Annotated in this window: 55 protein-coding genes and 1 pseudogene (2 of these 56 only partly in view); 34 read left to right on the top strand and 22 right to left on the bottom strand. The window is 61.4% G+C overall.

Annotation, left to right across the window (positions count from 1 at the left end; all coding sequences use genetic code 11):
* Positions 1–614, bottom strand: partial view of a tRNA uridine-5-carboxymethylaminomethyl(34) synthesis GTPase MnmE gene (mnmE, locus tag M9924_07245; protein MCO5064199.1) — the 5' end (the start) only. It extends 685 nt beyond the left edge of the window; 614 of the gene's 1,299 nt are visible here — the first part of the coding sequence; the start codon lies at positions 612–614; the stop codon falls past the left edge of the window.
* Between the two features lie 35 nt (positions 615–649).
* Between mnmE and M9924_07240 the strand changes: the two genes are divergently transcribed.
* Positions 650–2,686, top strand: a complete 2,037-nt coding sequence (locus tag M9924_07240) for a thioredoxin domain-containing protein (GenBank protein ID MCO5064198.1) — start codon at positions 650–652, stop codon at positions 2,684–2,686.
* Here M9924_07240 and rho read toward each other — a convergent pair.
* The 3 genes from rho to hemE form a co-directional block, all read right to left on the bottom strand.
* Positions 2,683–3,948, bottom strand: a complete 1,266-nt coding sequence (gene rho, locus M9924_07235; protein ID MCO5064197.1) for a transcription termination factor Rho — start codon at positions 3,946–3,948, stop codon at positions 2,683–2,685. The genes M9924_07240 and rho overlap by 4 nt on opposite strands.
* Positions 3,949–4,106: 158 nt before the next feature.
* Complete coding sequence (hemJ, locus tag M9924_07230) at positions 4,107–4,640, bottom strand: protoporphyrinogen oxidase HemJ (GenBank protein ID MCO5064196.1); 534 nt, start codon at positions 4,638–4,640, stop codon at positions 4,107–4,109.
* Positions 4,637–5,677: a uroporphyrinogen decarboxylase gene (gene hemE / locus M9924_07225; protein ID MCO5064195.1), complete on the bottom strand. Its 1,041-nt coding sequence runs from the start codon at positions 5,675–5,677 to the stop codon at positions 4,637–4,639. Before hemE ends, hemJ begins: the two co-directional genes overlap by 4 nt.
* Before the next feature lie 374 nt (positions 5,678–6,051).
* Here hemE and M9924_07220 point away from each other — a divergent pair, with 374 nt between their 5' ends.
* From M9924_07220 to dnaQ, 5 genes are all read left to right on the top strand, one after another.
* Positions 6,052–6,873, top strand: coding sequence for a kinase/pyrophosphorylase (locus M9924_07220; protein MCO5064194.1), 822 nt, complete (start codon positions 6,052–6,054; stop codon positions 6,871–6,873).
* Between the two features lie 278 nt (positions 6,874–7,151).
* Positions 7,152–7,751, top strand: a complete 600-nt coding sequence (locus tag M9924_07215) for a Maf-like protein (protein MCO5064193.1) — start codon at positions 7,152–7,154, stop codon at positions 7,749–7,751.
* Entirely contained in the window at positions 7,744–8,583 is an 840-nt protein-coding gene (locus M9924_07210; protein MCO5064192.1) for a shikimate dehydrogenase, read from the top strand. The genes M9924_07215 and M9924_07210 overlap by 8 nt, the downstream gene beginning before the upstream one ends.
* On the top strand, positions 8,583–9,170 hold the full coding sequence (gene coaE, locus M9924_07205) for a dephospho-CoA kinase (GenBank protein ID MCO5064191.1): 588 nt from the start codon (positions 8,583–8,585) through the stop codon (positions 9,168–9,170). The genes M9924_07210 and coaE overlap by 1 nt, the downstream gene beginning before the upstream one ends.
* Positions 9,171–9,264: 94 nt before the next feature.
* Positions 9,265–9,966, top strand: a complete 702-nt coding sequence (dnaQ, locus tag M9924_07200) for a DNA polymerase III subunit epsilon (protein ID MCO5064190.1) — start codon at positions 9,265–9,267, stop codon at positions 9,964–9,966.
* A 9-nt stretch (positions 9,967–9,975) separates the two neighbouring features.
* Here dnaQ and secB read toward each other — a convergent pair whose 3' ends face one another.
* A complete protein-coding gene (gene secB, locus M9924_07195) occupies positions 9,976–10,491 on the bottom strand; it encodes a protein-export chaperone SecB (GenBank protein ID MCO5064189.1) in 516 nt (171 codons plus the stop codon).
* Between the two features lie 83 nt (positions 10,492–10,574).
* Positions 10,575–11,060, bottom strand: a complete 486-nt coding sequence (gene fxsA, locus M9924_07190; GenBank protein ID MCO5064188.1) for a membrane protein FxsA — start codon at positions 11,058–11,060, stop codon at positions 10,575–10,577.
* A gap of 167 nt (positions 11,061–11,227) precedes the next feature.
* Between fxsA and M9924_07185 the strand changes: the two genes are divergently transcribed.
* The 4 genes from M9924_07185 to M9924_07170 are packed head-to-tail and all read left to right on the top strand — an operon-like array spanning position 11,228 to position 13,970.
* Positions 11,228–11,932 (top strand): Tim44/TimA family putative adaptor protein, encoded by a 705-nt coding sequence (locus M9924_07185; protein MCO5064187.1) that lies wholly within the window; start codon positions 11,228–11,230, stop codon positions 11,930–11,932.
* 18 nt (positions 11,933–11,950) lie between these two features.
* The gene (locus M9924_07180) at positions 11,951–13,051 is read left to right on the top strand and encodes a murein transglycosylase A (GenBank protein ID MCO5064186.1); all 1,101 of its coding nucleotides are present in this window, start codon (positions 11,951–11,953) and stop codon (positions 13,049–13,051) included.
* On the top strand, positions 13,048–13,605 hold the full coding sequence (locus tag M9924_07175; GenBank protein MCO5064185.1) for a Smr/MutS family protein: 558 nt from the start codon (positions 13,048–13,050) through the stop codon (positions 13,603–13,605). The genes M9924_07180 and M9924_07175 overlap by 4 nt, the downstream gene beginning before the upstream one ends.
* On the top strand, positions 13,602–13,970 hold the full coding sequence (locus M9924_07170; protein MCO5064184.1) for a helix-turn-helix domain-containing protein: 369 nt from the start codon (positions 13,602–13,604) through the stop codon (positions 13,968–13,970). The genes M9924_07175 and M9924_07170 overlap by 4 nt, the downstream gene beginning before the upstream one ends.
* Positions 13,971–14,007: 37 nt before the next feature.
* On the opposite strand, the gene M9924_07165 is transcribed toward M9924_07170, so the two are convergent.
* The 3 genes from M9924_07165 to hslV form a co-directional block, all read right to left on the bottom strand.
* Positions 14,008–14,973, bottom strand: a complete 966-nt coding sequence (locus M9924_07165; protein MCO5064183.1) for a DUF1402 family protein — start codon at positions 14,971–14,973, stop codon at positions 14,008–14,010.
* A gap of 94 nt (positions 14,974–15,067) precedes the next feature.
* Positions 15,068–16,375: an ATP-dependent protease ATPase subunit HslU gene (gene hslU / locus M9924_07160; protein ID MCO5064182.1), complete on the bottom strand. Its 1,308-nt coding sequence runs from the start codon at positions 16,373–16,375 to the stop codon at positions 15,068–15,070.
* A 91-nt stretch (positions 16,376–16,466) separates the two neighbouring features.
* On the bottom strand, positions 16,467–17,015 hold the full coding sequence (hslV, locus tag M9924_07155; protein ID MCO5064181.1) for an ATP-dependent protease subunit HslV: 549 nt from the start codon (positions 17,013–17,015) through the stop codon (positions 16,467–16,469).
* Between the two features lie 318 nt (positions 17,016–17,333).
* Between hslV and M9924_07150 the strand changes: the two genes are divergently transcribed.
* The 12 genes from M9924_07150 to coaA all read left to right on the top strand — a co-directional run bounded on the left by M9924_07150 (position 17,334) and on the right by coaA (position 32,664).
* Positions 17,334–22,832 (top strand): DUF4082 domain-containing protein, encoded by a 5,499-nt coding sequence (locus M9924_07150; protein MCO5064180.1) that lies wholly within the window; start codon positions 17,334–17,336, stop codon positions 22,830–22,832.
* A 13-nt stretch (positions 22,833–22,845) separates the two neighbouring features.
* A complete protein-coding gene (locus tag M9924_07145) occupies positions 22,846–24,069 on the top strand; it encodes a GTP-binding protein (GenBank protein MCO5064179.1) in 1,224 nt (407 codons plus the stop codon).
* Positions 24,070–24,098: 29 nt separating this feature from the next.
* Complete coding sequence (locus M9924_07140; protein MCO5064178.1) at positions 24,099–24,428, top strand: hypothetical protein; 330 nt, start codon at positions 24,099–24,101, stop codon at positions 24,426–24,428.
* A gap of 32 nt (positions 24,429–24,460) precedes the next feature.
* Positions 24,461–26,608: a peptidase domain-containing ABC transporter gene (locus M9924_07135; protein MCO5064177.1), complete on the top strand. Its 2,148-nt coding sequence runs from the start codon at positions 24,461–24,463 to the stop codon at positions 26,606–26,608.
* A gap of 95 nt (positions 26,609–26,703) precedes the next feature.
* Positions 26,704–28,059: an HlyD family type I secretion periplasmic adaptor subunit gene (locus tag M9924_07130; protein ID MCO5064176.1), complete on the top strand. Its 1,356-nt coding sequence runs from the start codon at positions 26,704–26,706 to the stop codon at positions 28,057–28,059.
* A gap of 103 nt (positions 28,060–28,162) precedes the next feature.
* Positions 28,163–28,762 (top strand): imidazoleglycerol-phosphate dehydratase HisB, encoded by a 600-nt coding sequence (gene hisB / locus M9924_07125; protein ID MCO5064175.1) that lies wholly within the window; start codon positions 28,163–28,165, stop codon positions 28,760–28,762.
* Positions 28,763–28,778: 16 nt separating this feature from the next.
* Complete coding sequence (locus M9924_07120; GenBank protein MCO5064174.1) at positions 28,779–29,150, top strand: DUF2628 domain-containing protein; 372 nt, start codon at positions 28,779–28,781, stop codon at positions 29,148–29,150.
* On the top strand, positions 29,150–29,800 hold the full coding sequence (gene hisH, locus M9924_07115) for an imidazole glycerol phosphate synthase subunit HisH (GenBank protein ID MCO5064173.1): 651 nt from the start codon (positions 29,150–29,152) through the stop codon (positions 29,798–29,800). The genes M9924_07120 and hisH overlap by 1 nt, the downstream gene beginning before the upstream one ends.
* Positions 29,797–30,561 carry a 1-(5-phosphoribosyl)-5-[(5-phosphoribosylamino)methylideneamino]imidazole-4-carboxamide isomerase gene (gene hisA / locus M9924_07110; protein ID MCO5064172.1) on the top strand — a complete coding sequence of 255 codons (765 nt, stop codon included), beginning with the start codon at positions 29,797–29,799 and terminating at the stop codon, positions 30,559–30,561. The genes hisH and hisA overlap by 4 nt, the downstream gene beginning before the upstream one ends.
* Positions 30,558–31,352 carry an imidazole glycerol phosphate synthase subunit HisF gene (gene hisF / locus M9924_07105; GenBank protein ID MCO5064171.1) on the top strand — a complete coding sequence of 265 codons (795 nt, stop codon included), beginning with the start codon at positions 30,558–30,560 and terminating at the stop codon, positions 31,350–31,352. Before hisA ends, hisF begins: the two co-directional genes overlap by 4 nt.
* Before the next feature lie 9 nt (positions 31,353–31,361).
* A complete protein-coding gene (locus M9924_07100) occupies positions 31,362–31,682 on the top strand; it encodes a phosphoribosyl-ATP diphosphatase (protein ID MCO5064170.1) in 321 nt (106 codons plus the stop codon).
* A 22-nt stretch (positions 31,683–31,704) separates the two neighbouring features.
* The gene (gene coaA, locus M9924_07095; GenBank protein MCO5064169.1) at positions 31,705–32,664 is read left to right on the top strand and encodes a type I pantothenate kinase; all 960 of its coding nucleotides are present in this window, start codon (positions 31,705–31,707) and stop codon (positions 32,662–32,664) included.
* 6 nt (positions 32,665–32,670) lie between these two features.
* Here coaA and M9924_07090 read toward each other — a convergent pair whose 3' ends face one another.
* Entirely contained in the window at positions 32,671–32,811 is a 141-nt protein-coding gene (locus M9924_07090) for a hypothetical protein (GenBank protein MCO5064168.1), read from the bottom strand.
* 230 nt (positions 32,812–33,041) lie between these two features.
* Here M9924_07090 and grpE point away from each other — a divergent pair, with 230 nt between their 5' ends.
* Entirely contained in the window at positions 33,042–33,671 is a 630-nt protein-coding gene (grpE, locus tag M9924_07085) for a nucleotide exchange factor GrpE (GenBank protein MCO5064167.1), read from the top strand.
* A 20-nt stretch (positions 33,672–33,691) separates the two neighbouring features.
* Here the strand turns inward: grpE and M9924_07080 are convergent.
* Together M9924_07080 and M9924_07075 are read right to left on the bottom strand one after the other, a co-directional pair.
* Positions 33,692–33,923, bottom strand: a pseudogene (locus tag M9924_07080) (DUF6471 domain-containing protein).
* A 221-nt stretch (positions 33,924–34,144) separates the two neighbouring features.
* Positions 34,145–34,915, bottom strand: coding sequence for a hypothetical protein (locus tag M9924_07075; GenBank protein ID MCO5064166.1), 771 nt, complete (start codon positions 34,913–34,915; stop codon positions 34,145–34,147).
* A 419-nt stretch (positions 34,916–35,334) separates the two neighbouring features.
* Between M9924_07075 and M9924_07070 the strand changes: the two genes are divergently transcribed.
* The 5 genes from M9924_07070 to M9924_07050 all read left to right on the top strand — a co-directional run bounded on the left by M9924_07070 (position 35,335) and on the right by M9924_07050 (position 42,578).
* Entirely contained in the window at positions 35,335–35,535 is a 201-nt protein-coding gene (locus M9924_07070) for a hypothetical protein (GenBank protein ID MCO5064165.1), read from the top strand.
* Positions 35,536–36,205: 670 nt separating this feature from the next.
* A complete protein-coding gene (locus tag M9924_07065; GenBank protein MCO5064164.1) occupies positions 36,206–37,051 on the top strand; it encodes a hypothetical protein in 846 nt (281 codons plus the stop codon).
* Positions 36,948–38,501, top strand: a complete 1,554-nt coding sequence (locus tag M9924_07060) for a DNA polymerase Y family protein (protein ID MCO5064163.1) — start codon at positions 36,948–36,950, stop codon at positions 38,499–38,501. The genes M9924_07065 and M9924_07060 overlap by 104 nt, the downstream gene beginning before the upstream one ends.
* A complete protein-coding gene (locus M9924_07055) occupies positions 38,498–41,872 on the top strand; it encodes an error-prone DNA polymerase (GenBank protein MCO5064162.1) in 3,375 nt (1,124 codons plus the stop codon). Before M9924_07060 ends, M9924_07055 begins: the two co-directional genes overlap by 4 nt.
* A gap of 46 nt (positions 41,873–41,918) precedes the next feature.
* A complete protein-coding gene (locus M9924_07050; protein ID MCO5064161.1) occupies positions 41,919–42,578 on the top strand; it encodes a trimeric intracellular cation channel family protein in 660 nt (219 codons plus the stop codon).
* Between the two features lie 3 nt (positions 42,579–42,581).
* Here the strand turns inward: M9924_07050 and M9924_07045 are convergent, their stop codons facing one another.
* The 3 genes from M9924_07045 to nth all read right to left on the bottom strand — a co-directional run bounded on the left by M9924_07045 (position 42,582) and on the right by nth (position 46,627).
* On the bottom strand, positions 42,582–43,403 hold the full coding sequence (locus tag M9924_07045; protein ID MCO5064160.1) for a GNAT family N-acetyltransferase: 822 nt from the start codon (positions 43,401–43,403) through the stop codon (positions 42,582–42,584).
* Between the two features lie 140 nt (positions 43,404–43,543).
* A complete protein-coding gene (locus M9924_07040) occupies positions 43,544–45,799 on the bottom strand; it encodes a response regulator (GenBank protein MCO5064159.1) in 2,256 nt (751 codons plus the stop codon).
* Between the two features lie 78 nt (positions 45,800–45,877).
* On the bottom strand, positions 45,878–46,627 hold the full coding sequence (gene nth / locus M9924_07035) for an endonuclease III (GenBank protein MCO5064158.1): 750 nt from the start codon (positions 46,625–46,627) through the stop codon (positions 45,878–45,880).
* Between the two features lie 21 nt (positions 46,628–46,648).
* On the opposite strand from nth, the gene M9924_07030 reads away from it, so the two are divergent.
* The 3 genes from M9924_07030 to M9924_07020 all read left to right on the top strand — a co-directional run bounded on the left by M9924_07030 (position 46,649) and on the right by M9924_07020 (position 49,023).
* Entirely contained in the window at positions 46,649–47,143 is a 495-nt protein-coding gene (locus M9924_07030; GenBank protein ID MCO5064157.1) for a DUF2244 domain-containing protein, read from the top strand.
* A 68-nt stretch (positions 47,144–47,211) separates the two neighbouring features.
* Positions 47,212–48,096, top strand: a complete 885-nt coding sequence (locus M9924_07025) for a methylated-DNA--[protein]-cysteine S-methyltransferase (protein ID MCO5064156.1) — start codon at positions 47,212–47,214, stop codon at positions 48,094–48,096.
* 27 nt (positions 48,097–48,123) lie between these two features.
* Complete coding sequence (locus M9924_07020) at positions 48,124–49,023, top strand: ribokinase (GenBank protein MCO5064155.1); 900 nt, start codon at positions 48,124–48,126, stop codon at positions 49,021–49,023.
* Here the strand turns inward: M9924_07020 and M9924_07015 are convergent.
* Positions 49,009–49,944 carry a nucleoside hydrolase gene (locus tag M9924_07015; protein ID MCO5064154.1) on the bottom strand — a complete coding sequence of 312 codons (936 nt, stop codon included), beginning with the start codon at positions 49,942–49,944 and terminating at the stop codon, positions 49,009–49,011. The two genes, M9924_07020 and M9924_07015, sit on opposite strands and share 15 nt — an antisense overlap.
* 109 nt (positions 49,945–50,053) lie before the next feature.
* Between M9924_07015 and M9924_07010 the strand changes: the two genes are divergently transcribed.
* Positions 50,054–50,479: an Hsp20 family protein gene (locus tag M9924_07010; GenBank protein MCO5064153.1), complete on the top strand. Its 426-nt coding sequence runs from the start codon at positions 50,054–50,056 to the stop codon at positions 50,477–50,479.
* Positions 50,480–50,549: 70 nt separating this feature from the next.
* The gene (locus M9924_07005; protein MCO5064152.1) at positions 50,550–50,807 is read left to right on the top strand and encodes a DUF1150 family protein; all 258 of its coding nucleotides are present in this window, start codon (positions 50,550–50,552) and stop codon (positions 50,805–50,807) included.
* A 59-nt stretch (positions 50,808–50,866) separates the two neighbouring features.
* On the opposite strand, the gene ptsN is transcribed toward M9924_07005, so the two are convergent.
* From ptsN to lptC, 6 genes are all read right to left on the bottom strand, one after another.
* The gene (gene ptsN / locus M9924_07000; GenBank protein MCO5064151.1) at positions 50,867–51,331 is read right to left on the bottom strand and encodes a PTS IIA-like nitrogen regulatory protein PtsN; all 465 of its coding nucleotides are present in this window, start codon (positions 51,329–51,331) and stop codon (positions 50,867–50,869) included.
* A 70-nt stretch (positions 51,332–51,401) separates the two neighbouring features.
* Positions 51,402–51,983 carry a ribosome-associated translation inhibitor RaiA gene (raiA, locus tag M9924_06995; protein ID MCO5064150.1) on the bottom strand — a complete coding sequence of 194 codons (582 nt, stop codon included), beginning with the start codon at positions 51,981–51,983 and terminating at the stop codon, positions 51,402–51,404.
* A gap of 233 nt (positions 51,984–52,216) precedes the next feature.
* On the bottom strand, positions 52,217–53,734 hold the full coding sequence (gene rpoN / locus M9924_06990) for an RNA polymerase factor sigma-54 (protein MCO5064149.1): 1,518 nt from the start codon (positions 53,732–53,734) through the stop codon (positions 52,217–52,219).
* 224 nt (positions 53,735–53,958) lie between these two features.
* Positions 53,959–54,756 (bottom strand): LPS export ABC transporter ATP-binding protein, encoded by a 798-nt coding sequence (gene lptB, locus M9924_06985; protein ID MCO5064148.1) that lies wholly within the window; start codon positions 54,754–54,756, stop codon positions 53,959–53,961.
* Positions 54,756–55,337, bottom strand: coding sequence for an LptA/OstA family protein (locus M9924_06980; GenBank protein ID MCO5064147.1), 582 nt, complete (start codon positions 55,335–55,337; stop codon positions 54,756–54,758). The genes lptB and M9924_06980 overlap by 1 nt, the downstream gene beginning before the upstream one ends.
* A gap of 1 nt (position 55,338) precedes the next feature.
* On the bottom strand, positions 55,339–56,055 hold the full coding sequence (gene lptC, locus M9924_06975) for an LPS export ABC transporter periplasmic protein LptC (protein ID MCO5064146.1): 717 nt from the start codon (positions 56,053–56,055) through the stop codon (positions 55,339–55,341).
* Positions 56,056–56,487: 432 nt separating this feature from the next.
* On the opposite strand from lptC, the gene cysK reads away from it, so the two are divergent.
* Positions 56,488–57,409, top strand: partial view of a cysteine synthase A gene (gene cysK / locus M9924_06970; GenBank protein ID MCO5064145.1) — the 5' portion only. Its footprint extends 44 nt past the window's final position; 922 of the gene's 966 nt are visible here — the first part of the coding sequence; it begins with the start codon at positions 56,488–56,490; its stop codon lies beyond the right edge, outside the window.

Below are 57,409 nucleotides of genomic sequence, written 5' to 3'. Positions count from 1 at the left end.
CCCTCCAGATGCGTTTCAATCGACCGGGCCAACCCAGCCAGTTCTTCACGAACCCGATGCGAAACTGATCCCGGCACATCTTCCTGATCTGAAAAATCCAGCTCAGCCTCCAGCAACGCCCTCGCGCCGATCAATTGTGATCGCCAATCCTCATAGAGCTTCCTTTGACCGCCCCCGCTGTTCAGCAGAGCAAATCGACGTTGCGCTTCCGTATCGGCTTCGATCAAGTCCGCCAGCGCTTCCGCCGCCGTCAAGTCGATCTTACCATTCAGAAAGGCGCGCCTGGCGAACTCTCCCTGTTCCGCCGAGCGCAGGCCGGGCCGCCTCGCAAGCTCGGCCAGCATTCGCGCCACCACCGCACGGCTGCCATGCAGATGAAACTCCGCGACATCCTCACCCGTAAAGCTCTGCGGTCCGGGGAAATAGACCGCGAGGCCAGAATCGATCCTGCCACCCTCAGCACCGCAAAACGATCCATAGGACGCCACGCGCTCCTGCGGCAAACGACCGAACAATGCCTTTACTGTCGCGGTGGTCCCCGGGCCGGAAAGCCGGATCACGGCTATGCCTGCCGGGGTCGGACCACTCGAAAGCGCAAATATGGTATCGATCATTGCCGGCCCTCGTGCTGGGGCATAGGGTGTGGCCCATGTCCCAAATCGCAGTCAATCCCCGATCAGAAAATCTCCTCGCGCACGAGACGAGCCCATACCTCTTGCAGCACGCGTCCAACCCTGTCCATTGGCGGCCGTGGGGACCAGCGGCGCTTGAAGAAGCGAGGAAGCGCAATTGCCCGATACTGCTTTCGATCGGCTATGCAGCGTGCCACTGGTGCCATGTCATGGCGCACGAGTCTTTCGAGGACGAAGAGGTGGCCAAACTTATGAACCGCCTTTACGTAAACGTAAAGGTCGACCGTGAAGAGCGCCCGGATATCGACCAGATCTACATGGCGGCATTGTCTGCCATGAACGAACAGGGCGGATGGCCGTTAACCATGTTTCTGACACCGGATGGCAAACCGTTTTGGGGCGGCACCTATTTTCCTAAGCTGCCCCGCTATGATCGCGCCGGATTTGTCCAGATCCTTCAGGCGATCAGCAATGCATGGGCCGAAAAGCGCGAAGAAATTGAAGGCAGCGCCGGCTCCCTGACAGCACACATCGATTCTCGCCTCGCTCGCAGCGCTTCCGATCCGACAAACGATGACTTCCTGCCACGTCTGGCAGGCGCGCTGCTGCCCATGATCGACCGGCAGCGCGGCGGCCTGAAAGGTGCGCCGAAATTTCCCAACGCTCCCTTCCTCACCACACTGTGGCTGCAATGGTTGAATGTGGGGGACACCGACTGTCGTGAGGCGGTACTCATAAGCCTGCGCAAGATGCTCGCAGGAGGAATATACGACCATGTCGGAGGAGGGCTGGCGCGCTATTCGACCGATGACGAATGGCTCATCCCCCATTTCGAAAAAATGCTCTACGACAATGCGCTTCTGTTGCGCCTCTGCAACTGGGTCTATGCCCACTCGGCTGAGCAACTGTTTCGGAAGCGAATCGAGCAGACGGTCGATTGGCTCCTGCGCGAGATGCAGACCGATGCCGGCTTTGCGTCCAGCCTTGATGCCGACAGCGAAGGCGAGGAAGGCGTTTTCTACACCTGGTCAAATGCGCAATTGCGGGACGCACTCGGCAACCAGCTTCCGAACCTCTCAACCTTTTATTCCCAGGGCACACAGCCCCAATGGGAGGGCGACCCTGTTCTGTTCCAGACCCCGGACCAGATCATCGCCTCCGAAAGAGGCCCGGAAGCCGATGCAGCTATCCGTTCCTTGCTGCTGGCAGACCGCGAAAAGCGCCGCACCCGCCCGTCGCGCGACGACAAGGTCCTCACGGACTGGAACGGCATGGCAATCCAGGCGCTGGCCGAGACTGGAAAATCTCTCCAGCAGCCGAAATGGATCGAATGCGCCGCAGTGGCATTCGAGAGAATCACAATGTCCGCGGACGAGGGGGGACGGCTGCCGCACGCCGCCCGGGCCGACCGGCGGCTCTATCCGGCATTCTCGAGCGACTACGCCGCAATGATCAACGCATCCGTCTCTCTTTACGAAGCGACAGGCACAACCACCTATCTCGATCATGGGCGTTCATTCCTGAAGCTGCTCGACATATGGCATGGCGACGATACTGGCCTCGGCCATTATTTCACGGCCTCCGACAGTGCGGACGTCCCGATCCGTATTCGCGGCGATGTGGACGACGCTACGCCTTCCGCCAACGCCCAGGTCATCGAGGCCATTGCGCGGCTGGCGTCCGCAACGGGCGAAGCAGCGCTCGCCCTGCGGGCGCAAGAGATTTCACGGCACGCGCAGGCGCGCATCCGCGACCAGCAATTCGGCCAGGCGGGGATCATCAACGCATCCGCGATTGCCCGCCAATCGATCAAGCTTGTTCTCGTGGATGACGCGAAAGAGAGGCTCGTTGCGGTAGCGAATCGAATTCCCGATCCGCGCCGTGTCGACATCGTCCATCGCATGGGCGAGGCCGGAGCCGTTCCCGAACTGACCGAAGGCGTTTATCCAACGACCGAGCGGCCCGGCGCGTGGCTGTGCACGAACCAGACCTGCCTGCCCGTCATAACCGACGAAAACGAACTGGCGCGAGCGCTGACGGCCCGCGCCGGTTAGGTGTTCATCGAATCGAAGAAATCGGAATTGGTCTTGGTCTGCTTCAGCTTGTCGATCAGGAACTCGATAGCGTCCGTGGTTCCCATCGGCGCGAGGATGCGGCGCAGAACGAAAATCTTCTGGAGATCCTGCTTCGGCACCAGCAGGTCCTCCTTCCGCGTGCCGGACTTGAGAATGTCCATGGCGGGATAGATGCGCTTGTCGGCGACCTTGCGATCGAGCACGATTTCCGAATTACCCGTGCCCTTGAACTCTTCGAAGATGACTTCATCCATGCGGCTGCCGGTATCGATCAGCGCCGTCGCGATAATGGTCAACGACCCGCCTTCCTCGATATTGCGCGCCGCGCCGAAGAACCGCTTCGGTCGCTGCAGCGCATTCGCGTCGACGCCACCGGTCAGAACCTTGCCGGATGACGGCACGACCGTATTGTAGGCGCGGCCAAGCCGCGTGATCGAATCGAGCAGGATGACCACGTCACGGCCATGCTCTACAAGGCGCTTGGCTTTCTCGATCACCATTTCGGCGACCTGCACATGGCGTGCCGCCGGCTCGTCGAAAGTTGACGAGATTACCTCGCCCTTCACCGAGCGCTGCATGTCGGTGACCTCTTCCGGCCGCTCGTCGATCAGCAGCACGATGAGATAGCATTCAGGATGATTGGTGGTGATCGAGTGGGCAATGTTCTGCAACAGCACGGTCTTGCCGGTGCGCGGCTGCGCCACGATCAATGCACGCTGGCCCTTGCCCAGCGGCGCGACCAGGTCGATCACGCGCGGCGAAATATCTTTGCCGGTCGGGACCGCCATCTCCATTTTCAGGCGCTCTGTCGGATAGAGCGGGGTCAGATTGTCGAAGTGGATCTTGTGACGGATCTTTTCCGGATCATCGAAATTGATGGTGTTGACCTTGAGAAGCGCGAAGTAGCGTTCGCCTTCCTTCGGGCTGCGGATCGGGCCTTCTACCGTGTCGCCCGTCTTGAGTGAAAACCGGCGAATCTGAGAGGGCGAGATATAGATGTCATCCGGGCCGGGAAGGTAATTTGCGTTGGCCGAGCGGAGGAAGCCGAAGCCGTCCTGCAACACCTCGACCACACCGTCGCCGATAATCTCGACATCCTGCGCCGCGAGCTTCTTGAGAATCGCGAACATCAGCTCCTGCTTGCGCATGACGCTGGCGTTCTCGACCTCGAGCGATTCGGCGAAGGCGATCAGATCGGTCGGCTTCTTGTTCTTGAAATCCTGTAGTTTCATTTCCTGCATGGGTGGGCTCTGGGTATGTAGGGGGAAGATGTCGGCGATGCTCAGAATGCCGAAAGCGCCCGATCTTGGAAAGGAAACGCGCGCGGAACGGGAAGGAAGAACCGCTTTTTACGCTTTGCTGAAGGAAAGAGCAAGAGGCGGCTAATAATGCCCTGCAATCAAAAAGGCTTTACCACAACCAGCACGACGATGACGATCATCAGTACGGTCGGCACTTCGTTCACAATGCGCCAGTGACGCGCCGGCCTGACGTTCTCGTCATTGGCGAACCGCCGGACCGCAACCGACAGATAACCATGCACGCCCGACAATACAAGGACGGCGAAAATTTTGGCATGCAGCCAGCCGCCCATGAAGCCGAAACCCTTCCAGGCGAGCCATAGGCCGAACGCCCAGGACACCACCATCGCCGGATTGATGATGCCGCGCAGGAGCCGCCGCTCCATGACCTTGAAGGTTTCCGACTGCGGCGAACCCTTCGCGGCCTCCGCGTGATAGACGAAAAGGCGTGGCAGATAGAGCATGCCCGCCATCCAGGAAATCACCGCGATGACATGGATCGCCTTTGCCCAGTTGTAGAAGCCGTCACCGCCCAGAATGAAAAGCAGGGCGGTCAGCACGATCAGAATGCCGATCCCGGCGGCCATCCTGACATAGGCGATGCGCGGCGACGTCGTGCCTTGTTCGGTCATCGTGGCCAGCTCCTCACCTGCTTGAGCATCGCTTCGACATGCGGAATCGGTGTTTCGGGTGTAATGCCATGGCCGAGGTTGAACACCAATGGGCCAGTCGCAAGATTCTCGAGGATCGCCCGCACCCCGTCCTCCAGCGCCTTGCCGCCCGCCACCAGCCGCACCGGGTCCAGATTGCCCTGCACCGCGCCCGCCTTCTGCAATTCCCGCGCCTCAGAAAGCGGGACCGTCCAGTCGAGTCCCAGCGCAGCAGCTCCCGTCACTTGCCGGTAGCTCGAATACCTGCTGCCCGCACCGCGTGGAAAGGCAATAACCGGCACATCGGGACAGGCTTCCGCAACGCGTCGCACGATCTTCGCCACTGGCTCCACGCAGCAGCGCTCGAACAGATCCTGATCGAGGACCCCTGCCCATGAATCGAAGATCTGCACGACGTCCGCGCCAGCTTCGATCTGCCTGATGAGATATTCCGCCGACTTTTCCGCCAGCAGGTCGAGCAGCCGCTTCATTTCAGCCGGATAGCGATAGGCAAACAGCCGGGCAGGGGCCTGATCACTCGTTCCGTGCCCGGCGATCATATAGGTCGCCACGGTCCATGGCGCGCCGCAAAAGCCAATCAGCGTCGTCTCGTCCGGCAGCTCCGCCCGCAACCTGCGCACAGTCTCGTAGACCGGCGAAAGATTCACGTGAAACGCGTCCCCCTCAATCCCCTCGACCTCGTCCGCCTGCAGAGGCGTCATCAACGGACCCCGACCCTCTTCGAAGCGCAGGTCGCGACCCAGCGCGTGCGGCACGACCAATATGTCGGAAAAGAGGATCGATGCGTCGAAGCCGAACCTGCGTATCGGTTGCAGCGTCACCTCAACGGCGAAATCGGGATTGTAGCAAAGATCGAGAAAGCTCCCTGCTTCAGCGCGCGTCTGGCGGTATTCAGGCAGGTAGCGTCCAGCCTGACGCATCATCCAGATCGGCGGCGGGAGGCCGTCTGTTCTTCCCTTCAATACCTCGACAACGCGTCGCTTGCCGGTTGGCGTCATAAATAATCAATCTCTAGAGAAAAGAGTCTTTTGATTCTTAGACTCTGTTGGAATCGGGAATAGGCCATCATTCACAATGGTCGGCCGCCGCGCCAGATCGCATAGTGTCGCGGAACCCCGGTTAAGGATTTGTTAACTGTGGGGATATCCGGAAACTGCGAGCGCCGACAAGGATTTGCGGAGTGCATCCCGCGACCGCGCCATCCGTGCTCCGATGGCGGCAAGACTTTCCCACGCAATCTTCCACAGGGGTCAAGCCGCCCGCGCATCCGTGTGAATTGTGGACAAGTGGCGATCTGATACAGTCCGCCCGGAGCAGGCAGGGTTTTTCTCCAGCCTTTTCCACAGATGCCCACAGGGCCGGGAAAAACCGTGTGAACAGATCGCAGAATTTCTTCCATCTCCACCTGATTTCCGACGCGACAGGCGAGACGCTGCTGGCGGCGGGCCGCGCGGCTTCGGCACAGTATAAGGAAGCGCGCGCCATCGAGCATATCTATCCGCTGATTCGCACGGACAAGCAGTTGACGAAGGTGTTCGAGGATATCGAGGACGAACCCGGTATCGTGCTCTACACGGTGGTGGACCAGTCGCTCAGCCGCCAGATCGACGAGCGCTGCGCGACGCTCGGCCTGCCATGCGTATCGGTGCTGGAACCCGTTCTGACCGTGTTCCAGACCTTTCTCGGCGCACCGGCGGGCAGGCGGGTGGGCGCGCAGCACGTGCTCGACGCGGACTATTTCAAGCGCATCGACGCGCTGAACTTCACCATGGAACATGATGACGGGCAGCTCCAGCATGATCTGGACGATGCCGACATCGTGCTGATCGGCATTTCACGCACCTCGAAAACGCCGACCAGCATCTATCTGGCCAATCGCGGCATCAAGACCGCGAACATTCCCATCGTGCTGGGCGTGCCGCTGCCGCAAAGCTTGTTCGAGGCGAAAAACCCGCTGATCGTCGGCCTCGTCGCCACCGCCGAGCGCATATCGCATGTGCGGCAGAACCGGCTCCTTGGGGCCACCTCGGGCTTCGATCCCAATTCCTATGCGGACAGGGTGCATATATCCGAAGAACTCACCTATGCGAGGCAGCTTTGCACGCGCCACGGCTGGCCGATGATCGATGTCAGCCGGCGCTCCATCGAGGAGACCGCAGCGGCCATCGTTGCCTTGCGGCGGAAGAATCGCTAGAGCGTTTCATGGTCAGGTTGAGGCATTCTGTTTGTCGGTTGGCGAGGCGATCCGCAAGGAAGGCCGTGAAGTGCGGGCTGGTGGCCCGTTCGAGCGGCATGACGAAGCGGGCGCCCGCCAACCGCAAACCCGAAGGGCCGGGCTGGTTTGGGCCAAATCCTTCGGCCATCGTCTTGTCCGGGCAACCAGCCCGACCTGCGACAATGCCCTCGGCCTTGTCGCAAACCATCATCGGCAGAATGCTTCAACCTGACCATGAAACGCTCTAGGCACAGCCGATGACTGAAAAGCTGATCCTTGCCTCCGCAAGCCCCTTCCGCAAAGCCCTGCTGCAAAATGCCGGCATTCCCTTTGAGGCTGTCCCTGCCAGGGTCGATGAACGCGCGCTGGAAGCTCCACTCAAGGACAGCGGCGTTTCGCCGGAGGATGTCGCCCTTATCCTCGCGGAAGCCAAGGCCGAGGAGGTGAGCGGCCGCCTGCCGGGCGCACTCGTGCTGGGCTGCGACCAGACGCTTTCGCTCGGCGACGAAGTGCTCCACAAGCCTGCCGACATGGAAGCGGCAAGGCGGCAGCTCCTACGCCTGTCCGGCAAAACACACAATCTCAACAGCGCGCTTGTGCTGACGCGAAACGGCGAGGCGTTGTGGCGGCACGTATCGGTCGCGACCCTTACCATGCGCGCATTGGAGCCGGGCTTCGTCGGGCGCTACCTGGCGCGCGTCGGGGACAAGGCGCTTTCCAGCGTCGGGGCCTACCAGATCGAAGGCGAGGGCATACAGCTTTTCGAGAAGGTCGAAGGCGACTACTTCACGATTGTCGGCCTGCCGCTCCTGCCTTTACTCGCCGAACTTCGCCGGATGGACTGGATCGATGGCTGACACGTCCCGCCGCGCATTCGTATGCGGCCATCCCATCGGGCATTCCCGTTCGCCCGCCATCCATCGCTACTGGCTGGCCCAGTACGGGCTCGCCGGCACCTATGATGCGATCGATGTCGCGCCGGAAGAGTTCACAGCGTTTGCAACCGGCCTTGCCGAGCGAGGGCTCATCGGCGGCAATGTCACCATCCCGCACAAGGAGATCGCCTATCGGCTGGCAGTGCGCCGGGATGCGGCGGCGGAAGCAATCGGTGCGGTGAACACGCTTTGGCTGGAAGACGGGCTTCTGTGCGGAAGCAATACGGACGCCTATGGCTTCGCGGCAAATCTCGACGACCGTGCTCCGGGCTGGCACGAGGTGCGAACCGCCGTCGTGCTTGGAGCCGGCGGCGCGGCGCGAGCGATCGTCCACGCGCTTCTGGGACGAAATATTCGCGATGTGCGCGTGCTGAACCGGACGCGCGAACGGGCGCAGGACCTTGCCGACAGCTTTGGCGGAGATGTGTCAGCGCATGACCTGTCCGCTGCTGGGGGTCTGCTTGCGGATGCGGGACTGCTCGTCAACACGACGTCGCTCGGCATGTCGGGCCATGGCGGGCTTCCCGCCGATCCCGGCCTGTTGCCGGAGGGCGCGCTGGTGACCGACATCGTTTATGTCCCGCTTGAAACGCCTTTTCTTGCCGCGGCCCGGCAGCGCGGCCTGAAAACCGTCGATGGCCTCGGGATGCTGCTGCATCAGGCTGTGCCTGGCTTCGAACGCTGGTTCGGCATGCGTCCCAAGGTCACCGAAGAGCTTCGACGCCATGTCCTCGCCAGCATGGACGCGCATTGATGATCGTGCTCGGCCTCACCGGCTCCATCGGAATGGGAAAATCGACCACAGCCAAAATGTTCGCCGAAGCGGGCGTGCCGGTCCATGATTCCGACGAGGCCGTCCACAGGCTCTACCGGGGCGAGGCGGCCCCGCTCGTCGAGCAGGCTTTTCCGGGCACCACGCATGACGGCGAGGTGGACCGTGCGCTGCTGGCGCAAAGGGTGCTCGGCGATGCCGCGGCGTTGAAGAAGCTGGAAGCCATCGTTCATCCACTGGTGCGCGGCGATGCCGATGCCTTCCTCGACTGTCATCGCAAGGCGGGTGCGCCGCTCGTCGTGCTCGACATTCCGCTTCTGTTCGAGACGGGCGGGCGCGAGCGCGTCGACAGGATCGTCGTGGTCACGGCGTCACCGGACATCCAGCGCAAGCGCGTGCTCGAACGCCCGGGCATGACGGAAGCCAAATTCGAGTCGATCCTGCAAAAGCAGATGCCGGATGCCGAAAAGAGACGGCAGGCGGACTATATCGTCGACACGGGGGAGGGCATGGAAGCCGCGCGCGCCGCCGTTGCCGCGATCATTTCCGACTTGCTGAACGGCGATTGATCTACGTCGGCTTCTTTTCCCCGGATTTTCGTGATCGGGGATTCCATCGCAAATGCATAGCGGCTACGATTCACGTGAAACAGAGCGGCGGCCCATGCGCGAAATCATCTTCGACACTGAAACAACGGGACTCGATTTCCGGCTCGACCGGGTGATCGAGATCGGGGCCATCGAACTGGTCAACCGTTTCCCGACGGGCCGCATGTTCCACGAATATATTCATCCCGATGGCCGCGACATCCACCCGGAAGCACTCGCCGTGCACGGCATCTCGCTTGAGTCGCTTACCGGAAAGCCGATCTTCGGCGGCATCGCGGACCGGTTCATGGAGTTCATCGACGGCGCGAAGCTCGTCGCGCACAACGCCACCTTCGACATGAATTTCATCAATGCCGAGCTTGAACGTCTCGGCTTCCCGGCGGTCGAGCCCGCCCGCGTCGTGGATACGCTTGTGCTCGCCCGGCGCAAGCATCCGATGGGTCCCAATTCGCTCGATGCGCTCTGCCGGCGTTACGGCATCGACAACAGCCGCCGCACAAGGCATGGCGCGCTGCTGGACTCCGAACTGCTTGCCGAGGTCTATGTCGAACTGATCGGCGGCAAGCAGGCCGCCATGCTGCTCGAAACGCCGCTCGGCGGAATCTCCTCTTCATCCAACGGCGCGCGCTCGGAAATCGTTCTGCGCGCCCGGCCAATACCGCTGCCGCCGCGCCTCAGTCCGGAAGAGAAAGAGGCCCATGACCGGATGGTCACGGGCCTCGGAGACAATTCGATCTGGTCGAAACTCGGCCAGTAGATACTGATCCTAGTTGTTCGCCGCCTGCACCTTGGCGCGCGCCTGGTCCTCGGCGATCTTTTGCTGGAACATCTGGACGAAATCGATCGGATCGAGCATCAACGGCGGGTATCCACCATTGCGCGTGGCATCGGCGATGATCTGCCGCGCGAAGGGGAACAGCAGGCGCGGGCATTCGATGAACAGGATCGGCAGCATGTGCTCCTGCGGAAAGTTCTCGACGTGGAAAACGCCGCCATACATCAGCTCGACATTGAACAGCACGGTGCTGTCGACCTGAGCCTTCGCATTCAGCGAAAGCACGACATCGAATTCTGTATCTGACACGGGATTGGCGTTCACATTCACGCCGATATTGATGTTCGGCGCCTTTTCGCGCGCCTGAAGCGTCTTGGGAGCACCGGGGCTCTCGAAAGAAAGGTCCTTGAGATACTGTACAAGGACATTCAGCACCGGCGGCTTGCCGTTCGCCTCACCCTGCGCGTTTCCGTTTTCGGGGGCCGTTCCCTTTTTCTCAGCAGCCATTTGCTAAGTTTCCTTGTTCTCTTGGGCCGACGAGGCCGAAAAAATCCCGCGCTCGCTAGCACGCTGTCTCATCAAGCACAAGCTCAACGGCCATCGCGGTCGATTCGCCGCCAGGGCGAATCGGGATTGGGATCGGCCTCGTAGTCGTCCTCGTCAAGATCGATGGTCCGCTCGCGGCGCGGCGCTCCGCCAAAGTCGCGGCTGACGACGACGGTCCTGAAATCCACATTGCGACTCAGCCACCGCCAGACGAAGTCCCTGACCGGCGGCACGAACAGCGCCAGCCCGAAAATATCGCTCACGAAGCCCGGCACCAGCAGCAGAAAGCCCGCCAGAAGGATCATCGCGCCATGCGCAAGTTCACGTCCCGGGCTGCGTCCTGCTTCCATTTCCGAGCGGAGACGCGACAGCACCCCAAAACCCTGATGCCGCAGCAACGCGGCGCCGAGCACGCCCATGGCGATTGTGAGCGCAATGGTCGACAGCACCCCGACCTCTCGACCGACAATCACAAAGCCGGCAATCTCGATCAGTGGCCAGACAAGGAATATGAGAACCGAAAAGCGCACATCAAACCCCGAGCTGCTATTATTGCCGACTACGAAAGAAGGCACTTGATCTACATAGGGACATTATTGCTTGATTTGAATGCTGCGATGATGCGTTCTATATGCATTGGGAATTCGCGCAATTGCGCGCAGCAGGCCGGTAAGGCCGGAACAAGGGTTATTGAAGCGTGGAATTCCTGGACTTCGGCACGATTATCTTCATGGTCGCGGCGGTGGTGATCTTCTACCAGCTGCGCAACGTGCTCGGGCGGCGGACGGGAAATGAGCGCCCGCCCTTCGATCCCTATTCGCGCCCGGCCCCGAACGGCGCATCCGATCCGGCCAAGGCCGAAAATGTCGTTTCCCTGCCGCGCAAGCGCGCGCCCGGCGAACCCGAGATCGCCTATCTGGCCATCGATTCGGTCGCCAAGCCGGGCACGGACCTCAACAAGGGGCTGCGCGCCATCCGCGACGCCGACCCATCGTTCGATCCCAAGGCGTTCCTCGACGGTGCGAAGATGGCCTATGAGATGATCGTGACGGCCTTTGCTGCGGGCGATCGGAAAACGCTGAAGAACCTTCTGTCCAAGGAGGTTTATGATGGGTTCATCGCTGCGATCAACGAGCGCGAGACCAAGTCCGAGCAGATTCAGTCCTCCTTTGTCGGCATCGACAAAGCCGACTACATGTCGGCGGAAATGAAGGGCACAGAGGCCCACGTCACGCTGAGGCTTGTAAGTGAACTTATTTCCGCCACGCGCGACAAATCGGGCGCTGTCATCAACGGTGATCCCGAGACCGTGGCCGAGGTAAAGGATGTCTGGACATTCGCGCGCGATACACGCTCCAAGGACCCGAACTGGAAGCTCGTCGCGACCGAAGAGGAAGAATAAGTCTTATTGGCCTTGGCCATGCTGTCAGGCTTTCGTCCCATCTCGTTTCGCGACATTCCGGGCTGGATTGAGGACGACCAGTCCGGGGCATTCGATGCGTTTCGCAGGTGCGCCGGACATGCGGCGCACAAGCCCTACCGAACCGGATCGCTGGGCGTGAGCTTCGAATCATTCCTACCCTCCTTTGAGGACGCGCGGGGCCGTACCCCGCTCGACCGGGTGGCGGCACGGCAGTTCTTCGAGCGGCATTTCCGGCCCGCGATTGTCCTCAATGAGTCCGGTTCGACGGACGGATTTGTCACCGGATTCTATGAGCCGGAGGTGGAAGCCTCGCCGGTCAGGACGGAGCGGTTCAACGTCCCCCTCCTGCGCAGGCCTTCCGATCTGGTCGATGTTGACGATCACAGCCGGCCCGCCGCGCTCGATCCCTATCTTGCTTTCGCGCGAAAAACCGGCTCCGGTCTGGTCGAGTATCATGATCGTGAAGCCATCGACCGGGGCGCGGTTTCCGGGCAGGGGCTGGAAATGGCTTGGGTGGCCGATCCCGTCGACGCCTATTTCATCCATGTCCAGGGCGCGGCCCGCCTCCTGATGCCGGATGGTTCGGTGCGTCGCGTGACCTATGCCGCCAAATCCGGCCAGCGCTTTACCGGGGCGGGCAAGGTGCTGGCGGAACTGGGCGAGATTCCGCTTGAAAAAATCACCATGCAGTCGATCCGCGCATGGTTCAGGTCGAACCCCGGCAGGGTGCATGAAATCCTGTGGCGGAACCGCTCTTACATCTTTTTTCGCGATGCGCCGGTCGATGACCCCGCGCTTGGGCCGGTTGCGGCGGCAAAGGTGCCGCTGACGCCCGGCCGTTCGATTGCCGTGGATCGCCTGCTCCACACATTCGGCACGCCGGTCTTTGTCGATTCGCCGACGCTTTCGGCCTTCGGCGGCAGGTCGTTCGCCCGCCTCCTGATCGCGCAGGACACGGGTTCGGCCATCGTCGGCGCCGCGCGTGGCGATCTCTTTGCCGGTTCCGGTGCTGCGGCGGGCGAGATTGCCGGTGTGGTGCGCAACGCCGCCACCTTCTATGCCCTTATCCCGCGTTCATTGGCCGGAGGCGACGGATGAGCGGCCAGAAGGGGAGGGAGCTGACCGAGGACGACCGCATCCTGTGGGACATGGTGGCCCGGTCCGTTACGCCGTCCGTCCCGCCTAAGCGCCATGCGGCGGCGAAGCCGAAACATCAACATGTCCCGGGCGAGCAACCCGAACCGAAGGAGCCCGGCGGCGGCAAGACGGTCGCTCTGCCGGCGTACCGGCCCGCCGCGCCCGTGCGTCCGCCTGCCCGGTCGCATCTCGATTCGCAAACCCTCGACAAGCTTGCGAAAGGACGCCTGCCCCTGGAAGCGCGTGTCGACCTGCACGGAATGCGGCAGGACGAGGCCCATGGTCTGCTCCTGTCCTTTCTCGCACGCGCCCATGCGCGCGGCGTCCGGTATGTACTCATCATCACCGGCAAGGGATCTTCTTCCGGCGGCGACGGCGTTCTGCGCCGTTCGGTTCCCGGCTGGCTTTCGACCGCGCCTTTCAGGCAATATGTTTCCGCGCATGAAAGTGCGGCCCGTGGCCATGGCGGATCGGGTGCGCTCTATGTGAGGCTGAAGCGGGTGCGCAATCCATGACTCCGTTCGGTGTGCGAATCAGGCAATTGCGGGAGCAGAAGGGTGTCTCGCAAAAGGAGATGGCGGCGGCCATCGGCGTCTCGCCTGCCTATCTCTCCGCGCTCGAGCATGGCCGGCGCGGCACGCCGAGCTGGCCCCTGCTCCAGAAGATGCTCGGCTACTTCAACGTGATCTGGGACGAGGCGGAGGAGCTGAGTCGTCTTGCACACGAATCCGACCCGCGCGTGACTGTGGACACGTCGGGTCTGTCGCCCAAGGCGACCGAGCTTGCCAACCTGCTGGCAGAGCGCATCTCATCGCTGGATGACGCGCAACTTGACGCAATTCTCGCGCAAATTCGAAATTATGCGGGCGCGTTTCGGTGAGTTTTGCGATTTTTGCGCCGGGAATCGCCCTACTTAGCTAGAATAGCGCGCTCAGTTCGGCGAGCTTTTCGTTCACCAGCCACCCATAATAGTTTTCCTGCGGAAGCTTTTCCGCTTCGCCCGCTGCCTGTCGCTTCGCGTTCTCGTTGCGCAGCGCTGCCGCCCTCGCTTCGGGGTTCCCGAGATTGTAGAGCGTGGCCGTGATGCCCGGATTCCGTGAGATGTCGAACCCGGCGATATTCTTATAGGCATCGATCGACTTACGGAGCGTTGCGGCCACGTAAGGTATTGATTTATCTGGGTCCATGATCGTTTCATAGACGTCGTTCGGCTCCGATGCGTCGAGCTTCTCGAAGCCGGAGGTCCGGTTCACCGTGTCGCTCATCTGGAGCGCGGTCAGCGGGTTCAACTGGCCGAGTCCGAACGTCTGCCCCGCATAGAAGGGCTGGAAGAACACCGCGCTGAACCTGTTGTTCGGATAGCTGCGACCGTCGACGGTCTGGCCGCGAAAGCTGCGGTTCCAGACGTCCTCCCGGCAGGTCCACAAGGTGTAACTATCTGATTTTGAAGCGCAAACAGAAAATTGCGGCCTTTGGACAAAGCTCGCGACATCCTCACCCTTGTACTCGAACTTGAGGCTGTTGCTCAGATAGGCGATGGCCTTCACATAGTAGGTCTGCAACCTGTCATAGGCGTCGACATTGTAGGTGTGTTCGCCAACGATCGCGCCGACGATGTGCATCGGGTCGATACCGTAGGCCGCGGCTGCCTGCTTGATCTTTGAGCGCAGCCGCGAGTCATTCTCCAGGAGATTGTAAACCTTGCGATATTTGCTCTCGAAGCTGCCTTTGGAAGCCTTGGTGCGCTTGATCGAGGCACCCGGCACAGGAGGCTGCTCGGCGTTGCGGTTGCCCGGCGGCACGACGGTGAGGGCGTGCGCCGCCACCACAGCCTGGGCAAGGGTGAGCGCTGCAAGAACGCCTGCCAGAACGAATTTTCTCATTGTAAAGCGCATACTCCGGTCACTCACCCTTTATCGGGGCGGGCGGCAAAAGTCACGCTTTCGCCGCCGATCGTGGCCGCATGATGGACTCGCCTCAAAGAATGAATCGGGACAGGTCCGTGTTCTTGGCAAGGTCGCCGACCTGCTTGCCGACATAGTCCGCGTCGATGGTCACCGACTTGCCGGACTGGTCAGGCGCTTCGAATGAAATCTGGTCCAGCACGCGTTCCATGACCGTTTGCAGCCGCCGTGCGCCGATGTTCTCGACCGATGCGTTCAGGTCCACGGCGATGCCGGCCAGCGAGTCGATCGCATCCTCGGTGAATTCCAGCGTCACGCCTTCGGTCGCCATCAAGGCTATGTATTGCTTGATGAGGCTCGCCTCCGTCTCGGTCAGGATGCGACGGAAATCGTCCTTTTCGAGCGCCCGAAGCTCGACGCGTATCGGCAATCGGCCCTGCAGTTCGGGGAGGAGGTCCGACGGTTTGGAAACGTGGAACGCACCCGAGGCGATGAACAATATATGGTCCGTCTTGACCGGCCCGTACTTCGTCGCAACCGTCGTGCCCTCGACCAGCGGCAGCAGGTCGCGCTGCACGCCCTCGCGCGAGGGCCCGCCGGAAATGTCGCTGCGCGCCGCGATCTTGTCGATTTCGTCGAGAAAGACGATGCCGTCGTTCTCGGCGGATATGAGCGCCTGCCGCACGACTTCGTCCTGGTCGAGGAGCTTGTCGGATTCGTCGGCGATGAGCACCTCGTAGGACTGTTTGACGGTGGTCTTGACGGACTTGGTCCGCTTGCCGCCCATTGCCTTCTGCATCATGTCGGAGAGGTTGATCATGCCGACGCCGCCCGGCATGCCGGGGATTTCGAAGCCGGGCATGCCGCCGGTGCCGGTGTCGCTTATTTCCACCTCGATTTCCTTGTCATCCAATTCGCCGTCCCGCAGCCGCTTGCGGAACGAGTCGCGCGTTGCAGGGCTTGCGGTCTTGCCGACAAGGGCGTCCAGCACGCGTTCCTCGGCATTGACGTGGGCGCGGGCCTTGACGTCCTCGCGCATTTTCTCGCGGACAAGGCCGATGGAGACTTCGACCAGATCGCGCACGATCTGCTCGACGTCGCGCCCGACATAGCCGACTTCGGTGAATTTGGTCGCCTCGACCTTGATGAAGGGAGCGCCCGCCAGCTTGGCGAGACGGCGCGAAATTTCCGTCTTGCCGACCCCGGTCGGGCCGATCATCAGGATGTTCTTCGGCATGACCTCTTCGCGCATCTGGCCTTCAAGCTGCTGGCGGCGCCAGCGGTTGCGCAGCGCGATCGCGACCGCGCGCTTTGCGTCCTTCTGTCCGATAATGAAGCGGTCGAGTTCGGAAACGATCTCGCGGGGGGAAAAATTGCTCATGATATCCTCGATAGGTCACAGGCTCCGGGAAAGCCCGCGGTTCTTGCTTGCGGGCTATGGACGCCATCAAATCGTCTTTGGCAAACGGGTCTCAGGCCGCATCGAGCGCTTCGACCACGACATTGTGATTGGTATAGACGCAGATGTCGGCAGCGATCTGCATTGCCTTGCGTGCGATCTCCTCGGCCCCGGCATCGGTGTCGATCAGGGCGCGCGCAGCGGCGAGCGCGTAGTTCCCGCCCGAACCGATGGCCATGACGCCATGTTCAGGTTCGAGCACGTCGCCCGTTCCCGTGAGCGCCAGAGTCACGTGCTTGTCGGCCACCAGCATCATGGCTTCAAGACGGCGAAGGTAGCGATCGGTGCGCCAGTCCTTGGCGAGTTCGACACAGGCCCTTGTGAGCTGGTCAGGATATTGTTCGAGCTTGGCTTCGAGCCGCTCCAGCAGCGTGAAGGCGTCCGCGGTCGCCCCGGCGAACCCGGCGATCACATTGCCTTTTCCGAGACGGCGAACCTTGCGGGCGTTACCTTTCATGACCGTCTGGCCGAGGCTTACCTGCCCGTCGCCTGCGATCACGACCTTCTTGCCCTTGCGCACGGTCACGATGGTCGTGGCGTGCATGGTCAATTCATTCGACATATATTTCTCCGATGGCGCGCAGCCCCGGACGGCGACAGCGCGGTACGAGTTGATGCAACGATATGTAGGCCGGACCGACGCGAATGCAATGGAAGTTGCCAACGGGCAGCCCGACATCCTGCAGCGGCGACTCTGCGTGCCCGAACTACCACAAAAGGCGTAGAATTTCCGAAAGAGCGACGTAGAACCGGCTACGACTAACGCCGTTGAACCGCTGTCCCCGCATCCACCAATGACTCGCCGTTCGGCCTGTTTTGCCAACATTCGCCTCGGCCCGCTTTCCGGCATTCTGCAGATTGGCAAAATAAGGGGCGGACTATGCAGAAGATTGGCAAACGCCAACTGATCAACAAACGCGCGGCCGAAAAGAAAGAGGGTGCGGAAAAGACGTTCCGCTATGCGGCGCAGCAGGGTGACCCGGCCACGCAGGGAGACGTCGAAAACGGCGTCTGGACCGTGGCGCAGGCGACCACCGCTCAGTCAGAGGCGCAGACGACCCCTGTCAACTCGTCCGGCAAGCAGGCGGTTCGCAGCTTTTCCGTGGATGCGGCATCGTTCGACACGGTCGAGAGCGTCACGGTAACGCCCCAGAGTTCTCCCAGCGATTCCGGCGGCGAATCCAGCCTGGATCTCGGCAGTGCATTCAACGCACTTTCGACGTCGACCCCGACCGACACGACCGGCTCGGGCAGTTCCTTCTCCACCTCCGCCAGCACCACGATTGTTCCGCGCACCGAAACGACTTCGTTTTCCACCGATAGCGGAACAACGACGACGACAACCACAAAGACCACAGCAGCGCTGACGTCCACCGCACCGGCTGCTCTCGCCGCCGCAGGACCCAACAAGATCGTTCTCGAGAACCAGAAGCAGGGCACCCCTGAAAGCGAATGGGGTGTCGAAGGTGACGGCGATCCGACGATCCAGGGCTTTGCCACGCAGATCAGCACCAATGTCGGCGGCACGGTCGATTTCAAGATCGCGACCGATTCGACGGACTATCGCATCGAAATCTACCGCATGGGCTATTATGGCGGAGACGGTGCGCGCAAGATCGCGACCATCGACAAGAACCTGACGACCGCGCAGGTCCAGCCGCATCCGCTGGTCGACTATACGACCGGCCTCATCGATTGCTCCAACTGGTCGGTTTCGGCGAGCTGGCAGATTCCCGAAGATTCCGTCTCCGGCATCTATTTCGCGAAACTGGTGCGCGAGGATGGCGGCGGCTCGAATGGCGGCGCGAGCATCGTGCCGTTCATCGTGCGCGAAGACGGCTCGACCAGCGACATCGTGTTCCAGACCTCGGACACCACCTGGCAGGCTTACAATGCCTGGGGCGGCGCGAGCCTCTATGAAGGCGATCTGCCGATCGATCCGAACGACATGATCGGCTGGATCCCGCCAAACTGCCATTGCTCGATCAATGCGATCGGCAAGGCCACGGCGGTCAGCTACAACCGCCCCTTCGCCACTCAAAGCAGCACCATGGGCGGAACGTGGGACTACGTGTTCGGGCCGGAGATGGCCGCCGTTCGCTGGCTTGAGCAGAACGGCTACGACATGTCGTATATTTCCGGCGTGGACACCGCGCGCAATGGCGCGCAACTTCTCAACCACGACGCCTTCCTGTCGGTCGGGCACGACGAATACTGGTCTGCCGAACAGAGGGCAAATGTGGAGAACGCGCGCGATTCGGGCGTGAATCTCGCATTCTGGAGCGGCAATGAAATCTACTGGAAGGTCCAGTGGGCGGCCGACGCGGAAGGTAATGCATATCGCACGCTCGTTTCCTACAAGGAGACCTGGGGGCTTCGCGAAAACCCCACCGACATTTCCACCGGCACGTGGCGCGACCCGCGCTTTGCCGACGAGGGGCAGGAGCCGGAAAACTCACTTACCGGCACGATGTTCAGCGTCGACGCTTACCGGGCCGACACCATCACCATTCCGTATGAAATGTCGAACCTGAGGTTCTGGCGGAATACGGACGTTTCCGAGCTTCAGCCGGGCGAAACATACGCGCTGGTCCAGAACCTGCTGGGCTATGAGTGGGATTCCGACGTTGAGAACGGATACCGCCCCGCCGGCCTCATCAACATGTCGTTGTCGACCGTGGAGGTCAATCAGTACCTGCGCGACTATGGCACCCAGGTTGGATACAATCCTGCCGCCGAGCACAGCCTTACAATGTATCGCGCGGAAAGCGGCGCGCTCGTCTTCAGCGCCGGGACCGTCTTCTGGTCGTGGGGTCTCGACGACGGCCACTACGGAACGCCGACGCCGACCGACCCGAATGTCCAGCAGGCCATGGTGAACATGTTTGCCGACATGGGCATCCAGCCGGAAACATTGCAGGCAAGCCTCGTAATTGCCACGCAAAGCACGGATTTCACCAAGCCCACATCGACCATTACATCTCCGATCGTTGGGGCCACCTTCGTGGAAGGCCAGCACGTGACGATCACGGGCACGGCGTCCGACACAGGTGGGGGCATCGTCGCGGCCGTCGAATTTTCCTACGATGGCGGGCAGAGCTGGTGGAAGACCACCGGCCGGGAGAACTGGTCCTATAACTGGGTTGTCCAGGCAAGCGGCAACTACACGCTCATGTCGCGTGCGGTCGATGACAGCCTCAATATGGAGACACCCTCCGCGGGGAAGTCGGTGACCGTGGCGCTTCCGACGACATCAAGCCTGTGGACCTATGCCTCGACTCCTGACGAAGAGACGGTTCTGGACAAGGAGAGCGTCGAACTCGGCGTCCGGTTCCAGTCTTCGACTGCCGGAACGGTTCAGGGCATCCGCTTCTTCAAGGGTTTCTATAACATCGGCCAGCATGAGGTGAGCCTCTGGAGCGCCAGCGGCCAGCTTCTCGCACGGGGAATTTCGACGGGCGAATCGCTCGACGGCTGGCAACAGGTGCTGTTCTCGACGCCTGTGCAGATCAATGCGAACACGACCTATATCGCGTCGTACCACACAGGCGGCTATTATTCCGCCGATACGGGCTATTTCGACTCGTCCTACTCGACCGGACCTCTGACTGTGCAGGCAGGCGGAGGGGTTTACGCCTATGGCGACTCTCCTCTCTTCCCAAACAATGTCTTTGAGAACGAAAACTACTGGGTTGACGTGGTGTTCCAGCCAAACCAGCAGAACGTCGCGCCGGTCGCTAACAATGATTCAGGCTTCACCACTGTTGCGGGAAGCCCGCTCACGCTTGCATTCGCCGCACTGACCGCAAACGACACCGACGCGAATGGAGATGCGTTGAGCGTCACGGGCGTGTCCAACGCCGTCAACGGCACCGTCGCTATCAACGCCCAGACCGGTTCGGTGGTTTTCACACCAACCGCCGGCTATACCGGCGCGGCGAGCTTCAAATACACGATTTCCGACGGACGCGGCGGCACCTCGACGGCGACCGTCAACCTGAACGTCAATCCGGCTCCTTCGGGCGTTTCACTTTTCGGCTCCGGCGCGGGATCGAACGGCGCATCCGCGTCCGACGGACTCGGCGTCGAGCTTGGCATGCGCTTCGTCAGCTCGGCAACCGGTACGGTCTCGGGGATAAAGTTCTACAAGGCCGTCGGTGAAACCGGCACACATACAGGCTCTCTCTGGAAGGCCGACGGCACCCTGCTCGGCACGCTCACATTCTCGGGCGAGTCCGCAAGCGGCTGGCAGACGGCGGTATTCTCGAATCCCATCGCGATCGTCGCCGGGCAGCAATACATTGTGTCCTATCACTCGAACGGCACGTATCAATACACCACCGGCTTCTTCAACGCGCCGGTGACGAATGGGCCGCTGACTGCGCCAGCCAATTCGGGAAGCAGCGGCAACGGCGTCTACAACTATTCGAACAATGTCAGCTTTCCGAACCAGACCTGGCAGGCGTCCAACTATTGGGTGGACGTGCTGTTCAACCAGTCTTCGGCACCCAGCAACACGCCGCCGGTTGCGACCAACGACAGCGGCTATTCGACAGCCTTCAACACGCTGTTTACGGTCGGAGCGGCAGCGTTGCTTGCCAATGACACCGATGCCGATGGCGATGCGCTTGCGATCACCGGGGTCGACCAGGCCACCAACGGAACGGTTTCGTACAATGCGACGACGCAGACCGTGTCGTTCACGCCGACGACCGGCTATTCAGGCGCAGCGAGCTTCCGCTACACTGTTTCCGACGGAAAGGGTGGAACGGCCACGGCAACTGTCAATCTGACTGTTGCCGCGCAGGTCAACACGCCGCCGGTCGCGACCAACGACAGCGGGTACTCGACCAACCAGAATACGGCGCTTTCGCTGGCGGCTTCGACGCTGCTTGCCAATGACAACGACGCCGATGGCGACGTGCTTTCGATCACCGGGGTCGACCAGGCCACCAACGGAACGGTCGGCTACAATTCTACGACCAAGGTGGTGACGTTCACGCCGACGACAGGGTTCACCGGCGCTGCAAGCTTCCGCTACTCCATTTCGGACGGCAAGGGCGGGACCTCTTCTGCAACGGTCAGCTTCTCGGTGAATGCCTCCGGCTCACAGACCGTAAGCCTGTTCCCCAACGGGACCCCGGCCAATACGGCAACCGACGACCCGAATTCCGTCGAACTCGGAATGCGGTTCACGGTGAGCCAGACGGGGCTCATCACCGGCATCCGCTACTACAAGGGCGCAAACGACACCGGGACGCATACCGGCTCGCTGTGGACGTCCGGCGGTACGCTGCTCACCAGCGGCACCTTCACCAATGAAACGGCCAGCGGCTGGCAGACACTGACGTTCTCGCAGCCTGTCAACGTTGCGGCCGGCACGCAGCTCGTGGTGAGCTATCACTCCAACGGCAGTTACGCCTCGACGACGAACTACTTCACCTCGGCGATCACCAACGGCCCGCTCACGGCGCAAGGCACCAACAACGGTGTCTATGCCTACGGTTCGAGCAGCCTGTTCCCGACACAAAGCTGGCAGGCGTCCAACTACTGGGTCGATGTCATGTTCCAGAGCGGCAGCGCGAATGTGTCGCCGGTCGCGGCCAATGACACGGGGTTCAGCACGTCGTTCAACACGGCCAAGGTCATCCAGGCGAGCCAGTTGCTCGCCAACGATACCGACGCGAATGGCGACGCGCTGACGGTCACCTCGGTGTCGAACGCGGTGAACGGAAGTGTGGCGTTCAACCAGAGCAACAACCAGGTGACGTTCACGCCGAATGTCGGCTTTACGGGAGGTGCGAGCTTCACCTACTCGATTTCCGACGGTCGTGGCGGCACATCGTCGGCAAACGTCAGCCTGACGGTGAACCCCGCTGTCGTGGCGACGCAAAGCCTGTTCTCGGCCTCGGACGTGCCGACCATACTGAACGAGAACGACCCGCAGCCGGTACAGCTCGGCATGAAGTTCCAGACCGATGTCGCGGGCTGGATCACCGGCTTCAAGTTCTACAAGGGAACGCAGAACACCGGCACGCACACGGCAAATCTGTGGACCGCCTCGGGCACACTGATGGGCAGCGCGACCTTCACCAACGAAACGGCAAGCGGATGGCAGTATGTGGCGCTGGCGCAGGAGATCGCGGTGCAGCCGAACACGACCTACGTCGTTTCGTACAATGCCCGCAACGGCTACTCGGCAACGACGAATTACTTCACGACCGACCGTGAGAGCCAGAACCTGACCGCGCTTTCCTCGGCGCTTTCTGGCGGCAACGGTGTCTATGCCTACGGTTCCGGCACGCTGTTCCCGACATCCACCTACAACAGTACCAATTACTACGTGGACGTGGTATTCCGTCCGCAATTGGCGGCATAGGCGGGATGAAGGAATGGAAGACCATCGGGCGGGTGGATTGCTTCCAGTGACGGTCCTGGCCGGCTTCCTCGGAGCCGGCAAGACGACACTGCTCAACCATGTGCTTCGCAATGCGGGCAGCCGTCGCATTGCGGTGATCGTGAACGACATGAGCGAGGTCAACATCGACGCGGACCTGATCCGCGATGCCGATGTGACGCGCACCGACGAAACCATGGTCGAGCTTTCCAACGGCTGCATCTGCTGTACGCTGCGGGAGGATCTGCTGGTCGAGGTGCGGCGTCTCGCCGAGGCTGGACGGTTCGACTACATATTGATCGAGGGCACGGGCATCGCCGAGCCGCTGCCGATTGCCGCGTCCTTCTCGTTCAAGGACGAGGAAGGCCGCTCGCTGCGCGACGTCGCGCGGCTCGACACGATGGTGTCCGTGGTCGATGCGGCCAATCTGCTGCGCGACTTCAGAAGCGAGGAGCTGTTGAGCGACCGCGGGGAGGTGCGCGACAACGAGGACGAGCGCAGCCTGATCGACCTGTTGGTGGACCAGATCGAATTCGCGGATGTCATCGTCGTCAACAAGGCAAGCGAGATCGACGAGGAAGAACTGGACGAGGTCCGGCGTATCATCCGGTCGCTGAACATCGACGCCAAGCTGGTCGAGACCAATTTCGGAAAGGTTGACCTTTCCCGGATCCTGGACACCGGGCTCTACAGCGAGCAGAAATCCGCGACCCATCCGCTCTGGCACAAGGAGCTTTACAGCCCGGCCGAACATGTGCCGGAAACCGAGGAATACGGTATTTCAAGCTTCGTTTATCGGGCGCGTCGTCCCTTCGATCCCGAAAAGTTCCATGCATTCACCGAGCGCGAATGGAGTGGCCTGCTGCGCGCCAAGGGTCATTTCTGGCTGGCGACCCGCCCCGACTGGATAGGCCTCTATTCGGTTGCCGGCGCACAGACTAAAGTGGATCAGCGCGGCTTTTGGTGGTCCGCGGTACCGCGTTTGTACTGGCCGCGCCACGCGCAGTTTCAGGCTATGCTTCAGCGCAACTGGACGGAGGCATGGGGCGACCGCCGCCAGGAGATTGTTTTTATCGGTATTGACCTGCCCAGGGAAGAAATGACAGCGGCGCTCGACGCATGCCTTGCGGGAAGCGACGCGGGAATTGACAAGAAGGAAGTGGCCGGGATGCGCGACCCCTTCCCCGAATGGGTTCGGCACGATCACGCCGCAGCCTGATTTTTTGACCAGATGCAGTGGAGAGTGAGATGGCGGACGAACTCTATTCCGATGGTATTGGTGAGATAACGGTGACGGGGCCGATCGTCAGGATCGACCTGGTCAGCCTGTCACCCAACGAGCGCGACGCGAAAGGCAACCCGAAGCCTGTATTCCGGCAGCGCATCGTCATGCCGGTCGACGCATTTGCGAACTCGGTCGACGTGATGAACAAGGCGCTGGCCGGACTGGTCGATGCGGGCGCCGTGCGTCGCAACAATGAAGTCTCGACATTGCCGACCGCAGCAGCGGCGCCTGTCGAGCAGCCGCATTCGAAGAAGGCGGCGCCCCAGGAAAACACCTCGCCGAATTTCAACTGATATCGCGCGGAAGCAGGGGGGCCTGACGTCCGATGTCGATTGAGCAACATACAAATATTCAATGCCTGGCGCTGGTCGCCCGGCATCATGGCGTGGATGTCAGCGCCGACCGCCTCGTGCACGACTATTCGGTCGGTGAGCAGCCGGTCCCGACGCAGAAGCTGCTGCGCATGGCCAAGGACAAGGGCCTTCGCGCCAAGGCGGCGCGCATGGACCTGTCGGGCCTCGGCAAGCTGCGCGATGCCTTTCCGATTCTGGCCGAACTCAACAACGGCAACTGGGTGGTCGTGGCGAATGTCGCGACCATGCCGGACGGGCAGGTCCGCATTGGCGTGATCGATCCGCTTTCGGTCAGGCCGGAAGCGCTCATGCTCAACCAGGAGCAGTTCGAACGTAGCTGGAGCGGCAATGTCGTCCTGCTCAAGCGCGTGTTCAAGCTTTCGGACAGCAACCAGCCGTTTGGCATTCGCTGGTTCATTCCCGAGATCATCAAGCAGCGCAGCCTTTTCCGCGATGTCGCGATTGCCGCGCTGGTTCTCTACGCTCTCGGACTTGTGACTCCGATCTTCTTCCAGCTCGTCATCGACAAGGTGCTGGCGCACCAGAGCTACGCGACGCTCACCGTTCTGACCGTCGGCATCGTTGTGGCATTGCTGTTCGAGGCGACTTTCACGTTCCTGCGGCGCTATCTGCTGCTCTACGCGACGAACAAGGTCGACGTGCGTGTCTCGACGCGCACCTTCTCGCATCTCCTGAACCTGCCGATCGCGCTGTTTGAACATGCGCCCGCGGGCCTGCTCATCAAGCATATGCAGCAGGCGGGCCGCATCCGCGAATTCCTGACGGGGCGGCTGTTCCTCGGATTGCTCGACGCGTTTTCGCTGGTCGTTTTCATCCCTGTGCTGCTGCTCTACAGCGTCAAGCTCACAATGGTGGTGCTCGGGTTCACGGCCCTCGTCGGCCTCACCGTATTCATGCTGATCGGACCGTTCCAGCGCCGTCTCCAGAAACTCTATCAGGCCGAAGGCGAGCGGCAGGCGCTGCTGGTCGAGACTGTGCATGGCATGCGCGCGGTGAAATCGCTTGCGCTCGAACCGCGCCAGCGCCGCGTCTGGGACGACCAGTCCGCGCAGTCGATCTCCGAGCGCTATCATGTCGAGAAGATTTCCGCGCTGGCCCAGTCGCTGACCGGCTTGCTGGAAAAGCTGATGGGCATCGCGATCATCGTCATCGGCGCGCTGGACGTTTTCGCCGGCGCGATGACGGTCGGCACGCTGGTCGCCTTCAACATGCTGGCCAACCGCGTGTCGGGACCTTTGGTGCAGATCGTGACGATGGTCCACGAATATCAGGAAGTGTCGCTGTCGGTTCGCATGCTGGGCGAAGTGATGAACCAGCGCCCCGAGCGTTTCGGCATGGGCACCGGCCTGCAACCGGACATCAGGGGCGAAATCGAGTTCGACGCTGTTTCCTTCCACTACGGCCCGGATCGCGCTCCGGCGCTGGACGACGTGTCGTTCAGGATAGAGCCCGGCATGGTGTTCGGCATGGTGGGCAGGAGCGGTTCCGGCAAGACGACGATCACGCGCATGATCCAGGGCCTCTATCCGGTGCAGAACGGACTGGTGAAGATCGACGGGGCGGATTGCCGCGAGATCGACCTCGTTCATCTGCGCAAGAGCATCGGCGTCGTGCTTCAAGACAGCTTCCTCTTCAAAGGCACGGTGCGCGATAACATCGCTATCGCCAAGCCGGGCGCGACCCTTGACGAGATCGCATCCGCGGCGCGGCTCGCCGGCGCTGAGGAATTCATCGAACGCCTGCCGCGCGGCCTCGAGACCGAGTTGGAGGAAAACGGTTCGAACCTTTCTGGCGGCCAGAAGCAGCGGCTGGCGATTGCGCGGGCGCTGATCACCGATCCCAAGCTCTTGATTTTCGACGAGGCGACCAGCGCGCTCGATCCCGACAGCGAGGCGATCATTCGCCAGAACCTGCGCAGGATCGCCGAAGGCCGGACCGTCATCATCGTGTCCCACCGCCTGTCCACGCTGACGGACGCCGATGCGATCCTTGTGATGGAGCGCGGCAAGGTGTCCGACATCGGTCGCCATGACGAGCTTGTGTCGCGTTGCATGACCTATCGGCACCTGTGGAACCAGCAGATGAAGCAGGTGGCGTGATGGATATGAGCCAGCACAGCAAGGATGTAATGCCCGAAGTGACCGAGGCTGAGGCGAAGGGCGTTCCGTCGCCCGCGCCCGATGTTACGGTGCAGATGGCCGCGCCCAAGGCGACGCGCGAGATCATTTCCGAATTTCAGCCCGATGCCATCGAGATCGAGGAGAAAGCGCCGCCGCGCGTGGCGCGAATCACGCTTTACACGATTACGGCTCTGATCATTGCCGGAGTGACATGGGCCTCGCTGGCATCCATCGACGAAGTCGTCGTGGCGCGCGGCAAGCTCGTGACGACCAAGCCGACCATCGTCGTGCAGCCGCTCGAAACCTCTATCGTGCGGACCATCGAGGTACAGCCGGGCGATGTCGTCAAGGCGGGCCAGACGCTGGCGACGCTGGATGCGACGTTCAGCCAGGCGGATGTGGATCGTCGGCGCACGGAATATGCGGCGCTGGACGCACAGGTCAAGCGCATGGAGGCCGAGCTTCTTGGCCGCAATTATGCGGCGGAAGCAGGGTCTTCGCCCGACGAGATGCTTCAGGTTCAGGTGTTCACGCAGCGCAAGGCGTTCCATGACGCGCAGATCCAGAATTTCGACCAGCAGATCGCCGGCCAGCAAGCCGCGATCACGGCCAGCACCGACCAGCAGGCCATCCTCGCGGAACGGCAGCAGACGCTGACGCAGATCGAACTTGCCCGCGAGAAGCTGGCGAAGCAGGAAACCGGCTCGCTGATGAATATGCTGACCTCACGCGATGCGCGTCTGGCGGTCGACGCCAGCTATGCGCAGGCGGTTGGAACGCAGGCGACGGCGGAGCACGCGGTGGCGAAACTGGAAGCCGACAAGCAGGCCTTCATCGAGGATTTCCGCCGGGTAACGATGGAAACGCTTGCCGACAAGCGCAGCCAGCGCGATTCGATCGGCGAGGAGCTGAAAAAGATGGAGCTGCGCCGTGACATGGTGAAGCTCACCGCGCCTGCGGATGCGGTGGTGCTCGACCTCGCGCAGCGCTCCATCGGTTCTGTCGTGCGTGAAGCGGAACCGGTGCTGACGCTGGTGCCGCTCAACGTGCCGCTCGAAGCAGAAGTCACCATCAACGCCGGGGACATTGGCCGCGTTGCCTCGGACGCGCAGGCGCGGCTCAAGTTCGACGCCTTCCCCTTCCAGAAATTCGGAACCGGGTCGGGCTCGGTCCGCACCATCAGCCGCGACGCCTATTCGCATGACAGTTCGGCGAATGGCGGCAATGGCGGGGAAGCCGAGAGCGCAGCACCCTACTACAAGGCCCGCGTGCGGCTCGACAAGACGGACCTGCGGACGCCGACCGAAGAGGTGCTCCTTCTGCCCGGCATGGCGGTCACCGCCGAACTCAAGGTGGGCCAGCGCAAGGTGATGTCCTATTTTCTCTACCCCATCCTCAAGGGGCTCGACACGGCGATCCGGGAACCCTGATCCGCCCGGCGGTTTTGGCGCATGCCTGACGTGCGCCAAAACGCTTCATTCCTTAAGATAAATCGTCTAGAAGCCCCGCTTGGACAAGCGAGGACCATTTGTCATGGCTGGACGCAGCGCCGAAGTGAGCCGAAAGACGCGGGAAACGGACATCTCCGTTTCCCTCGATGTCGACGGCACGGGCAAGGCCGAGATCGCCACCGGCGTCGGCTTCTTCGATCATATGCTGGACCAGCTTTCGCGCCATTCGCTGATCGACATGAAGATCCTCGCGAAGGGCGACCTGCACATAGACGACCACCACACCGTCGAGGATACGGGCATCGCCATCGGACAGGCCCTGTCGAAGGCGCTGGGAGAACGGCGTGGCATTATGCGTTATGCCTCGCTCGACCTTGCCATGGACGAGACGCTGACGCGGGCGGCGGTGGACGTCTCCGGGCGGCCCTACCTCGTCTGGAAGGTCGATTTTTCGGCGCCGAAGATCGGCACATTCGACACCGAGCTTGTGCGCGAATTTTTCAATGCGCTCGCCCAGAATGCCGGCATCACCCTGCATGTGACCAATCATTACGGGGCGAACAACCACCACATTGCCGAGACCTGTTTCAAGGCGGTGGCCCGGGTGCTGCGCGCCGCGCTCGAGCGCGATCCGCGCCAGCCCGACGCCGTGCCTTCCACCAAGGGAAGCCTGAAGGGCTAGGGTCGGGATCTGGGCGATGGCGAGCTTTGTGGTCATGGAACCGCCTGCCGGTCGCAATGCCGAGACGGTTCTCGTAAAGGACGGGTTTTCCGTTTTCGGCTTCCTTGTGCCGCCGCTTTGGCTCGCCTGGCATCGCCTGTGGCTGGAGGCGCTTGCGGTCGCGCTGATGCTGGCTGCGCTGGAGAGGTTTGCCGCGATGGGTGGTTACGGCGTGTTTGCCGCGCTGTTGTCGTTCGCAATCTGCGTGCTTGTGGGGCTGGAAGGCGCGCGCCTGCGGATTGCGGCGCTTGAGCGGAAAAACTGGCATCAGGCAGCCCATATCGAGGCGCGGGACAGCGATGAAGCCGAGGCGCGCTTTGCCTTCGGGCGTTTTGGAGAAGCGGGCTGATGCGTGTTGCGATCATCGATTATGGATCGGGCAATCTGCGTTCCGCGACCAAGGCGTTCGAACGGGCCTCACGTGAATCCGGCGTGAACGCCGATATTGTCCTGACCGACGATGCGGAAACCGTGCGCAATGCCGATCGCATCGTGCTGCCGGGCGTCGGGGCCTACGCCGATTGCCTTGCCGGACTGCTTGCCGTGCCCGGCATGATGGAAGCAGTCGAGGAGGTTGCCGTGCAGCGCGCCCGCCCTTTTCTCGGCATCTGCGTGGGCATGCAGCTCATGTCCGAGCGCGGGCTTGAGAAGAAGATCAGCAAAGGCTTCGGCTGGATCGCGGGCGACGTCAAGGAGATCGAGCCGAACGACCCGTCGCTCAAGGTCCCCCAGATCGGCTGGAACACCATCACCTTGAAGCAGCAGCATCCGCTGTTCGACGGCATCCCGACCGGGCCGAACGGGCTGCACGCCTATTTCGTGCATTCCTACCACATCGATGCGAAGCGGCCTGAACAGGTGCTGGCGGTGACCGACTATGGCGGGCCGGTCACGGCGGCGGTGGCTGACGGCAACCGCGCCGGGACGCAGTTCCATCCTGAAAAGAGCCAGACGCTGGGACTGGCGCTCATCGCCAACTTCCTGAGGTGGCGACCATGATTCTCTTCCCCGCAATCGACCTTAAGGACGGCCAGTGCGTGCGCCTCAAGCTCGGCGACATGGACCGTGCAACGGTCTACAACGCCGATCCCGCCGCCCAGGCGAAAGCCTTTGAGGATCAGGGATTCGAATGGCTGCATGTGGTTGACCTGAACGGCGCATTTGCCGGTGAAAGCGTCAACGGCGCAGCCGTCGAGGCAATCCTCAGGGCGACACGCAACCCGGTTCAGCTCGGCGGCGGGCTGCGCACGCTTGCGCATATCGAAAGCTGGCTGGCCAAGGGTCTTGCGCGGGTCATCCTCGGCACCGTCGCCGTGCGCGATCCCGATCTCGTGAAGCAGGCCTGCAAGCTGTTTCCGGGCAAGGTGGCGGTCGGCATCGATGCAAGGGGCGGCAAGGTCGCCGTGGAAGGATGGGCGGAAGCGTCCACGCTCGGCGTTGTCGAGCTGGCGCAGCGCTTTGAGGGCGCGGGCGTTGCCGCGATCATTTACACCGACATCGACCGCGACGGGGTGCTGACCGGCATCAACTGGGAATCTACCATTGCGCTTGCCGACGCCGTCGGCATTCCGGTGATCGCCTCGGGCGGGCTGGCGTCGATTGCCGATATCGTGCGCATGACCATGCCGGACGCGCGCAAGCTCGAAGGCGCGATTTCAGGCCGCGCGCTCTACGATGGACGCATCGATCCGGTCGAAGCGCTTGGCATCCTGCGCGGCACGCTGAAGGCCGAACCGGCCATGTTCGAGGAAAAGCGATGACCCTGAAGGCACGCGTCATCCCCTGCCTTGACGTCAAGGACGGCAGGGTCGTGAAAGGGGTCAATTTCGTCGATCTGGTAGATGCTGGCGATCCGGTCGAAGCCGCGAAAGCCTATGACGCCGCCGGCGCGGACGAGCTTTGCTTCCTCGACATAACGGCGTCGTCCGACAATCGCGAAACGATCTTCGACGTGGTCGCGCGCACGGCGGAGCAATGCTTCATGCCGCTGACGGTAGGCGGCGGCGTCAGGCAGGTCTCCGACATCCGCAAGCTGCTTCTGGCGGGCGCCGACAAGGTGTCGATCAACACCGCTGCCGTGAAAAACCCGGATTTCGTGGCCGAGGCCGCCGACAAATTCGGCAACCAGTGCATCGTCGTCGCCATCGACGCCAAGAAAACCTCACAGCCGGGGGAAACCGAGCGCTGGGAAATTTTCACGCATGGCGGGCGGCAGGCGACCGGCATCGAAGCGGTCGGGTTCGCGCGCAAGGTCGTCGATCTGGGCGCAGGCGAGATATTGCTGACATCGATGGATCGTGACGGAACCAAGGCCGGCTACGACATTGCGCTGACGCGCGCGATTGCCGATGCGGTGCGCGTCCCGGTCATCGCGTCCGGCGGCGTCGGCACCCTCGAACATATGGTGGAAGGCATCCGCGACGGGCATGCAACGGCTGTGCTTGCAGCGTCGATTTTCCATTTCGGCACCTATTCGATCGGCGAGGCCAAGGCATTCATGGCGAAGGCCGGACTGCCGATGCGGCTGGACTCAGGCGCGTTCGCGTCCTAAACGGCTGAAATGAGTTCATTTTCGCTCCAGGACCTCGAAAAGATCGTCGCCGAACGCGGCCGTTCGGGCGATCCGGATTCGTGGACCGCGAAGCTTTTCGCAAAGGGGATGAACAAGGCCGCGCAGAAGCTCGGCGAGGAGGCCGTCGAAACGGTGATCGCCGCCGTCAAGGAGGATCGGCAGGGCATCGTGTCGGAAAGCGCCGATCTCATCTATCACTGGATGGTGGTACTGGCGTTGGCGGGCGTGCCGCTGTCGGAGGTGCTGAGCGAGCTTGAACGGCGCACCGGCCAGTCAGGCATCGCCGAAAAGGCGTCGCGCGGCGGGTAAATTGCGGCGTCGGGGAGGGGACATGGATCAGCTTGTACCCGGCGAGAAATACTCGCCCTATCGCTTCTTTTCTGCTGAGAAGTGGTCGCAGTTCCGCGCCGACACGCCGCTGACGCTTTCGGCGGACGAGATCAAGCGGCTGCGGTCGTTGAACGATCCGGTCGATCTCGAAGAGGTCAAGCGCATCTATCTTTCCATGTCGCGGCTTCTTTCCGCGCATGTGGAGGCGAGCCAGCTTCTGTTCGAGCAGCGCCGCAAATTTCTCGATGTACCTGACGCGCTGAAAACGCCGTTCATCATCGGGGTGGCGGGATCGGTGGCGGTCGGCAAGTCGACCACGGCGCGCGTTCTGAAAGAATTGCTGGCCCGCTGGCCGTCGAGCCCGAAGGTCGATCTGGTCACGACGGACGGCTTCCTTCTGCCGAACGAAGTGCTGCGCGAGCGCAGCATGATGGACCGCAAGGGCTTTCCGGACAGCTATGACGTCGGTGCGTTGCTGCGCTTCCTTTCGGCGATCAAGTCGGGCAATGCGGACGTTCCCGCGCCCGTGTACTCGCATCTGATCTACGATGTGCTGCCCGGCGAATTCGTCATGATCGACCGGCCCGATATACTGATATTTGAAGGCATCAACGTTCTGCAGCCGGGAAAGCTGGCCCCCGACGGCAAATTTGTGCCCTTCCTGTCCGATTTCTTCGACTTCTCGATTTATATCGACGCGGAAGAAGAGCTGATCCACGAATGGTACATCAAGCGCTTCATGCGCCTGCGTGAAACCGCCTTCCTCGATCCGCAGTCATTTTTCCATCGCTATTCGCAATTGTCGGAAGATGCCGCACGCGCCATTGCGGAAGGGCTTTGGGAAAACATCAACCTGAAAAACCTGCGCGAAAACATTCTGCCGACGCGGCCCCGCGCCGATCTTATCCTGCGCAAGGGAGCGGATCATCTGGTGAAGGAAGTCGCCCTGCGGAAGCTGTAGAGTGTGTTACCGCCGCCGGTTTTCCAGTTTCTCCAGCCGTCTGAGCATCTCGTCCATGTCGGGCGGAAGGTCGGCGGGAACCTCGAACTGGGGCAGCGAGGCGGCATAGCGGCGCGTCGCCGGACTGGACACCATGCGTCGGATCATCTCCGCATCCTTGCTTCGGGTGCGGACATCGCTGGGGGGCATGGGTTTTGCGCCGCGCGGAGTCATGGCCGCATAATGCCCCGACCGGCGCCTCTTCTGAACCCGCCCTTTGAAGATAGGGTAAAACTTTCGTAAAACTTGAACGTTTCGGACTATCTCGCGCGCACTTGATTTTTGCGTGCCGAACCTCGATATCGGACGCAAGTTTGGAACCTTTCCAAGGTCATGTGATGAGCAATAAACCCAAAGACGAATCCGTATCCGAAGAAGCACCCCGCGTGGAGGAGGCTGCGGCGCCCGGCGCCGAAGGCGATTTCGAAGTGCTGGAAAGGCTGATGAAGGAGAATGAGGATTTGAAGGACCGCGCGCTGCGTCTGGCGGCGGAAATGGAGAACCTGCGTCGGCGTACGGCGCGCGATGTCCATGATGCGCGCTCTTATGCGATTGCCAATTTCGCGCGCGACATGCTGACGGTTTCCGACAATCTGCGCCGCGGCCTCGATGCCATTCCGGCGGAAGCGCGCGCTGCGGGCGATGCCGCTTTCAAGGCCTTGTTCGAAGGCGTGGACCTGACCGAGCGCGCCATGCTTTCCGCGCTGGAGCGCCACGGCGTCAAGAAGCTCGAGCCGCAGGGTGAGAAATTCGACCCGAATTTTCATCAGGCGATGTTCGAGGTGCCGAACCCGGATGTTCCGGCCAATACCGTGTTGCAGGTGGTCCAGCCGGGCTATTCCATCGGCGACCGCGTTCTGCGCCCGGCAATGGTCGGCATATCGACCGGCGGACCGAAGGCGGCTCCCGCAAAAAGCGAGGCTCCTGAACCCGGCCCGGTTAATGAACAGGCCGAAAAGGACGCTTGATAGTCCGGCCCCGGCAGCGATCACGGGAGCGCCGTGAGTTTTCCGGTACTATGGAGCAAACTCACCAAATACGATGACGTGTTTGCCTCCATCACATATTCTTTTTGAGTTTCTAGGCTCACCTGCCGAACCCCGATAGCGTCCATACACATCATAAAGAACGCGGCGGTGAAGCTTCCTCGGCTCATCTTGTTCGCCAGATTCGTGCGCTCCCCGCTCCTTCAATTTATCTGCAAGCTGCGCATAGGTCATACCCCGGCGCTTTAGCTCGCCTTTCAGTATGTTCTTAGCCTGTTCTTCGTAGAACGCAGTCACGTTAGATCGGCATCCTTCACCACGTTGCAGGTGAATATCTGGACGCCTACGCCGCCGAAATCGCGTGGCAACCAGTATGCCATGGGTGTCAGGGCCGTTGCCGCCGCACTTAAATCCGGGAGGCTTTGCGGCTACTGGCAGCGCCGTGCTTAGAACTCTCAATCATCGAAGGGAGCGGGCGGCTCAGATGATTCGGGCTTCGGTGCAGAAAGCATAGATTTGAGGCCGTTGATTACCGCAATTACATCATCGGCCTCGGCCTGGTCGCGAATTGTTCCCGATAGCCATAGCATCTTTTGCCGGATGCTGACTTCGTATGGCTGCGGTCCTTGATCCGGGTTGCCCTGCAGTCTATCCGCGCGGGGCGGAGGCAGTGGGGTAGCGTTCATGTGCGGGGTCCTCTCAAGCTGTTGATTTATCTGAGATTCAAGCACCGCAGGAGCAGCCTGTGAATAACTTTCGCTTCCTATCGCATTCTCCAAAAAGAGAAAGGTATCTAAAAAGGCCCGCGATGCGGCGGGAATAGCCGTATGCGTGAACCCTTGTCTGATAAGGAACGCCTCAAGCGCCGCTTGGGATGGCAAGCCATCGGTGAAGCGATCCATAATACGTTGAAAAAGCTCCGGTTCTCTGGCGGCATCTTTAAGCGCCGCCACTCTGGAAGCTTGTGTTTCAGGGTAAAGGATTTCAACAGCTCTCGATGTCAAACGGACCTCGTTTTTCCCCGTCTTGGCCAGTAACCCAAACTGGATAAGATTTGAGAGTACAGTTGCCGAGCGGCCGGAAATGCCACTATAGCCCATAGCCTTAGCGGCGACTTCCCGGTCCACTGGATTCGTGCGCTCGACAAGATGTAATTCTCTAGCCATATCAATTGCTTGTTCAAGCGGCGTGCTTGGATAGCTGGGGCTTCTTTGACGTGAATCCATGTGCCAATCTCCATCTAAAATCGACGCGTAATCGGCGGTAGTATATTCTCATCAGCGCAAGAAAGAAAGAAAATCGTGAGGATGAGAAAATGTTCGAAGAATCTTTTCTCTTGACCGACCGCCCGCGCCAGACGATGATTGCCGCTGCGTGAGGCGATTCCTGCGCGAGCGTAGATTGGAGGTATCATTTGAAAGCGGCAAGCCGAACGGCAGCAATTGAGCACCGGGCCGGCTGGCGATAACAGAAAGGGCCACAAAACAGATCAGTCGGAAACCGAAATGCAATGTGACCCCGTGGTGTCAGTGGGCAAACCCAACCCGCTGGGCGGGAGTGCTGGGAATGACGATCTAACAGCGCTGCAGCTAAAGATTCGCATTTCCTGGCCCCCGCTTCAAGGGTCTTTTTGGAGTATGCGAACATGCACGACCGTAAGGTCACGCCGGATATGGTTCCGGTAATAAAGCTGGCCCGCGATCTGGGCATCAACTACGCGCTTATCGCGTCGTACTATCAGATCAATCAGGGCCGCATCGCAGACGTGATGAAGGGGCGTTTGTTTCCCGAAATTCCATCCGCGATGGAACTTCCCGCCGACTTCCCAATATCTATGGCGGCTTAAGAAATGGATTGGGGCGGCCTATCGGTTGCCCCTTTTCAGTTGCCAAAGTTTATACGCCTATTTGCGCCGTGGTCCTCTGTCCAACCGACATCTTCAACGAGGCTCTGGTTTACGCAAGACTTTATGCACGCTCCGACACGCTTTCGGATCATGGCGTAGGTTGCAGCAACAAGGCCGCGATCTGCCGCCCAGATTTCTTTGATCTGGCGAGACGTAACTGAGCCTTAGCTTCGCACATCGTATTGAACAGGAACCGCTTCACGGAACCTTTCTCGACCCGATGCTTGGTTACGTACTCTTTTAGTGGCGACGTTCGAATTGAACAACCGAATTGCAGCGTCCAGATGGTCTATATCGACCGTCAGTTTTTGATCTCAGCACGGTACTTTTCCCGCAAGGCGGTTAGTTTCGCGTGCCTGCCGACCAAACCCGCAACCTTATTTGGTCTAGTGTATTCAGATAAGTTCCTTATAAGCGGTGCGTATAACAGCAAATGCTATATGTAAACATCGTGTTTAATGAGTTTATTCCATAATACCGCATTTTTCCATGGCCCGTCATTGACGGGCCATTTGCTTTGCGACCGGCTTTAAGCCGGATGTTTTTTCCTCCCTTGACTCTTACGCTGAAGAAGCGTTTGAAATAGGAACATAACAGGAACAAATATGCGATGCCCGATCCGATCCAGCGGCTGCGGGATCGGACTTCTTTTGCCTCCGATTCCGTCATGACTTCCATTGAACGCGCCAGCACGATGGCGCGTCCTGTCTTTGCGAGTCCCACAACGCCGGAATCGGAGGGAAACGAGTTCAGGGCGCTTTTCCAGCCTGCCTTGCATGAAGCCTATGCCGCGCCGGCAGATCATGCGGCGCTGATCGGGTTCGGTCTCGGCGTGCTGCGCAGCCTGAGGCAAGGGCCGCTGCTTTGGGTGAGGCAGGCATTTCTGGATGGGGAAACGGGCGGCGTTTATCCATCCGGACTGCGGGAATACGGCATCGACCCGGACAGGCTGATTCTCGTGCAGGCAAGCCATGCGCGGGACCTGCTTCAGGCGGGGCTGGAGGCTGCACGCTGCAAGGCGCTGGCGGGAGCCATGCTTGAACTGAACGGCGAAACGTCGCTCTACGACCTGACCGCCAGCCGTCGCCTGATGCTTGCCGCGCGCGCCAGCGGCGTGAGGTTGTTCTTCCTCCGCTCCGCCGCCTCTCCCGTTCCTTCCGCCGCCGAAACGCGCTGGCGTGTGCGTTCGCTGGCGTCCGCGCCGCTCGCCGCCAATGCGCCCGGCCAGCCTGCTTTCGAAGCGGAGCTTTTGCGCAGCAGGCGCGGCGCGGAATCCAAAACCTTTGTGCTGGAGTGGAATCCCGATGCAGGAGAATTTGAAAAAAGAAGAACCGGAGCCGCCGGAACCGGCAATGCCGGTCCATCGCGAGATCGAGCGGAGGCGCTATCTGGCTCTGTGGTTTCCTTTCCTGTCCACGGACAGGCAGCGCCTGGCGGAAGGCGGCGCGCCGGATGAAACGCCGCTGGTGCTGACGGACAAGGAGCATGGCGCTCTCAAGATCACGGCCGTCAATGAGGGTGCGCTCGGGATCGGCCTTGTGGCGGGCATGACGCTGGCGGATGCGCGTGCTCGTGTACCGGCGGTGCGCGTCAGTCCCGCCGACCTGTCAGCGGATATGCGGCTGGTCAAACGGCTTGCGCTCGCCTGCGAAATGTTCACGCCGCTTGTCGCATTCGATGCGCCTGCCGGGTTGATGCTGGACGTCACCGGCTGCGCGCATCTGTTCGGTGGCGAGGCGGGATTGTGTGAACGCGCGCAGCGCCTGTTTGCGCGCGCAGGCGTCAAGGTGAAGATGTGCCTGGCGGGTACGCCGGATGCGGCGCGTGCGCTGGCGCGGTTCGGAAACACGCTTCTGGTTCCGCCGGGCACTGAAAGACAGGCGGTTCGGGACTTGCCGGTTGCCGCGCTCCAGGCGGGGAACGAGACGACGATTTCGCTTTCCCGCGCCGGATTGAAAACCATTGGTGACGTCGCCGGACGACCGCTCAAGGTGCTGGCCGCCCGGTTCGGCAAGCCGATGACGGACAGGCTGCTCCGCATTGTCGGAGAGGAGGATGTTCGCGTTACGCCGCTGCGTGCGCCGCCGGACTGCATTGCCGAACGCCAGTTTGCCGAACCGCTGGGCGAAATCGACAGCCTGCTGTCGGTATTGTCCGGGCTGGCGCGCGAAACCTGCGCAATGCTTGAGCGGCGCGGCCTGGGCGGACGCCTCTTCGAGGCGGGTTTCTTCCGGTCGGACGGGATCGTGCGTCGGTTGCGTGTGGAAACGGCGCAGGGCGCCCGCGACCCGGACTCCATTGTCCGCCTCGTGAAGTTGAGGATCGAGACGCTGGCCGACCCGCTCGACCCGGGGTTCGGCTTCGATCTCGTGCGCCTGTCTGTGCTGCGTACGGAGGCTTTCCGGCAGCCGCAAAAAAGCCTCGACGGACAGCAGGAAGACGAGAACGCCGTCGCCATTCTGGTCGATCGGCTGGTTGCAAGGCAGGGAGCGGACAAGGTCCTGCGCCCGCTCGCGCGCGACAGCCATGACCCTGCGCTGGCCGGCGGGTTTGTGCCTGTTGGCGCGCCTGCTGTGTCTGCAAGCTGGCCCGAGCCGGAAAAAGCCGCACCGCCCTCCCGCCCCTTGACCCTGTTTGAACCGCCGCAGAACATTGAAGCCATGGCGGAAGTGCCGGATGGCGCGCCGGTCCGCTTTCGCTGGCGGCGTGTGCTGCATGAGGTGGCGCGCGCCGAGGGTCCCGAACGTATATCCGCCGAATGGTGGCACGGAGAAGGGACGCGTCCGACCCGCGATTATTATCGCGTCGAGGATTCGCACGGGCGGCGTTTCTGGCTGTTCCGCGAAGGATTGTTCGAACGCGAGGAAGGGCAACGGCGCTGGTTCCTGCATGGTCTTTTCGCATGACGGAAGGACCCGCCTTCGCCGAACTTGTCGCGGCGACCAATTTTTCCTTCCTTCGAGGGGCGTCATCCGGCGAGCATATGGTGCTGCGCGCCATCGCGCTCGGCCATGACGGGTTGGGGATTGCCGACCGTAACACCGTTTCGGGCGTGGTGCGTGCCTATGCGGCGCTGAGGGACCTGCGGGAAGAAGGCACCTTGCCGACGCTCAAATTGCGGGAGGGGTCCGGTCCCGGCGAATATCGGCGGCAGAAACAGATGCCGGATGTTCCAGCGGATATATGCGACCTGCTCAGGGAACGGGCGAAGGCATTCAAGCTGGTCACAGGAGCGCGGCTGGTTTTTGCGGACGGCACGCCGGATATAGTCGTGCATCCCCAGAACAGGACGGGCTGGGGCAATCTCTGCCGCCTGCTGACGCTCGGAAACCGGCGCACGAAGAAGGGCGAATGCCATCTGGAGCTTGACGATCTCCTGCGCAATGCGAGCGACCTGCTTCTGGTCGCGATGCCGCCGGATGAGTCCTCCCCGATGGAAGGACTCCTGCCGAAGCTGTGTGAGGCTGCGCCCGGCGCGGTCTGGCTGGCGGCCTCCATGCACAGGCGCGGAAATGACCGGCGGCGTCTCGCGACGTTGAAGGCATTGGCCGAGGGTGCGGACGTGCCGCTACTGGCCACCAATGAGGCGCTTTATTCGGAACCGGGCCAGCGTGATTTGCAGGATATCCTGACCTGCATCCGGCATGGCGTGTCCATCGACAGGGCTGGCCGGTTGCTGGAAGCCAATGCGGAGCGGCACTTGAAAGCGCCCGCTGAAATGGCGCGGCTGTTTGCGGATTGCCCGCAGGCAATTTCTGAAACGCAGGATTTTCTCCTGCGGGTGGATTTCTCGCTGGGTGAGTTGAAATATGATTATCCCGATGAGCCTGTTCCGCCGGGCAGGGATGCGCAGGGCTGGCTCAAGGAACTGACATGGCGTCATGCGGCCATGTGCTACCGGGAAGGCATTCCCGAAAAGGTCGAGCGATTGTTGCATGATGAGCTGGCGCTGATCGGCCAGCTCGACTATGCGCGCTACTTTCTCACCATCTACGACATTGTGGAGTTCGCGAGGTCGAAAGGCATTCTGTGCCAGGGGCGCGGTTCCGCCGCCAATTCTGCGGTCTGCTACGTGCTCGGCATCACGGCGGTCGATCCAAAGGACCACGATGTGCTGTTTGCCCGGTTCATTTCGACCGAGCGGCGGGAGCCGCCCGACATCGACGTCGATTTCGAGCACGAGCGCCGCGAGGAAGTGATCCAGTATCTCTATGAGAAATATGGACGCGACCGGGCGGGCATCGCCGCGACGGTGATCCATTATCGCCCGCGCAGCGCCATCCGCGAGGCGGGCAAGGCGCTGGGCCTTTCGGAAGATGTGACGGCGGCGCTGGCGAATACCCAATGGGGCAGCTACGAAAGCGACATAACCCGCACGCAGGTTCGGCAGGCGGGGCTCGACCCCGACAATCCCGAAATCGTCCGGGCAGTCGGCTTCGCCAGGCGGCTGCTCGGCTTTCCGCGTCATCTGTCCCAGCATGTCGGCGGCTTCGTGCTGTCGCGAGGCAGGCTGGACGAGACGGTTCCCATCGGCAATGCGGCGATGGAAAAGCGCACCTTCATCGAATGGGACAAGGACGATATCGATACGCTGGGCCTGATGAAGGTCGATGTGCTGGCGCTCGGAATGCTGACCTGCATAGCGAAAAGTTTCGAGCTTCTGCGCGACCACAAGGACATCGACCTGAAACTCCACACCGTGAAGAAGGAGGACGGCGAAACCTACGCCATGCTTCAGCGCGGCGATTCCATCGGCGTATTCCAGGTCGAAAGCCGCGCGCAGATGAGCATGCTGCCGCGCCTGAAGCCGAAGGAATTCTACGATCTGGTCATTCAGGTCGCCATCGTGCGGCCCGGCCCGATACAAGGCAACATGGTGCATCCCTATCTGCGGCGGCGGGCGGGCGAGAAAGTGGTTTTTCCAGCCCCCTCACCTGAGCATGGACCGCCCGATGAACTGGCGGGTGTGTTGGGCAAGACACTCGGCGTTCCGCTCTTTCAGGAACAGGCAATGAAACTTGCAATGGTGGCCGCGGAATTCAGCGACGAGGAAGCCAATCGCCTGCGCCGCGCCATGGCGACTTTCCGCAATGTCGGCACTATAGGAGAATTCGGTGACATAATGGTGGGACGGATGGTGGCGCGCGGCTACGATCCCGGCTTCGCCAAGGATTGCTTCGAGCAGATCAAGGGTTTCGGCAGCTATGGCTTCCCCGAAAGCCATGCGGCCTCATTCGCCAAGCTGGTTTACATTTCCGCCTGGATCAAATGCCATCATCCCGATGTTTTCGCCTGCGCACTGCTGAACGCGCAACCTATGGGCTTTTATGCGCCCGCCCAGATCGTGCGCGATGCGCGGGAACATGGTGTCGAGGTAAGGCCGGTCGATATCAACCATAGCCGGTGGGACAACACGCTGGAGGAGAAGGCGGGCAAATGGTGCGCGCTTCGCCTCGGTTTCCGGCAGGCGCAGGGCGTACACGAGGCGGAAGCGGAACGACTCGTCGGCACGCGGGGCGCGGGGTTCGATTCCATCGAGGCCCTGTCGGTTCGCGCGGGCCTGCATGGCCGTCCGTTGCGCGCACTGGCCGATGCGGATGCGTTCCGTTCCATCGGGCTGGACCGGCGCAAGGCGCTGTGGGAAGTGAGCCGGTTGCCGGACGACGATCCGCTGCCGCTGTTTCAGGTCGCGGATGCGCGGGAGCTTGCCGAAGAACCGGATGCCGCGCTGCCGGACATGCCGCTCGGCGAACATGTGGCGACCGACTACCAGACCATGCGGCTGTCGCTCAAAAGCCATCCGATGCAGATCTTGCGGCCCATTTTCGAGCGACGGCGGATCCTCACCTGCGAGGCGGTCTCCGCGCGGCCCGACGGGGCGTATGCGCATGTCGCCGGCATTGTTCTGGTGCGGCAAAGGCCGGGCAAGGGAAACGCCATCTTCATCACGCTGGAGGACGAGACAGGCATTACAAATGTCGTCATGTGGGCGACCAAATTCGAACGCTTCCGGCGCGAGGTCATGGGCAGTCGCCTGATGACGGTGGAAGGCCGGGTGCAGAAAAGCCCGGAAGGCGTGGTGCATCTCATGACGCAGCGCATCTTTGACCGCTCGGCGGAACTCGACCGCCTGTGGCAGGCGGACCGCGCGGGCGTCGCCTTGCCGCAAGCAGCGCCGTTCGTGCCAGGCGTTCCGTCGATCGCCAGCACGCCGCCGCCGCGCCAGGGTCATCCGCGCAATGTGCGCGTGCTGCCGAAGTCGCGCGATTTCCATTGACGCCGGGCCGGTCTACAAGATGTCGTCCAATCGCGCCGGTTTGCACATGACATCAATCCAGTTCCTCGACTATGCGGGCGTCGCCGTCTTCGCGGCGACCGGCGCGCTGTCCGCCTCGCGCAAGCAGCTCGACATGGTCGGCTTCATCTTCCTTGCAGGCATAACAGGCATAGGCGGCGGAACGCTGCGCGATGTCATTCTCAACGTGCCGGTCTTCTGGGTGGGAAACCACATCTATGTCCTGATCTGCGTGGTGACGGCCATGCTCGTGTTCTTCACGGCGCATCTGGTCGAATCGCGCTGGCGGTTGCTGCTGTGGCTGGACGCGGTAGGTCTCGCCGCATTCGCCGCCATGGGCACGGCCAAGGGGCTGGCGATCACCGGCTCGCCGGTCATAGCCATTGTCATGGGCATGCTGACGGCGACCTTTGGCGGCATATTGCGCGACGTTGTCGCGGGCGAACAGTCGGTCTTGTTGCGTCCCGAAATCTACGTGAGCGCAGCGGGGGCGGGCGCAGCCGCCTATGTGATCGCAGACTGGATGCTGGCAGCGCCGGGACTTGCCGCGACGCTCGCCTTCGCGGTCGCATTGGTCGTGCGCGGCGGTGCGCTGTGGTTCGGCTGGACCCTCTATCCTTACAGGAGCCGCCCCGGACGCAGGCCGGAGGAAATTCCCGACCGGCGGTCGAAACGGCACATGCAGTAAAGATCAGGCCACGAGGCTCTGGCCTTCTCCGCCATAGTAGCTGATGTAGCGCTGCGAGATGAAAGACACCGGCAGCACGACGAACACGTCGGTAGTGCCGAATTCCCTGTCGATCACGCATCCCTCGCCGAAGCGCGCGCCAAGCCGCAGATAGCCCTTGATGAGCGGCGGCATCGCCAACAGCGCGGATTTCGCGTTGACGGCTTCCTCGGGCATCAAATCCATCGGGCAAAACCGTTCGGAGACGGCGCGCACGGCCCAGTTTCCTTCCGCCCGGCAATGATGGGCGAGAAAGGAGAGAGCCTCCGCATGCGCGGCGGGCACCGTGCCGTGGAATGAGGCGCAGCCCGCCATCACGTCTATCTCATGGTGGTTCACATAGGCCCAGATCGCCTGCCACAATGCCTCGATCGTGCGTTTTGTCCGGTAGGCGGGCAGCACGCAGGAGCGCCCCAACTCCATGAAACGAAGGCCCGGATTGCGCGCGACCAGGCCGTCCAGTTCGAACTCGGAGACGGAGTAGAAGCCGCCGTGCAGCGCCGCGCGCTCCTGCCGGAGCAGGCGATAGGTGCCGACCACCCGCCGTTCATCGGGACCGGGCAGGTTGATGTCGCAGACGATGAGATGGTCGCAGACCGCATCGAAGGAATCGACATCGCGTCCGGGCACAGTTGCAGCCAGCGGCAAGGACGTCTGCGCGCCAAGCTCCTCGCAAAACACGCGATAGCGAACCTCCTGCGCAGCCGCGATTTCCTCGACGCTGCGGGCAAGCCTCACCTCGAGCGAACCGATGCGTCCCAGAAGGCAATTCGCGCCGACAGACATGTGCGAGACAGCGCCGGCCGAAATATCTTTCGCTATATCCTGCATCTCGATGCTCCCACGCGCCCAAGGTCCAATCAACAGGTCCTGACCCTATTCAATAGGGTGCTAACATGGGCATACTACATCATCGTGACAGGGTATCACGTGCCTTGACGCGCAAAATTGCGGCTTCGCGGCTGCTCTTCCACGGCCTGCACCAGCGTTTCGGGATCGATGGGCTTGGTCAGGAACCCGCTTGCGCCGCCGGCAATCGCTTCGTGGCGTGTCTTTTCCTGGCTATCGGCCGAGAGCACCAGGATGGGAGTGGGCTTCTGCCCGCGCTGCTCCTCATGCTTGCGAATCATCGCAATGGCGTCGAAGCCGTCCATGACCGGCATGCTGAGGTCCATCAGCACGACGTCGAAACGCGTACCGGATTTCCCGCACGTCACCGCTTCCACCGCGGCGCGGCCATCGCTCACCGTTTCCACGCGGTGCCCCGCGCGCGACAGGGCTGTGCGCGCAAGAAGCGCGTTGATCTCATTGTCTTCGGCAAGCAGCACCGACAGGCTTCTCGCATCCGCTGTCCGGCGCGATGCAGCCTGCAACTTTCGCGAGCCTGGCTTTCCGTCGCCCAGTCGCATTTCCAGAAGCCGCAGCAGGGTCTCGCCGCGCACCGGGCGGACGAGGAAATTGCCGTAGCCGCGTTTCTGAAAGCTGTCTAGTTCGCCGCGCCCGTCCGGACCGATGACGATAATGGCGTCCGCCTTTTCGAGCCCGGCCCTGCGCAGACGCGCCAGAAGTCCCTTCTTCTGCCGCTCCATGCCCGCGTCGACGAGAACGGTGTCCCACCCCTCGCGCGCAATTGCATTGGCGGATTCGATGCTGTCGACGACCGCCGCATGGCCGCCATAGGCATCGATGGTCCGTCGCAGAGCTTCGGACTCGATGGCATTGCCGGAAAGGATAAGGCACCTTTTCCCGGCGAGCGAACTGGACGTTTCGAGCCGGGGAATTTCAACCGGGGTGGCGGGAACCGTGAAGGAAAATTCGGAACCCTTGCCCGGATTGCTCACCACCGCGATCTCGCCGCCCATGCCTTGCACAAGCCGCCGCGAAATGGACAATCCAAGACCGATGCCTCCCTTCGTGCGGGTCGACGTGCCGTCCGCCTGTTCGAACTCCTCGAATATCCGGTCCAGATCCCTGCTCTCCAGACCGGGACCCGTGTCGGTCACGGTGAATCGCAGCATCGGCTGGCCGTCCTTTTCCTCGCTGGCCACGCCGACCAGCACGCCGCCCGTATCGGTAAACTTCGTCGCGTTCGCGACAAGGTTGATGAGCACCTGCCGCACGCGGCCCGGATCGGCCATGATCCGCATCGGCACGTCGGGCGAGACATAGCAGCCCAGGCCGAGTTCCTTTGCATAGGCGCGCGAGGCGAGCAGTTCGATCACATTGTTCACAAGCTCACGCGGAGACACGCGTTGCAGTTCCGGCACGAAGCGGCCCGCCTCGATCTTGGAAAAGTCGAGAAGGTCCTCGATCAGGGCGAGCAGCGAGGTTGCCGAGGTCGAGATCGCGTTGACATATGTGCGCTGCTCGTCGGAAAGCTCGGTCCCGGCCAGAAGCTTGGCCATGCCGGTAATGCCGTTCATGGGCGTGCGGATCTCGTGGCTCACGGTTGCCAGAAAGCGGGACTTGGCGCGGCTGGCATGTTCGGCCCGCTCGCGGGCATCGATCAGGCCCGCTTCCGCGTTCTTGCGCACGGTGATGTCGCGTGCGATTGCCCGATGCGAGACTTCGCCGGTGTGCTTGTCACGTACCGTAAGCTCGACCCATGAAAACCACCTCGTGCCGTTCGGCGCAGAAATCGGCACATCGGTTGAACTGAGATACTCGCCTCCGGCGAACGACGCGTCGGGCACCACGCCGACATCGATGCCAAGCTCCTCAAGAGTGCGGCCTGAAAGATTGCGCTGTTCCGCTCCGACCAGTCCGGCGAACACCTTGTTGGCGTAGACGATGCGGCCTTCGCGGTTGCGATGAACCACGATGTCGCCGAGCGTGTCACTAAGTTCGCGAAAGCGCTGTTCGGTTTCTTCCAGCTCCCACATGCGGTCCGCGAGAGACTCGATTTCCGACTGTCTTCGGAACAATGCAACACGTCGCAAGCCGTAAAGGCGACCGCGCAGCCAGACCGCGACGATGCCGGAAGCGGCGGCTACGCCAAGCGCCACGGCAGCGGTCTTTGCCGTGGTGTCGCCATTCTCGAAATAGACGATTGCGCAAAGCGACAGCACCGCCAGCAGCACAATCAAAAGGACGGCCGCGAAATCGATTGAGTCCCCCGCTACCACGTCGCGCGAGGGCTCCTCTTCGACGGTGTCGTGATCTTCATGCTGGCGCAAGGGCATCCTTCCAGTCCCGAGCCTGATGCGGGAACCTACCAGATATTAGCCCCGAAGTTTCGCCTTTTCCCTAACGGCGCAATATCACATGAGCGAAACTTCATTCGCCGGCAATTGCACGATCGGAGCGGGAACCGAGCACGACTTTTCGTCAAACTTGCACAGGTCCGCGATGATGCAGGCCGGGCAGTCCGGCTTGCGCGCCTTGCACACATAGCGCCCGTGCAGGATCAGCCAATGATGCGCGTGCAGCAGATATTCCTTCGGGATCACCCTCAGGAGATGCTGCTCGACCGCCTCCGGCGTAGCGCCGGGAGCAAGCCTTATCCTGTTCGCGATGCGGAAAATGTGGGTGTCGACCGCGATCGTCGGCTGTCCGAAGGCGATATTGAGCACGACATTCGCGGTCTTGCGACCGACTCCCGGCAGCTTGACCAGTTCGTCCCGGTCGGGGGGAACCTTTCCCTGGTGGTCCCTGATGAGCACTTCCGAAAGGGCGATCACATTCTTCGCCTTGTTGCGCCACAGGCCAATGGTTCGAATGCGGTTGCCAACGGTATCCACGCCGAGCGCGAGCATTTTCTCCGGCGTGTCGGCGACCGCAAACAGACCCTCCGTCGCCTTGTTCACACCCGCATCGGTCGCCTGCGCCGACAACACCACGGCGACCAGAAGCGTGAAGGGATTGACGAAATGGAGTTCGCCCTTGGGCTCCGGCCTTTGAAGTGCGAACCTGCGGAAAATTTCATGGACCTCGTCGTGCGTATAGGCGCTTCGGCGGCGGCTTGCGGATTTTGCCCGGCGAGGTGTTGTTTTGACTTTTGGATCGGCCATAGCCTCTCTATAATCTGCGCCATGAGCGATACAACATCGACCAGCGCTGCGGACGAGCCGTTTTTTCGAGCGATGCTGACGCCGCACAGGTCGCTTGGCCGCAAAGGCTTCCTGATCCTGATGCTGACCGTCACCGGAGGCTGGCTGACGACCGGCGCATTCTTTCTCGCGCATGGTGCATGGCCGGTCTTCGGGTTTTTCGGCCTCGACGTGGTGCTGCTCTATGTCGCCTTCAAGCTGAACTATCGCGCCGCCCGCGCCCATGAGGAGGTTTCGGTGTCGCGCACGAGGCTGGACATTCGCAAGGTCGCGTCCTCGGGAAGGAGCGAGGAACATCGCTTCAATCCGTTCTGGACCCGCTTCAACATTGCGCGCCATGAGATGATCGGCATAACCAGCATGACGGTCGAGGGGCAAGGACGGCGCGTGCCGCTCGGGTCGTTCCTCAACCCGGATGACCGCGAAAGCTTTGCAAAGGCATTCGGCGCGGCGCTCATGCGGGCGCGCGGACGCTGAACAAGGCGTATATCGGGTGGTCTTGCACATTCGGGATAGCGATATTGGCTGAAAAGGAGAAAACGGCCATGAACGCGCCCGTCGCTATTCTGGAAAAGGATGTCACGCCGCAGGGCGGCGACTATGAGATTATCCGCAGGGTGGTCGAAAAGATCAGCCTCGATTATCGCGCCCAGCCGTCGCTGGACCAGCTTGCCGCAGAAGTGGGAGAAACATCCGGCGGCTTGCAGAAGCTGTTTACACGCTGGGCGGGGCTTTCGCCCAAGACGTTTCTACAGGCCGTGACGCTCGATCACGCGCGCAGGCTTCTGGACACGGGCCTGCCGCTGCTCGATACCGCCTATGAGGTCGGCATGTCCGGGCCGGGCCGTCTGCACGACCTGTTCGTCACCCATGAGGCAATGTCGCCCGGCGACTACAAGACGCGCGGCGCAGGCCTGACCATCCGCTTCGGCTATCATATTTCGCCCTTCGGCGTGGCGCTTGTCATGGTGACGGACCGTGGCCTTGCGGGCCTGTCCTTCAACGATCCGGGAGACGAACGCGCCGCCTTCGCCGACATGTCGGGACGCTGGCCGAGCGCGACCTATGTCGAGGACATGTCCGCAACCGCGCCCTACGCCGCGAGGATTTTCGATCCGGCGCGCTGGCGCTCGGACCAGCCGCTCCAGGTGGTGTTGATCGGCACTGACTTTCAGGTCCGGGTATGGCAGGCATTGCTGCGGATCCCGATGGGCCGCGCACGCGCCTATTCGGAAATCGCCAATGAAATTGGCGCACCAGCGGCAAGCCGCGCGGTCGGAGCAGCCATAGGCGCAAATCCGATTTCCTTCGTGGTGCCCTGCCACCGTGCGCTCGGCAAGTCCGGTGCCCTGACAGGATATCACTGGGGCTTGACGCGCAAGCGTGCCATTCTGGGATGGGAAGCGGGCCAGCTGGCGACCGGCAGGTAGCTTCGCCCCAAACACTGGAGCAATGCTTTGATAACGGTCATCGGTTCGATCAACCTTGATCTTGTGGCGAATGTCGCTCGTTTGCCCAAGCCGGGCGAAACCGTTCCGGGCTCGACCTTCAAGACCGCACCCGGGGGAAAGGGCGCCAATCAGGCACTCGCCGCCGCAAGGGCCGGTGTACAGACCCGCATGATCGGGGCGGTGGGACGCGATGCCTTTGCAGACGAGGCGCTGGCACTTTTGCGTGCGGGAGGGGTCGATACCTCCCACCTGCATCAATCGGCTGCCGCCACCGGCACTGCCCTGATCATGGTCGACGATAAGGGCGAGAACATTATCGCAGTCGTTCCGGGGGCAAATGCTTCAGTGCTTCCGGGCGGAATTGCCAAAAGGCCGCTGGAACCGGGGATCGTCCTCCTGCAACACGAAATTCCGCTGGAGACGGTGGATGCAGCGCTCGATGCGGCGCGCGCCGCGGGCGTCACCTCCATTCTCAACACCGCCCCGTTCAGGATCGAGGCGGCAGCGATGCTTGAAAAGGCAGACTATGTCGTCGCCAATGAAACCGAATTCGACCTCTATGCCAAAACGCTGCATCTGAAAGGCGCAAAGCGGCTTGATTCCATGCAGGACTTTGCCGGCCGCACCGGACGGACAGTGATCGTCACGCTCGGTGAGGATGGTGTGATTGCGGTGACGCCAAAACAGACAATCGAAGTGCCCGCGATGAAGATCGATCCCGTGGACACGGTTGGCGCGGGCGACACGTTCTGCGGCTATCTGGGTGCGGGTCTCGATGCGGGTCTGCCCTTGCGCGACGCGCTGCACAGGGCGGCGGTTGCTGCATCGCTCGCTTGCCTGAAGCCGGGCGCGCAGCAATCCATCCCGATGGCCGAGGAGGTAGCCGCCACGCTAAAGCCTGCCTAGCCTTTCGACAAGGAGCGCAAAGAAACCGTCGGCATCTATGTAGCGCATGACTGTAGCGTTCTTCACAAGACCGGTAACGCCCCACCAATCGATGACCGTCATGCCCATCGTGAGTTCCGACGAAATCTCGACCTGGACATTCACCTGCCGTCCCTTGAACAGATCCGGCCGCAGGAGATAGGCAATCACACACGGATCGTGCAGCGGCCCGCCGTCGGTTCCGTATTTCTCTTCGTCATAACGTTCGAAGAACTCCAGCAGCGCAACCGCGGCGTCGCCGACCGGGCTGCCGAGCCTGCGGAAAGCGTCGAGACGCTTATGCGTGGTGAGTGCCTGGTGCGTTACATCGAGGGGCATGATGACGGTGGGGATCCCGGCGCGTAGCACGATATCGGCGGCGTAAGGGTCCACATAGATGTTGAATTCGGCGGCTGGGGTCTTGTTGCCGCCTTCGAAAAATCCGCCACCCATCAACACGATCTCGCCGATGCGCGGCGCGATTCGAGGCTCGCGGATGAGAGCGAGCCCAATGTTGGTAAGAGGGCCGAGATGGCAAAGGGTGACGGTGCCGCTTTCCTCGCGCATCAAGGTCTCGACAATGAAATCGACGGCATGCTGCGATTGCAATTTCATTGACGGCTCAGGCAGCACCGGCCCGTCGAGCCCGGTCTTTCCGTGCAGATATTCGGCAGTCACCAGCTTTCGCACCAAAGGCCGCTCGGCCCCCGCGAAAACCCTCGTTTCGGGCCTGCCTGCCAATTCGCATATCTTGCGCGCATTCTTCTCTGTGAGGGCGAGCGGTACGTTGCCGGCTACTGCCGTGATGCCAAGTACATCAAGCTCAGGACTCGCCAAAGCCAGCAGGATCGCGATTGCGTCATCCTGTCCGGGATCGGTGTCGATTATGATCTTGCGCGCCATGCGGGTCCTTCCACTCACTTGAATTCAAGGTGCGGACGGACCATATCAAAGCCAACGGTCGGAATGCCATCAGGGTCTGGCCGTCATGTCGCTCGATGAGGACAGGAAAATGAGCCGAATGACCATGTTTTCGTCACCGCTCCTGCTTGGCTTCGATGCCATGGAAAAGACCATCGAGCGTGTGGCCAAGAACGGTGACTCCTACCCGCCCTATAATATCGAACGGCTCCGCGTATCCGAAGGCGCGCCCGAGCGCCTGAGGCTGACACTGGCTGTCGCCGGGTTCACGGAGAGCGAGCTTGAGCTGACGACCGAGGACAACCAACTGGTCGTGCGCGGCAGGCAGTCCGATGAGGAAGAACGAGAGTTCCTGCATCGCGGCATCGCCGCGCGTCAGTTCCAGCGCATTTTCGTGCTGGCCGACGGCATGCGGGTGATCGGCGCGGAATTGAAGAATGGTTTGCTGTCGATCGACCTCGATCGCCCGCAGCCTGAAAAGCTGGTCAAGAAGATCAGCATCGCAGTGAAAGAATAGCCGGTTCCGAAGGAACCAACATGCTCTGGAGCGGGTTGGCTGTCAGCGTCCCGCCCGAAGGAGGCCTGAAATGACCAGTAGTGAAACCAAGATCAACGTTACCGAGGCCCAGCTCGCCCATATAGGCGAGGGCGTGGTGGCCTATGTCCGCGAAATGCCCAGCGAAGAACTGGTCGACAAATTTCCAGGACTTCCGAAGATCCAGCCGGGAACGAAGCTGTGGGCTTTGTTCGCAGCCAACGGACAGCCCATATTGCTCGCCGACGAACGTGGTCGGGCGCTTGCGGGTGCGATGGAAAACGACCTGACGCCCGTCGCGGTTCATTGACGCGATGAAAAAGGCGCGATGCCGATCGCATCGCGCCCTGCAGCTATCGGATGCTGTGCCTACGCCGCGTGAGGCGTCGCAGTCTCTGAAAGAAGCGCATAGATCGCGTTCGCATCCCGCGTACCGCGGATCTTGTTCACCGTTTCGGTGTCGCGCAGCACGCGGGCGATCCGCGAAAGTGCTTTAAGATGGTCTGCACCTGCGCCTTCGGGCGCCAGAAGCAGGAAAACGAGGTCGACCGGCTGGTCATCCAAAGCCTCGAAATCGACCGGAGCCTCAAGCCGCGCAAAAACTCCTACGATTTTTTTAACACCGTTGAGTTTTCCGTGCGGGATTGCGATGCCGTTGCCGACGCCGGTGGAACCCAAGCGCTCCCGCTGCAGGATCGTGTCGAATATGACCCGCTCGGGCAGTTCCGTTACAGCGGCCGCTTTTTCGGCGAGAAGCTGCAGGAGCTGCTTTTTTGAGTTCGCTTTCAAGGTCGGCATAATCGCCGATACCTCGATCAGATCGCTCAAATCCATTCCAACGTCCTTTGCACTTAGCTCGGCCCAAAAGGCCGGGGCAGGTGTTTCAGTTGCTTTTGGGGGGCTTCTATTGCCCGTTGCCTGGAGCCGTTGACGGATCGATCCAGCCGATATTTCCGTCCGGCCTGCGGTAAACGATATTCACATGTTCGGTTCCGGCGTTCCGGAACACGAAAACGGGGCTTTCCTTGGTGTCCAGCTCAATGACGGCGGACGCGACGGACATGGTTTTCAACGCCATGGTCGATTCCGCGACAATTGCGGGCGCATAGTCCTCCGGCACTTCCTCGTCGTCGTCGGCGACGGGCGCCATCACGGTATAGGAAATGTCGATTGCATTGCCGTTGGCGCCCTGCCCGTGGGACTTGAGCTTGCGCTTGTATCGTCGAAGCCGCTTTTCCAGCCGCTCCGCAGCCGATTCGAATGCGGCGACCGGTTCCTGAGCGTCGCCTGTTGCCTGAAGGGACATGCCGGTATCCAGGTGAATCATGCAATCGGCACTAAATCGCGAACTGGATTTAGAAACCGTGACATGGCCTGAGAAGCCGCCGTCGAAATATTTGTCCACTGCTTCGTTTACCTGAGTCTCGATGCGCGCGCGGAACGCATCGCCGATGTCCATCTGCCTGCCGGAAATACGCAAAGTCATGAAAGCGAACCCTTATGCTCAGACAACCGTCCGGATGCAGTCTATACCCGTGGTCAGGGGGGACAAGGTTTGCCGCATCGGCAAACCGGATTTGGTCTTCAAATTTTCTGGTTTATGACGAGTTACGAGCCACCAACTCTGCATTTCCCATGCCGGGGGTCTCTTGCGGGCGGGCTTCTAGACATTTGGCCCGCTCTTGTCAATCAAGCTCGGCTGTTAAGCTGTTTGCTCGATCACGCAGCCGCCTGCGCCCGTTTCTCGCGCCGCCGTTGGACAGAGGACAGAATGTTCATGCTCTCGCGATATTTTGCGACCGTGCGGCGGGCGATGTCGACGCCATCCTTGCGCAAAATGTCGACGATGGCGTCGTCGGAAAGCGTTTCGTCGCCTTCGTCGCCGATAAGCGCGCGGATGCGGTCGCGCACCGCTTCCGAGGAATGGGCTTCGCCGCCTTGGGCCGACTGGATCGCCGCCGTGAAGAAGAACCGCAGTTCGAACACACCGCGCGGCGTCGCCATGTATTTGTGTGCAGTGACGCGGCTCACCGTCGATTCATGCATGCCGATGGCGTCGGCCACGGTTTTCAGGTTGAGCGGTCTCAGATGCCGGATTCCGTAGGCAAGAAAGCCATCCTGCTGCCGCACGATCTCGCTTGCGACCTTGAGGATGGTGCGCGCCCGCTGGTCGAGGCTGCGGGTCAGCCAGTTCGCATTCTGCAGGCATTCGGAGATGAACTCGCGGTCCTCCCGGCTGCGCGCGGCCGATGAAACCTCGGCATAATAGACATTGTCGATCAGGACATGCGGCAGAGCGGATGTGTTGAGTTCCACAGCCCAGCTGCCGTCGCTGTTTGGGCGAACATTGACATCGGGAACGATCGTATCGAGCGACCCGCTCGTAAACGCCAAGCCCGGACGCGGGTCGAGCGCACGGATTTCGGCCATCATCTGGGTCAGGTCTTCCTGATCGACGCCGCAAATGCGCATCAGCGCCGCAAAATCGCGACGGGCCAGAAGAGGAAGGTTTTCCAGGAGCTTCGCCATTGCGGGATCGAGCCGATCCTTCGCCTTGAGTTGCAGCGCCAGGCACTCCGACAGGTCGCGTGCGAAAAGTCCGGCGGGCTCGAAGGTCTGGCAGATCGCAAGGGTCTTTTCGACTTCCAGCACCGGCACGCCGAGGCGCACTGCGGTCTCGTCGAGTTCGGCCCGGAGATAACCCGTCTCGTCAAGGCTGTCGGTCAGGTCCCAGGCGATCGAAGACTGCATGTGACCCAGTCCCGACATCGCGATCTGTTCACCCACATGGTCGCGCAGGCTTGGCTGGACCCGCGCCACGTCCTCCAGGTCGAAATCCTCGAAACCGCCGGTCGATCTCGGACCCGCACCCGACTTCCAGCTGGCCGCAAGGTCAGGGCTTACAAGCTCGCGGGCGTTGTTGTCGTCGGGAAAGACGTTTTCGAGCGAAGTGTCCAGCGTACCGGCCATTGTGTCGCTGCTGGGCGGCGCGCCCGTTTCGAACCACTCATCATCATTGCTGGCGTGGGCTTCCGGTTGCGGCGCGTCGTCCTGTGGCGTCGAGGGCAGATCATCGCCGTCGCGCCGTTCAAGCAGGGGGTTGCGCTCGATTTCCTGGTCGATGAACGCATCCAGTTCCGCATGTGTGAATTGCAGCAGCTTGATGGATTGCATCAACTGCGGCGTCATCACCAGCGCCTGCGATTGCCGCAGCTGAAGTTTCGCAGAAAGCGCCACGATTTGCAGAAGCTCCCAAGGACCCGTTACAGATACAAAAGCCTCGCCATGCGGATACGCACAACAGTTGCAGACAATCTGGCCCGGATATTGCTTGTCAAGGGAGAAAGGGCGCTCTGGCGGGGGTTAGGCGCAATTTGGCCGTCCAAACGCGGTATTTCACAGCCCAGGGTTGCCATAAAGTGACGATTTCGATCGAAATCGCCGGCCCTGTGAAGGAATAGCTAAAGGCTGAATGCCTCGCCGAGATAGAGCCGGCGCACATCGGGATTGGTGATAATGGCGTCCGGGCGCCCATGCGTGAGCACTTCCCCCGCATGAATGATATAGGCGCGGTCGATCAGGCCGAGCGTTTCCCGCACATTGTGATCGGTGATCAGCACGCCGATGCCGCGCGCGGTGAGGTGCCTTACGAGTTGCTGGATATCGCTGATTGCAATGGGGTCTATACCGGCGAACGGCTCGTCGAGCAGCATGTAGTTGGGGCGGCTGGCCAGCGCCCGGGCGATCTCGAGCCTGCGCCGCTCGCCGCCTGACAGCGAAATCGCGGGCGCGTTGCGGAGATGGCTGATGTGGAACTCCTCGAGCAGCGCGTCGAGGTCCGCCTCCCGCCGCGCGCGATCCGGCTCGATGACTTCGAGCACCGCGCGCACATTGGCCTCCACGCTGAGGCCGCGGAAAATGGAAGCTTCCTGCGGGAGATATCCGACGCCGAGCCGTGCGCGTCGATACATCGGCATGCCGGTAACGTCGAACCCGTCGATGCGGATCGTGCCCTCGTCGGAGGGGACCAGCCCCGTCACCATGTAGAAGCAGGTCGTTTTGCCGGCGCCGTTCGGTCCAAGCAGCCCGACAGCCTCGCCCGCGCGCAATTCGAAGGAAACGCCGCGTACGACCTGCCGCCCCTTATAGCTCTTGACCAGTCCGGTCGCGGTCAATGTGCCCTGTTCGGGCGGTGCGCCATTGGGGCGGCCCGCGGGACCGCTTCGCGCCTGCGTTGCTGCCGCTTGGGAATAGGACATTACTGGCTTTGCGATTGTTTCTGCGAACCTGGCTGCATAAGCACGCGAACGCGTCCGGTGCTCTGGCCGCCGCCACAACCGTCAACATTGGCGAGGCCGGTCTTCATCTGGACCGTCAGCTTGCAGCCGACGAGGACATTGGGGCCGTCCGACAGCACCACTTCCTTTCCGGAAAGGGTGAGGACTTCCGACTTCATGTCGAATGTGCCACGGTCGCCCGTCGCGACCTGGGTGTCGGCCTTCACATAGACCTTGCCCTCGACTTCGAGGTGATCGATGTTCGAGGCTCCCCCGGTCGCCACATTGGTGTTGCCGTCCTTGACGTAGTAGACGGTCATTTTGCCCGCCTTAAGCACGGTGGCGCCCTGCACGACATTCACATTGCCGGAAAACACGGCCATGCTTTCCGACTCGTTCACCTCAAGCCTGTCGCTTTCGATCTGGATCGGCTTGTCGCCGGAGAGCTTGAGGCCGGAAAGCTGGCTCGCTCCGCCACTGTTCTGGGCCATTGCAGCCGGTATCGCCCCCAGCAGAACCAGAGCGGCGCACCCCGTGCGCCAAGAGAAGCCTTTGTCCTTCATGTCAGCTCCCGTCCGCCTTCTGCAAAGACGCGTCCCTGGGCTCGACGACCATGCGGACGCGCTTGTCAAACACCATGCGCTGCCCCTGGTCCTGGATGCTCATGGAATCGGCCTGGATTCTTGAGCCCTTGAGTTGAATATCCACCGGCAGGTCAGTCTTGAGATTGCCCTTCGCAATATCGATGTGGGCAGTGTTCAGCTTGACCGACATGCCGTCAGTCGTGGTCACCGTCAAGCCGTTTTCGAGCTGAAGCGTATTGGCCTGCTGATCATAGAAGCCATGCGACGCTTCTATGGTTGCGAAATTCTCTTCGTCGTAAGGCAGCTTGGCGCTCACGTCCTCAAGCTCGATGAGACCCGGCTTCGTCAAATCCTGATACGCGCGCAATGCCGTCATCGAATAGGGCTTGTTGAGCTTTGTGAAACCTTCCAGCTTGGGACTGGCCATCACCAGCTTGCCATCCGAAATGGCCGAATCCGCCACGTCGAGGCTGACTTTCGCAGGTGTCACGGCATAAGAATAGGCGAAGAAGCCGGTCGCGATCAGGATCGCTGCGAGCGGAAGCACGAATTTCAGGACGGAGACGCGGCGCGAATGCCGCTGCGCGTTGCGGAACGCGGCAAACTTCACCGCGCCGTCGTCCGACGCCACGGGGTCGAAAATCTGCGGCTGCGCCGATTGTAGGCCAGTCTCGTCTAGCACGTTCACGAATTCCATTTGCCGCCACAAGGCGAATAGTCGAATGATTGCGGCGGCGCTGCCGAGCGCACTCAGGCGCCCCAACGTCCCCGCCAGTATAGAATTTTCAGTTTAGCCAAACCACCGATTTCTCAATCAGCCGTTGAGCTTACACCGAAAATCCTGTTGCAGGCAGCCCATCTCATCTCAATATGGTCATTTGGTGGTTCGAATGGAAGTGTCGCTGGACCGCCAATCTTCAAGCGCGCTTCTAAGGCGTAGAAAGTTTACGACATGTAAACTTCTGTGAAGGCGCGTCAATCATATCTTTCGGCTTAGAAAAACAGTGCAATTTGGCCGCCTGAATGAGAACAGGATTTCAATACACGGTCATTTCGAGTTACAGAGCTTCTCGATTTTTGCCTGCCACGGCCTAATGTGAGGCCCGAAAACCGGATGGGAGAAAGATCCATGGCAAAGGAAACGCGCGGTCGCGGCAAAGTCTACAACTCGATCACCGAAACGATCGGCGACACGCCGCTTGTGCGGCTCGACAAATTTGCCCGGGAAAAGGGGATCGTCGCCAATCTGATCGCGAAGCTCGAATTCTTCAATCCGATAGCCAGCGTGAAGGACCGCATTGGTGTGGCGATGATCGAGTCGCTGGAAGCGGCCGGCAAGATTACGCCGGGCAAGACCACGCTGGTCGAGCCGACATCCGGCAACACCGGCATCGCGCTTGCCTTTGCCGCCGCCGCAAAAGGATACAAGCTGATCCTGACCATGCCGGAAACGATGTCGGTGGAGCGGCGCAAGATGCTGGCGCTGCTCGGCGCAGAGCTGGTGCTGACCGAAGGCGCCAAGGGCATGAAGGGTGCGATCGCCAAGGCCGATGAACTGGCCGAATCCATTCCGAACGCGATCATCCCGCAACAGTTCGAGAATCCCGCAAACCCGGAAATCCACCGCACAACCACGGCGGAGGAAATCTGGAACGATACCGGCGGCAAGGTCGACATTTTCGTTGCGGGCATCGGCACCGGCGGCACGATCACCGGCGTGGGCCAGGTGATAAAGAAGAGAAATCCCGCGCTGCACGTGGTTGCCGTGGAGCCGGAAGCGTCGCCGGTTCTGTCCGGCGGCCAGCCCGGCCCACACAAGATTCAGGGAATTGGCGCGGGTTTCGCGCCCAAGGTGCTCGATACCTCGATCTATGACGAGATCGTGAAAGTTTCGAACGAGGATGCCGTGGCCAATGCGCGGCTCGTCGCGCGGCTGGAAGGCGTGCCGGTCGGCATTTCCTCGGGTGCGGCGCTGCAGGCGGCGGTGGTCGTCGGCTCACGCCCGGAGAATGCCGGGAAGAACCTCGTGGTCATCATTCCGTCGTTTGCCG

Source organism: Rhizobiaceae bacterium (assembly GCA_023953835.1).
Classification (GTDB): domain Bacteria; phylum Pseudomonadota; class Alphaproteobacteria; order Rhizobiales; family Rhizobiaceae; genus Mesorhizobium_G.
The sequence above is the reverse complement of the archived record's forward strand: the minus strand, read 5'-3'. Positions and strand labels throughout refer to the sequence as shown.

Coding starts and splice junctions, on each gene's coding strand:
- M9924_06980 (MCO5064147.1), bottom strand. CDS start 55,337: ATGAAGGACAAAGGCTTCTCTTGGCGCACGGGGTGCGCCGCTCTGGTT.
- M9924_07140 (MCO5064178.1), top strand. CDS start 24,099: ATGGCGGACGAACTCTATTCCGATGGTATTGGTGAGATAACGGTGACG.
- hslV (MCO5064181.1), bottom strand. CDS start 17,015: ATGTCGAATGAATTGACCATGCACGCCACGACCATCGTGACCGTGCGC.
- M9924_07135 (MCO5064177.1), top strand. CDS start 24,461: ATGTCGATTGAGCAACATACAAATATTCAATGCCTGGCGCTGGTCGCC.
- M9924_07240 (MCO5064198.1), top strand. CDS start 650: ATGTCCCAAATCGCAGTCAATCCCCGATCAGAAAATCTCCTCGCGCAC.
- rho (MCO5064197.1), bottom strand. CDS start 3,948: ATGCAGGAAATGAAACTACAGGATTTCAAGAACAAGAAGCCGACCGAT.
- M9924_07120 (MCO5064174.1), top strand. CDS start 28,779: ATGGCGAGCTTTGTGGTCATGGAACCGCCTGCCGGTCGCAATGCCGAG.
- nth (MCO5064158.1), bottom strand. CDS start 46,627: ATGGCCGATCCAAAAGTCAAAACAACACCTCGCCGGGCAAAATCCGCA.
- M9924_07060 (MCO5064163.1), top strand. CDS start 36,948: ATGCCGGTCCATCGCGAGATCGAGCGGAGGCGCTATCTGGCTCTGTGG.
- coaA (MCO5064169.1), top strand. CDS start 31,705: ATGGATCAGCTTGTACCCGGCGAGAAATACTCGCCCTATCGCTTCTTT.
- M9924_07180 (MCO5064186.1), top strand. CDS start 11,951: ATGCTGTCAGGCTTTCGTCCCATCTCGTTTCGCGACATTCCGGGCTGG.
- lptC (MCO5064146.1), bottom strand. CDS start 56,055: ATGGAATTCGTGAACGTGCTAGACGAGACTGGCCTACAATCGGCGCAG.
- M9924_07130 (MCO5064176.1), top strand. CDS start 26,704: ATGGCCGCGCCCAAGGCGACGCGCGAGATCATTTCCGAATTTCAGCCC.
- raiA (MCO5064150.1), bottom strand. CDS start 51,983: ATGACTTTGCGTATTTCCGGCAGGCAGATGGACATCGGCGATGCGTTC.
- secB (MCO5064189.1), bottom strand. CDS start 10,491: ATGGCTGCTGAGAAAAAGGGAACGGCCCCCGAAAACGGAAACGCGCAG.
- hisH (MCO5064173.1), top strand. CDS start 29,150: ATGCGTGTTGCGATCATCGATTATGGATCGGGCAATCTGCGTTCCGCG.
- M9924_07015 (MCO5064154.1), bottom strand. CDS start 49,944: ATGGCGCGCAAGATCATAATCGACACCGATCCCGGACAGGATGACGCA.
- hisB (MCO5064175.1), top strand. CDS start 28,163: ATGGCTGGACGCAGCGCCGAAGTGAGCCGAAAGACGCGGGAAACGGAC.
- M9924_07025 (MCO5064156.1), top strand. CDS start 47,212: ATGAACGCGCCCGTCGCTATTCTGGAAAAGGATGTCACGCCGCAGGGC.
- M9924_07215 (MCO5064193.1), top strand. CDS start 7,152: ATGACTGAAAAGCTGATCCTTGCCTCCGCAAGCCCCTTCCGCAAAGCC.
- M9924_07075 (MCO5064166.1), bottom strand. CDS start 34,915: ATGGATTCACGTCAAAGAAGCCCCAGCTATCCAAGCACGCCGCTTGAA.
- M9924_07175 (MCO5064185.1), top strand. CDS start 13,048: ATGAGCGGCCAGAAGGGGAGGGAGCTGACCGAGGACGACCGCATCCTG.
- grpE (MCO5064167.1), top strand. CDS start 33,042: ATGAGCAATAAACCCAAAGACGAATCCGTATCCGAAGAAGCACCCCGC.
- ptsN (MCO5064151.1), bottom strand. CDS start 51,331: ATGGATTTGAGCGATCTGATCGAGGTATCGGCGATTATGCCGACCTTG.
- M9924_07150 (MCO5064180.1), top strand. CDS start 17,334: ATGCAGAAGATTGGCAAACGCCAACTGATCAACAAACGCGCGGCCGAA.
- M9924_07165 (MCO5064183.1), bottom strand. CDS start 14,973: ATGAGAAAATTCGTTCTGGCAGGCGTTCTTGCAGCGCTCACCCTTGCC.
- hemJ (MCO5064196.1), bottom strand. CDS start 4,640: ATGACCGAACAAGGCACGACGTCGCCGCGCATCGCCTATGTCAGGATG.
- M9924_07050 (MCO5064161.1), top strand. CDS start 41,919: ATGACATCAATCCAGTTCCTCGACTATGCGGGCGTCGCCGTCTTCGCG.
- M9924_07170 (MCO5064184.1), top strand. CDS start 13,602: ATGACTCCGTTCGGTGTGCGAATCAGGCAATTGCGGGAGCAGAAGGGT.
- M9924_07210 (MCO5064192.1), top strand. CDS start 7,744: ATGGCTGACACGTCCCGCCGCGCATTCGTATGCGGCCATCCCATCGGG.
- hisA (MCO5064172.1), top strand. CDS start 29,797: ATGATTCTCTTCCCCGCAATCGACCTTAAGGACGGCCAGTGCGTGCGC.
- hslU (MCO5064182.1), bottom strand. CDS start 16,375: ATGAGCAATTTTTCCCCCCGCGAGATCGTTTCCGAACTCGACCGCTTC.
- M9924_07065 (MCO5064164.1), top strand. CDS start 36,206: ATGCCCGATCCGATCCAGCGGCTGCGGGATCGGACTTCTTTTGCCTCC.
- M9924_07030 (MCO5064157.1), top strand. CDS start 46,649: ATGAGCGATACAACATCGACCAGCGCTGCGGACGAGCCGTTTTTTCGA.
- hemE (MCO5064195.1), bottom strand. CDS start 5,677: ATGACGCCAACCGGCAAGCGACGCGTTGTCGAGGTATTGAAGGGAAGA.
- M9924_07040 (MCO5064159.1), bottom strand. CDS start 45,799: ATGCCCTTGCGCCAGCATGAAGATCACGACACCGTCGAAGAGGAGCCC.
- M9924_07100 (MCO5064170.1), top strand. CDS start 31,362: ATGAGTTCATTTTCGCTCCAGGACCTCGAAAAGATCGTCGCCGAACGC.
- lptB (MCO5064148.1), bottom strand. CDS start 54,756: ATGTCCTATTCCCAAGCGGCAGCAACGCAGGCGCGAAGCGGTCCCGCG.
- M9924_07045 (MCO5064160.1), bottom strand. CDS start 43,403: ATGTCTGTCGGCGCGAATTGCCTTCTGGGACGCATCGGTTCGCTCGAG.
- M9924_07070 (MCO5064165.1), top strand. CDS start 35,335: ATGCACGACCGTAAGGTCACGCCGGATATGGTTCCGGTAATAAAGCTG.
- M9924_07005 (MCO5064152.1), top strand. CDS start 50,550: ATGACCAGTAGTGAAACCAAGATCAACGTTACCGAGGCCCAGCTCGCC.
- dnaQ (MCO5064190.1), top strand. CDS start 9,265: ATGCGCGAAATCATCTTCGACACTGAAACAACGGGACTCGATTTCCGG.
- M9924_07145 (MCO5064179.1), top strand. CDS start 22,846: ATGGAAGACCATCGGGCGGGTGGATTGCTTCCAGTGACGGTCCTGGCC.
- coaE (MCO5064191.1), top strand. CDS start 8,583: ATGATCGTGCTCGGCCTCACCGGCTCCATCGGAATGGGAAAATCGACC.
- M9924_07010 (MCO5064153.1), top strand. CDS start 50,054: ATGAGCCGAATGACCATGTTTTCGTCACCGCTCCTGCTTGGCTTCGAT.
- M9924_07055 (MCO5064162.1), top strand. CDS start 38,498: ATGACGGAAGGACCCGCCTTCGCCGAACTTGTCGCGGCGACCAATTTT.
- hisF (MCO5064171.1), top strand. CDS start 30,558: ATGACCCTGAAGGCACGCGTCATCCCCTGCCTTGACGTCAAGGACGGC.
- M9924_07090 (MCO5064168.1), bottom strand. CDS start 32,811: ATGATCCGACGCATGGTGTCCAGTCCGGCGACGCGCCGCTATGCCGCC.